Below are 56797 nucleotides of genomic sequence, written 5' to 3' on the forward strand. Positions count from 1 at the left end.
ATCGGCGCCAGCAACCGCGCCCGGGCCGCCGGCACCGTCGCCGCCGGCGAACGCTGCGCCTCCTCCCCCGCGTGCCGCAATCCCTCGGCGCCGCGCGCAATCAGGTCCAGCAGCGTGACTCCCGAACCCATCGCGTAGATGGTGTCGTCGCGCAGCACTCCGACGCGTTCGCCGTCATCGCCTTGGTAGGTAACCCATTTCACTCGCGTACCACCTCGCTTGCCTCCTTGTCCGGCCGCAGCCCGCGCCAACTCGATTGGCGCAGCCGGTCATCCGGTGTCCACTCGCTGTAGCGCACCTCGCCCACCAGCACCGGCTCGACGAACGTGACGCCCTTGGCCTCGCTGCGGGGAAGCGGCGCATCGAAGGGCGATTGGTCGGTGCGCAGCGGGGCCAGCGTCTTCTTCAAGTTGGCCAGGTCGCGTTCGGTGAACCCGGTGCCGACGCGGCCGGCGAAGTGCAGGCCGCCCGGGCCCGGAATGCCCATCAGCAGGGAACCGATGCCGCTGCTGCGTCCGCCTTCCCCGGCCTTCCAGCCGCCGATCACGACTTCCTGGATGTTCCAATGCTTGTCCTTGATCCAGGAGGACGAGCGCCGGCCCGGCTGATAGGTGGAGTCGCGCCGCTTGGCGATCACGCCCTCCCAACCGCGCTCGGCGGACTGCCGCAGCGCTTGGTCGCCGTCGCCGGGCAGCAGCTCGGGAACGGTGAGAGCACCGCCGGAGGCCAGCATTTCCAACAGTTTTCGCCGGTCGCGGTAGCGGGCCCGCAGCAGCGAGCGGCCGTCGAGGTAGAGCAGGTCGAACGTCCAGAATTCGACCCGCGCGCTCTTGCCGCGGTTCTGCATCTCGTGGAAGTTGGGCACGCCGCGCTTGTCCAGCACCACGGCCTCGCCGTCGAGCACCGCGTGGTGCTCCTCGAGAGCCTTTGCCAGCGAGCGTAATTCGCGGTACTCACCGGTGACTTCGCGACCGCGCCGGGACCGCACCCGCAGGGTGCCGTGGTCGACCTCGACCAGTAGCCGGTAGCCGTCCCATTTGCCCTCGAACGCCCACTGGCTCGCCTTGAGCGCCGACACCGAACCGTGGGTGGCGAGCATCGGGGCGATCGTGTCGAAGTCGAAGACGTTCTGGTCCTTCATCCGGTGCGCCAGCCATTGGTCGCCCTGGGTCTGGATCAGCGCGTAGCGCCCGGAGATCTTGCGGCCGTGCAGGTTGACGATCACCTCGTCGTCCTGGAACTTCTCGGCGTCATAGGTTCCGGAGTCCCAGATGACCACCCTGCCCGCCCCGTATTCGCCTTTGGGGATGACGCCCTCGAACCCGCCGTATTCCAGCGGGTGATCCTCGGTGTGTACGGCCAGGTGATTCACCGCGGGGGTGTCGGGCAGGTTCTTCGGCACCGCCCAGGACACCAGCACCCCGTCGCGCTCCAGCCGGAAGTCGTAGTGCAGCCGCCGGGCGTGGTGCTCTTGGATGACGAAGGTATTGCCTTGTCCCGCAGCCGGTTTCGCGGCCGGAACCGGCTCGGGCGTTTTGGAGGCGTCGCGCATGCTGCGGTATTTGGTCAGGCGGTCCGGCACCGGTGTCTGGTTGTCGGAGGCGTCCAGCTCGGCGAGCAGGTCACCGTCGCGGGCGACCCGGGTCAGCACTTCGTCGTAGCGCAGGTGACGCAGCGCCGGGTCGTCGAGTTCGTCCCAGGTGCGCGGCGCGGCGACGGTGGGGTGGTCGCGCCCGCGCAGCGAATAGGGCGCGATGGTCGTCTTGGAGCCGTTGTTCTGGCTCCAGTCCACAAAGATCTTTCCCGCCCGCAGGCTCTTGGTCATGGTCGACGTGACCAGCTTCGGCATAGTCTTTTCCAGTTGCTGCGCAACGCGTTTGGCCAGCACGGTGGCGCCTTTGCTGCTCACCGGCTCCGTCAGCGGCGTGTACAGGTGCAGTCCCTTGCTGCCGCTGGTGAGCGGAAACGTCTGCAGCCCGATCCCATCGATCAGGTCGCGGACGGCGCGCGCCACCTCGGCGAGCTGGGCCATCGTCACGCCTTCGCCCGGGTCAAGGTCGAACACCAGTCGAGTCGCCGGGCCGGGTTTGAGTTCTTCGGCCCGGCTTCGGGTCCACTCGGCGACGAACCGCCACTGCGGCACGTGCACCTCCAGCGCCGCCTGCTGGGCGATCCAGGCCAGGCCGGTGGCGCTGTCGATGATCGGATAGGTCGTCGTGCCGGATCGGTGGGTCACGCTGGCGCGCGGCAGCCAGTCCGGTGCCGAGGAGGCCAGCTGCTTTTCGAAGAACGATTCCTGATCGACGCCGTTGGGCCAGCGCTTCCGGGTGACCGGACGCCCGGCGATGTGCGGGATCATCACGTCGGCGATCCGCGTGTAGTAGTCGAAGACGTCGGCTTTGGTGGTTCCCGTCGCGGGATAGAGCACCTTGTCGGCGTTGGTCAGTTTCACCCGCGGCGTCGCTGTCGGCTCAGCGGGCCAAGCGCGCGGCGCGTTCATGCTGCTAAACCTACGCGCCGGTGCCGCCGACGCCAGGGTGCAATCGGCGGCCGACACGCGAGCCGCAAGGTGCGGGGCGGCGACGCAGGTGCCGGCGACCAACACCCCGGTGTGGCGAATTTCACTGTGCCCGTGAATCGGCTGTTGACGGCGGCGATGCCGCGCGCGGCGGCGCGGGCCCCGATTACTGAACTTGGTCAGACCCCCTTGATCGGCGGTACATTTGGCCCGCAATGAGTTATATCGACTGCTTTTCGCGAGTCGTCGCTCGGCGCCGCATGCGGGCTCTTCCGCTGAGTAACGCCACCCTGCCCCTGCATTCGCAACGAATCGACGTGCCGACCTATGACAGGTCGGCACTGCAACGTGGTGTGGTGCACATCGGAGCGGGCAATTTCCACCGTGCCCACCAAGCCGTCTACTTCGATGACCTTGCCTGCTCGGGCATTTCCGATCAGTGGGGTGTCAGCGCGATCAGCCTTCGCTCGCACGACGTGAAGGATCTGCTGTCCGCCCAGGACGGTCTCTACACCGTTGTGCAGCGCGGCCACGATCACCAAACCGCGCGCGTCGTCGGCTCGATCGGCTCTGTCCACTACGCACCGAATGACGGCGCAGCGGTCCGCGCGGCGCTGACGGATCCGCGCACCCGCATCGTCAGCCTGACCATCACCCCCAACGGGTACTTCCTGGATCCGGTCACCCGCGAGTTCGACGCCGACCACCCCGATGTGCGCGCCGACCTTGTCGCGTCGGGCTGCTACGGCACGGCGTGGGGATACCTGACCGAGGCGCTCGAGCAGCGTCGCCGCGCGGGCATCGCGCCGTTCACGGTGCTGTGCTGCGACAACATTCCCGACAACACCCAGGCGGCGCGCACCGCCCTGGTGTCGTTCGCCGCGCTGAAGAACCCGGGGCTGGCCCGCTGGATCGACCGGCATGTCGCGTTCCCGTCGACCATGGTCGACCGCATCACGCCGCAGACGTCGGACTCGGAGCGCGAATTCGTCGAGCGCACCTTCGGTGTCGCCGACAACTGGCCGGTGCTGACCGAACCGCACAGTCAGTGGATCATCGAAGACAGCTTCAGCGACGGCCGCCCGCCGCTGGACGAGGTCGGCGTCCAGTTCGTGACGGACGTCAGCGACCACAAGCTGATCAAGACCCGGCTGCTCAACGGAACCCATATCGCGCTGGCCTGTCTGGCCACGCTGGCCGGCTACCGGCGCACCGACGAAGCGATGAAGGATCCGGTCATCTTCGACTACGTCGAGCGGCTCATGCGCGACGAGGTGCAGCCGCTGCTGCCCCCGGTGCCCGGGATGAACACGCCCGACTATCGCGACACGTTGCTCACCCGGCTGGGCAATCCCCGCATGAGCGACCAGTTGTCCCGGTTGGCGCGGCGGGGATCGACGAAGATCGCCTCGTTCCTGCTGCCGTCGCTACACGAGGCGATCGCGCAGGACCGACCGCACACGCTGCTGATGTTGGCGCTGGCCGGCTGGGCGCGCTACCTGCGCGGCTACGACCTGAACGGTCGCAAGATCCGCATCGACGACCCGGAGGCGGATCTGCTGACCAAGCTGGCGAACATGGCCGGCAACAACCCGGATCCGTTGCTGCGGCACGAGATCCTGGCCGATCTCCGGTTGGTGCCCGGATTCTCCGAGCGCCTCGGCGAGATGGTCGCCAGCATCGACGAGCACGGCGTGATTGCCACGCTGCGCCAATCGTTGCAGGACGATTCCCGGGAGTTGGTGGCGCGATGAAACCCGAGGGACTGACGCTGGTGCGGGAATTCGACCCGGCACCGATCACCACCCTGCTCTGTGACGCCGACGACAACCTGTTCCCTTCCGAGAGACCGGCTTTCGCCGCCTCCGTCGAGGTGATCAACCGTTTCCTGGCCCGGTTCGGCGTGGCCGCCCCGTTCACCGCGGAGCAGCTGCGCAAGCAGGCGGTCGGCAAGAACTTCCGCAGCACCGCCCTGGACCTGGCGGTGGCGTCCGGTGTGCCGATCGACCAGACCCTGGCGCAGGGCCGGCCCGAGGCCGTCGTCGCGTCGGCCGACGACGCGGCGGCGGATCGGGCGTTGTGCGCCGATGAACTCGAGCAGTGGGTACTGCAGGAGCGCGAGCAGGTCACCGCGCATCTGGCCGCCACCCTGCGATCGGACCCCGAAGTGCTTGCGCCACTGCAGGATCTGGCGTCGCGGTACGCGCTGGCAGCGGTCAGCTCCAGCGCCCTCAAGCGCCTCGCCGGCTGCTTTTCGGCCACCGGCCTGGATCCGCTGATCCCGGCGTCGGTGCGGTTCAGCGCGGAGGATTCCCTTCCGGTGCCGACCAGCAAGCCCGACCCCGCGGTGTATCTGCACGCCGGGCAGGTGCTGGGCGTCGTGCCGGAACAAGGGCTGGCCATCGAAGACTCGGTGGCCGGCGTGAGCTCCGCGGTCGCCGCCGGCTACGCCACCGTCGGCAACCTGATGTTCGTGCTGCCCGACGAACGGGATTGCCGCCGTGCGGAATTGATCGACGCCGGGGCGGTCGCGATCACCGACTCGTGGCGCGCCCTTGCCGATGTCCTGCTCTCGTCGGCCGTGCCGGCGGCAGGATCTTCACTCGCCTAGGACATCGACTGGTCCTCAACTGGTCCCCGCCGGCGGGCATTTAGCTTTTGGCCCGCGGCCGTCGTACCGTCGAGAGGTGCTGCGAGCCCGGTAACCATCCGCGCTGCGGCCCGGGAGGAGTTGGCCAATGGAGGCTGACGGGATAAACCTGAACAACGCGACGCTGCCCACGCTGCCCATCGAGGCGCCCAACTACGACCGCGGCAGCGTCACCGTCGGCATCGCGCACATCGGTGCCGGACATTTCCACCGCGCGCATCAGGCCATGTACATCGACCGGTTGCTGCAGGCCGGCCTGGCCCGGGAGTGGGGCATCTGCGGGGTGGGCGTGATGCCCGCCGACTGGACGATGCGCGACGTGCTCAACGACCAGGACGGGCTCTACACGCTGATCCTGGAGAAGCCCGACGGCAGCCGCGACGCCCACGTGATCGGCTCGATCATCGACTACCGCTACGCGCCCGACGATCCCGAGTCGGCGTTGGAAGTCCTTGCGGCGCCGACCACCCGGATCATCTCGCTGACCATCACCGAGGGCGGCTACCGCGACCCGGAGGGGCCGGCGTTCGCGTTCATCGTCGAGGCCCTGGACCGGCGCCGGCGCCGCGGGATCGCCGCACCGACCATCGCGTCGTGCGACAACATCGAGAACAACGGCGAAATCGCGCGGCGCGCCGTGCTGGCGAACGCGGAAGCCCGCAGCCCCGAACTCGCCGAGTGGGTCGACGAACACGTGTGCTTCCCGAGTTCGATGGTCGACCGGATCACGCCGTCCACCACCTTGCAGATGGCCGCCGAGGTGCGGCGGGACTTCGGCGTCAACGACCGCTGGCCGGTGGTGGCCGAGCCTTTCACCGCCTGGGTGCTCGAAGACAAGTTCGCCGACGGCAGGCCGCCGCTGGAGCGGGCCGGCGTGCTGCTGGTCGACGACGTCGCGCCCTACGAGCTGATGAAGCTGCGGATGCTCAACGCGGGCCATCAGTGCCTGGCCTACTTCGCGCATCTGTGCGGGTTCGAGTTCGTCCACGAAGCCGCGCGCGACCCGTTGTTCGCCGAATACCTGTGGGCCTATTTCGAATCCGAGGCCATCCCGACGCTGCCGCCGGTGCCCGGGATCGACCTGTACGACTACGGTCACCGGCTGATCGAGCGGTTCACCAACCCGGGCGTGCGCGACACCATCGCGCGGCTGTGCGCCTTCTCCTCGGATCGCATCCCGAAATGGCTGCTGCCGGTGATCAACGACAACCTGGCCAACGACGGCTCGGTGCGGATCGCGGCCGCGGCCGTGGCCAGCTGGGCCCGCTACGCCGAGGGCACCGACGAGTGGGGTAAGCCGTTCGAGGTGGTGGACCAGCTGGCGGACTCGCTGATCCCGATCGCCCGCTCGCAGTACGAGAATCCCACGGCGTTCATCGAGATCGCGGGGGTGTTCGGGGACCTGGCGCACCAGCCCCGGTTTGTGCAGGCCTACAGCTGGGCCCTGGAATCGTTGCACCGCAAGGGAGCTCGCGCGACGCTCGAAGAGTTGGTGCGATGACCCGCGGGCTGGTGATCGGCGAGTCGCTGATCGACATCGTCGAGGATGCCGAGTATGTCGGCGGCAGCCCGCTCAACGTCGCGGTCGGACTGGGCCGGCTGGGCCGCGACGTCGACTTCCTCACCTACCTCGCCGACGACGACCATGGCCGGCGCATCGCCGCCTACCTGAAAGACGCTGGGGTGCAGCTGGTTTCGGAAAGCCGGGCCGCCGAGCGCACGGCGACGGCGCGGTCGACCATCGCGGCCGACGGTTCGGCCGACTACGAGTTCGATCTGGACTGGCGGCTTTCCGGGATACCGCCGGTGGCACCCCCGCTGTTCGTCCACACCGGATCCATTGCCGCGGTGCGGGATCCGGGTTGTCTGGCGGTCGCGGCGTTGATCGACACCTACCGCGTGTCGGCCACCGTCACGTTCGACCCGAACGTGCGGCCGTCGCTGATCGCCGACCGGGAACTGGCAGTGTCGCGCATCGAGCACCTCGTCGAGCGCAGCGACATCGTGAAGGTCAGCGCGGAGGATCTGCACTGGATCGATCCCGACCGCTCGCCCGAGCAACTCGCGCAGACCTGGCTGGGGCTGGGTCCGGCCGTCGTGGCGGTGACGATGGCCGACCGGGGCGCGGTGGGCTACTGCGCGGCCGGAACCGCCCGGGTGCCGACGCGCGCGGTGCGGGTGGTCGACACGGTCGGCGCCGGCGACTCCTTCATGGCCGGGCTGCTCGACGCGCTGTGGGAAGCGGGGTTGCTGGGCGGCGACCGGCGCGGCGCGCTGCGGGACATCGGGATCGACACCCTGACCTCGGCGCTCGACGCTGCCAGCCTGTCGTCGGCGCTGACCATCGCGCGCGCGGGGGCCGACCTGCCGGATCGGGCCGCTGTGCAGGCCGCTTTGCGTCGTTAGACGCTTATCCGGGGGTGGTGTGGGCATACTGACTTACATGCGCTCCATCTGGAAGGGTTCCATCGCGTTCGGGCTGGTGAACGTCCCGGTCAAGGTGTACAGCGCGACCGAAGACCACGACATCAAGTTCCACCAGGTACACGCCAAGGACAACGGCCGTATCCGGTACCAGCGGGTGTGCGAGCTGGACGGGGAGGTCGTCGAGTACCGCGACATCGCCCGGGCCTACGAATCCGACGACGGCCAGATGGTGATCATCACCGACGACGACATCGCCACCTTGCCCGAAGAACGCAGCCGCGAGATCGAGGTGCTCGAGTTCGTCCCGGCCAACGAGGTGGACCCGATGCTGTTCGACCGCAGCTATTTTCTGGAGCCGGATTCGAAGTCCTCGAAATCGTATGTGCTGCTTGCCAAGACGCTCGCGGAGACGGACCGGATGGCGATCGTGCATTTCACGTTGCGCAACAAGACGCGGCTGGCGGCCTTGCGGGTCAAGGACTTCGGCAAGCGCGACGTGATGGTGATCCACACCTTGTTGTGGCCCGACGAGATCCGCGACCCGGACTTCCCCATCCTGGACAAGAAGGTCGAGATCAAGCCGGCCGAACTGAAGATGGCCGGCCAGGTGGTGGAGTCGATGGCCGAAGACTTCAACCCCGACCGCTACCACGACGACTACCAGGAACAGCTGCACGAGCTGGTTCAGGCCAAACTCGAAGGCGGAGAAGCGTTTACCACCGAGGAGCAACCCAAGCAGCTGGACGAGACCGAGGACGTCTCCGATCTGCTGGCCAAGCTGGAGGCCAGCGTGAAGGCCCGCTCGGGGGACGGCAAGGCGCCGGCGAGGAAGTCGCCCGCCAAGAAGACCGCCGCCAAGAAGGCACCCGCGAAGAAGGGCGCGGCCAAGAAGGCGCCCGCCAAGAAGGCGGCTTCGAGGTCCTGACGCCGTCAGCGCCGGCGACCGGCCAGGAATCGGGTGGCCGCGGCGACGACGTTGATCACCGCGACAATGATGATCAGGGTCAGCGCCGCACCCCAGATCCGGAGGAAGCCGGCGTGTTCGGGGTTGGTCAGTTCGGTGTAGATCAGCAACGGCAGCGAGGCCATGTTGCCGTGGAAGATGTCCAGGTTGATCGATCGGCTGTAGCCGACCAGCACCAGCACCGGCGCGGTTTCCCCGATCACCCGCGCGATGGACAACAGGATGCCCGACACGATGCCGGGCATCGCGATGGGGAACACGATGTGCACGATGGTCTTCCATTGCGGCACGCCCAGCGCATAGCTGGCTTCGCGCAGGTCGTCGGGCACCAACCGCAGCATCTCCTCGGCCGAGCGCACCACCACCGGCAGCATCAACAACACCAGGGCCAGCGAGACGGCGAACGAGCTCTGCTGGAAGCCCAGCGTGGCGATCCAGAGGCTGAAGATGAACAGCGCCGCCACGATCGAGGGCACCCCGGCGAGCACGTCGACCATGAAGGTCGTCAGCCGCACCAGCCGGCCGGACCCGTATTCGACCAGGAAGACCGCGGTCATCAGGCCCAGCGGCACGGCCATCGCGGCGGCCACCCCGGCTTGCACCACGGTCCCGTACAGCGCGTGGTAGACGCCGCCGGCGAACTGCTCGGGCAGCACGCCGTGCAGCGAGTGGGTCCACCACCCCGAGCGGGTGACGGCGTACCAGCCCCGTTCCAGCACCACCGACAGCACCCAGATCAACGGCACCAGCGCGACGACGAACGAGCCGAGGAAGAAGATCGTCGCGGCGTTGTTGGTGATCCGGCGCCGCACACTCAGCGGCCGGAACACCTCGGTCTTGACCGGCCGGTCGAGCGCGTCGACGGCCCGGGTCATCCGTTGACCTTGCCGCCGGCGATCGCCCGCGCGAGCGCGTTGACGATGAACGTCAAAACGAACAGCGCGAAACCCGCCGAGATGTAGGCGCCGGTGGGCAGCGGCGAGCTGAACTCCGCGGCCGCCGAGGCGATCTTGGAGGCGAAGGTGTAGCCGCCGTCGAACAGTGACCAGTGCCCCGGGCGGGCCGCCGACCGCAAGATGATCAGCACGGCCACCGTCTCGCCCAGGGCCCGGCCCAGCCCGAGCATCGAGGCCGCGATCACGCCGCTGCGGCCGAACGGCAACACCGTCATCCGCACCACCTCCCACTTGGTGGCGCCCAGGGCCTGTGCGGCTTCCATCTGGATGTGCGGGGTCTGCCGAAAGACCTCGCGGGACACCGACGTGACGATCGGCAAGATCATCACCGAGAGCACGACGCCGGCGGTGAAGATGGTGCCGCCGCCGGCCAACGACACGTTGCCGGTTTTGAACAGGAAGAACCATCCCAGGTGGCGGTTGAGGAACGCCGCCACCGGCTCGAGCTGGGGGGCCAGCACGAAAATCCCCCACAGCCCGAAGATGATCGACGGCACCGCGGCGAGCAGGTCGACGATCGCGCCGAACGGGCGGGCCAGTCGTCTGGGCGCGTACTGGGTGAGAAACACCGCGATACCGACCGCGATGGGGACGGCCAGCACCAGCGCGCTGAGCGAACTGAGCACCGTGACCATGAGCAGGTCGCGGATGCCGAACGCGAGCCGATGCGGGTCGCTGGTGCTGAACTGGGCGCTGGTGAAGAAGTTCGCGTGGTTGACGCGCAACGACGGAACGGCACGCAGCAACAGGAACACCGCGATCAACGCGATCGCGACCACGATCGTGAACCCGGCGGCGGCGGCGATCGCCTTGAACAGCCGGTCGCCCCGCCGCGATACCCGCGCGTTCAGCGTCGTCGGTGCGGGCAGCTGCGCGGTTGCTGTTCCTCGTGTCACGACCACCTCAGGTTAGGTGATCGCGTTGATGGCAGCAGACAGTCTCGACTTGAAGGCGTCGGGGATCGGGATATAGCCGTTGTCGGCCAGACCGTTCTGGCCGGCGCCGACGGTGCTCTGCAGGAACGCCTTGACCGCCGTGCCGACCTGGGGGTCGGGGTACTTCGAGCAGACGATCTCGTAGGTGGCCAGCACGATCGGGTACGACCCGGCCTGGGTGGGCTTGTAGAACGACAGGGTGTCGAGCACCAGATCGTTGCCCTGGCCGGAGATCTTGGCTCCCGCGATCGTCTTGCCCACCGAGTCGGCGCTGATCGCCACCGCGTCCGGACCGGCCGACGTGATGATCTTGGCCATGTTCAGCTTCTGCGCCTGAGCGAACGACCACTCGTTGTAGGTGATGGACCCTTCGGTGGCCTTGATCGCCGCCGAGGTGCCGTCGTTGCCCTTGGCTCCCTCGCCGACGCCGCCCTTGAAGGTCTTGCCGGCGCCCTTGCCCCAAGCGCCGTCGGCGGCGGCATCGAGATATTTCTGGAAATTGTCGGTGGTGCCGGATTCGTCGTTGCGGAAGACGACGTGAATCGGCTCGGCGGGCAGGGCAACGCCGGGGTTGAGCGCCTGGATCCCCGGGTCATTCCACGTCGTGATGGCGCCGTTGAAGATTTTGGCGGCGGTCGCGCCGTCCAGGTTCAGCGAGTTCAGCCCGGCGACGTTGTAGGTGATGGCGATCGGGCCGAAAACCACCGGCAGATTCCAGGCCGGCGAGCCGCAACGCTGCTGCGCCGCGGCGTATTCACTGGGCGCCAGCGGCGAGTCGGAACCACCGAAATCGGTTTGCTTGCCGTTGAATTCGCTGATCCCGGCACCGGAACCGTTGGCCGTGTAGTTCAGTGTCTGGCCGGGACAGGCCTGTTCGAAGGCGTTGACGAATCGGGTCATCGCGTTGGCCTGGGCGGTCGAGCCGCTGGCCTTGAGGGCCTTCTTGCCACCGCAGCTCACCTTGCTCGACGACGAGCCGCCGGCGCCGGCGCCAGCCCCGTTGTTATCGCTTCCGCATCCCGACAACACCAGCGCGCCGGCGCTCAAGACGCTCAGCACGGCACCAAATCGGTTGAGTTTCAATTCGCTTCCTCACGGTAGGGATGAAACATGTTCGCCGCCGGTCCACCGGCAACCGCGTGCCGACCAGCCCGTCTCGCAGCCACGAAGCTAACAGTAACAAGGTTAACTATGAGCAAACTGTTCGGCGGCCTTCGCTGAACGGCGCAACACGCCGCGTCGACGTCGGCAGAAGCCAGGCGGCGACGCCGAATCGCCGGGGCATGACAGCAAAGCGAAGCGAGGGTGTTACGGATCGGCCCGCCGCGGGCGGTCGGTCGGCTCGCCGAGCGGAGCCGCACGCGGCGCCCTGGCACCAAACAGGTTGACCCTCAAGCCGTTTCCCGAGGCCGCGGGTGCGGCACCGTCGCCGGTGCGCACCGCGCGCGACCGGCGGTAGCGCCGGGCGGCGCGTGAGCGGCGCCGGAGGAAAAGTAGAACCTGTTCCAGAAATGCCCGGATCTGGGACGGCGTGGCTTGCTACCGTGTCGGCTGACACCGAAAGAAAAGAGACCGCCATGATCCTTGACAGGTTCCGCCTCGACGACAAAGTCGCCGTCATCACGGGTGCGGGCCGCGGCCTCGGGGCGGCCATCGCGGTTGCCTTCGCCGAGGCCGGCGCGGACGTTCTGATCGCCTCGCGCACCGAATCGCAACTAGAAGCCGTCGCCGAGCAGGTCCGCGCCGCCGGTCGTCGGGCGCATGTGGTGGCCGCCGACCTGGCGCATCCCGAGTCCACCGCGGAGCTGGCCGGCCGGGCCGTCGAGGCCTTCGGGAAACTAGACATCGTCGTCAACAACGTCGGCGGCACCATGCCCAACACGCTGCTGACCACCTCGACGAAGGATCTCAAGGACGCCTTCACCTTCAACGTCGCCACCGCCCACGCGCTCACCGTGGCGGCCGTGCCGCTGATGCTGGAGCACTCCGGCGGCGGGAACATCATCAACATCACCTCGACCATGGGCCGGCTGGCCGGGCGGGGTTTCGCGGCCTACGGCACGGCCAAGGCCGCGCTGTCGCATTACACCCGGCTGACCGCCCTGGATCTGTGCCCGCGGATTCGGGTCAACGCGATCGCGCCGGGCTCGATCCTCACCTCCGCGCTCGACGTGGTGGCCTCCAACGACGAGCTGCGGGCGCCGATGGAGAAGGCCACCCCGCTGCGCCGTCTCGGCGACCCCGTCGACATCGCCTCTGCCGCAGTGTATTTGGCGTCCCCGGCCGGGGAGTTTTTGACCGGCAAGACGCTGGAGGTGGACGGCGGGCTGACCTACCCCAACCTCGACATCCCCGTCCCGGACCTGTGACCCCCGACCGCTGAGGAGCATGTCATGCCCATACCCGTCGTCCAGCTCGGCACCGGCAACGTCGGTATCCATGCGCTGCGGGCGCTGATCACGGATCCGCAATTCGAACTGACCGGCGTCTGGGTGTCCTCGGACGCCAAGGCCGGCAAAGACGCGGCAGAACTTGCCGGGCTGGCGCAGCCGACGGGGGTGCTCGCCAGCACCGACCTGGACGCGGTGCTGGCCACCGGACCGCGCTGCGCGGTGTACAACGCGCTGGCCGACAATCGGTTGCCCGAGGCGCTCGACGACTACCGGCGCGTCCTGGCCGCCGGCATCAACATCGTCGGCAGCGGTCCGGTCTTCTTGCAGTATCCGTGGCAGGTCATCCCCGACGAGCTGATCAAACCGCTGGAAGCGGCTGCGCAGCAAGGTAATTCGAGCCTGTATGTCAACGGCATCGATCCCGGCTTCGCCAACGACCTGCTGCCGCTGGCGCTCGCCGGCACCTGCCAGAGCATCCAGCAGATCCGGTGCATGGAGATCGTCGACTACGCGACCTACGACAGCGCCGCGGTCATGTTCGACGTGATGGGATTCGGTAAGCCGCTGGACGACGTCCCGATGCTGCTGCAGCCCGGCGTGCTCAGCCTCGCCTGGGGATCGGTGGTGCGGCAATTGGCGGCGGGACTGGGTGTTTCGCTCGACGAGGTCACCCAGCAGCACGTGCGGGTGCCCGCACCCGAAGACTTCGACATCGCGTCGGGTCACATCGCCAAGGGCACCGCCGCGGCGCTGCGCTTCGAGGTGTTCGGGATGGTCGACGGCCGTCCCGTCGTCGTTCTCGAACACGTCACCCGGCTGCGCGAGGACCTGTGCCCCGACTGGCCGCAGCCCGCGCAGCACGGCGGCTCCTACCGCATCGAGGTCACCGGCGAACCGTCGTATGCCATGGACATCTGCCTGAGCAGCCGCAAGGGCGATCACAACCACGCCGGCTTGGTGGCCACCGCGATGCGGGTGGTCAACGCGATCCCCGCGGTGGTGGCGGCCCCGCCGGGCATCGTCACGACGCTGGACCTGCCGCTGATCACCGGGCGCGGCCTCTACCGCCCGGAGTAAGCCGGGACGACGGAAACGCCGTGGCCGCCGACGGCACGGCGGCAATGTTCGACTACCCTCACTTTCTTATTCGCCTGATGGGAATCGAGGTCGACGTTGGCGCAGCGCACCCAGGGCTCGCTCAAGGGCAACTGGTACCTGCTCGGGCCCGCGTTCGTCGCCGCCATCGCCTACGTCGACCCGGGAAATGTCGCGGCCAACGTCAGCGCCGGCTCGCAATACGGCTACCTGCTGCTGTGGGTGATCGTGGCCGCCAACGTCCTGGCCGGCCTGGTGCAGTACCTGTCGGCCAAGCTCGGGCTGGTGACCGGGCGCTCCCTGCCCGCAACCATCGGCAAGCGAATGAGCCGTCCGGCACGGCTGGTCTATTGGGTTCAGGCCGAGCTGGTGGCCATCGCCACCGACGCGGCCGAGGTGGTCGGCGGGGCCATCGCCTTGCACATCCTGTTCGGGTTGCCGCTGCTGGCCGGTGGGCTGATCACCGGCGTGGTGGCGCTGCTGCTGTTGGGCATCCAGGACCGGCGCGGCCAGATCCTCTTCGAACGGGTCATCACCGGCCTGCTGCTGGTCATCGCGATCGGGTTCGCGGCCAGCTTCTTCGTCAAGACCGCGCCCCCGGAGGCGGTGCTGTCCGGGCTGCTCCCGAGGTTCCGCGGCACCGAGAGCGTGCTGCTGGCCGCCGCCATCCTGGGCGCCACCGTCATGCCGCATGCGGTGTACATGCATTCGGGGCTGGTCCTGGACCGGCACGGGCACCCCGACGAGGGGCCGCACCGCCGCCTGCTGCTGCGCGTCACCCGCTGGGACGTGGTACTGGCGATGGCGGTGGCCGGCACCGTGAACGCCGCGATGCTGCTGATCGCCGCCACCAACCTGCAGCACCGCGACGTGAGCGCCTCGATCGAGGGCGCGTACACCGCGATCCACAACACGCTGGGCGCGACCATCGCGGTGATGTTCGCCGTGGGGTTGCTCGCCTCCGGGCTGGCATCGTCGTCGGTGGGTGCCTACGCCGGCGCCATGATCATGCAGGGGCTGCTGCACCGCTCGATTCCGATGGTGGTGCGCCGGTTGATCACGCTGTGCCCCGCGCTGCTGATCCTGGCGGTCGGATACGACACCACCCGCGCCCTGGTGCTGTCCCAGGTGGTGCTGTCGTTCGGGATACCGTTCGCGGTGCTGCCGTTGATCAAGCTGACCAGCGACCGCGAGCTGATGGGGTCCGACGCCAACCACCGCATCACGACGATCCTTGGCTGGGGCGTGGGCATCTTGATTAGTCTGCTGAACATGGTGCTCATCTGGCTGACGGTGACCGGCTGAATGCCGGCCCGCCGGCACCTCTACTTCGCATACGGGTCGAACCTGTGCGCACGGCAGATGGCGCAGCGCTGTCCCGACGCGGCCGATCCGCGGCCCGCGGTGCTGGCCGATCACGATTGGCTGATCAATCAGCGCGGCGTGGCCACCGTCGAACCGCTGGTCGGTAACCAGGTGCACGGCGTGGTGTGGCGGATCTCCGACGGCGACTTGGCGACCCTGGACAGCGCAGAGGGGGTGCCGGTGCGCTACCGGCGCGACCGGCTCACCGTGCACACCGATGACGGGCCGGCGCCGGCCTGGGTGTACATCGACCACCGGGTGACACCGGGCCCGCCGCGGCCGGGCTACCTGCCCAAGATCGTCGACGGCGCCACCCAGCACGGGTTGCCGCAACGCTGGATCGACTTCTTGCGCCGCTGGGACCCCGCCGGCTGGCCCAGTCCGCGAGCCACGTCGCCTTCGAATGGGATTGGGCCGCAGTCACTTTCGGCACTGCTGCGTGTTACCGGCGTGACTGAGTCCAGCGAATTGCGTTCGGGCTTCGGGTTTTTGGCCATTCACGGCGGCGGGCTGGAAGAGATGACCGACGTGATCGCCGAACGCGCCGCCGCGGCCGCCGGCGCGTCGGTGTACGTGGTGCGCCATCCCGCCGCCTATCCGCATCACCTGCCGTCGGCCCGGTTCGACCCGGCCGAGTCGCCGCGGCTGGCCGAGTTCCTCGACCACGTCGACGTTGCGGTGTCGCTGCACGGGTATGGCCGCGACGGTCGCAGCACCCAACTGTTGGCCGGCGGCCGCAACCGGGCGCTGGCCGATCATTTGGCCCGGCACGTCCGGTTGGCCGGCTACCGGGTGATCACCGACCTCGAGGACATCCCCGCCGAATTGCGCGGCCTGCACCCGGCGAACCCGGTGAATCGGGTGCGTGACGGCGGAGTCCAGCTGGAGCTCTCGGCGCGGGTCCGCGGGCTCAGCCCGCGCAGCCCGCTGCCCGGCGACGACGGCATATCGCCGGTGACCGGCGCCCTGATCCAGGGGTTGGCGGATGCCGCCCGTTGTTGGTCAATGTCGGATCATTGAACGGAGAGTGTTGGTGGCCAAGGACTTTCGCTTTGGAATGAGCATGCGGTTCTACAAGTCGCGGGAGGCGCTGCTCGACAAGGCCAAGCGCGCCGAAGACGCCGGCTTTGACATCCTTTGTGTACCTGACCATTTGGGCGCCGCGGCGCCGTTCCCGACGCTGACCGCGGTCGCCATGGTCACCACGACGCTGCGGCTGAGCATGTACGTGCTCAATTCCGCGTTCTACAAGCCGGCCCTGCTCAGCCGGGACATGCAGGCCCTGGATCTGCTCAGCGACGGCCGCCTCGAGATCGGGCTGGGCACCGGGTATGTCCGCGAAGAGTTCGAAGCCGCCGAAATCCCGTATCCTAGCGCCCGCGAGCGGGTCGACTACCTCGAACACATGACGACGTACCTCAAGGAACACCACCCGTCGACACCGCTGATCATCGCCGGCAACGGGGACCGGGTGCTGACCATCGCCGCCCGCAATGCCGACATCATCGGGCTGACCGGCGCCAAGGTGCGCGACGTCGAGGACCCGTTCGCCGAGCGCGTCGAGTTCGTCCGCAACGCGGCCGGCGATCGGTTCGACTTGCTCGAGCTGAATCTGGCCATCACGGCCATGCCGCGCGTCGGTGAGACCGAGCCCGACCTCAAGCTGACCCGCAGCTACTCCCCCGAGCTGACCGACGAGCAGATCCTGTCGATGCCGTCGGTGCTCAGCGGTTCGCCGCGCGACATCGCCGACACCTTGTCGGCCTACCGCGACAAGTACGGCGTCTCGTCCTTCACCGTGCAGGACAACCACATCGACAACTTCGCCAAGGTCATCGCCGAACTGCGCTGACGGCGGATTTCGGTTCTCGGCGCACCGCCCCGGTAAGCTCGGGCCGTCCGCCCTCGTAGCTCAGGGGATAGAGCACGGCTCTCCTAAAGCCGGTGTCGCAGGTTCGAATCCTGCCGGGGGCACAGGTGGGGCACAGGTGGGATTGTATGACTTCGGCTGATGCTTGACGGATCTATGTCGGGTGATGCCTGACAGTGTTTCGGTTGATGCGTGACAGTTGTTTCGGCTGATCGGTGACACCCCCTGACCTTCACCGACAGCATCAAATGCAGCGATCTTGGATTCCCTAGCTGGAAGTGCGTCGAAGCGCGGGCCTCATCGTGCGGCACTCGCACCAAGGAAGACCCGCCGCACCTATAGTAAAAAATGCTATAGTTTGGCATGAGCGGGCAGAGCGACGTCTTACGGACGGTGATGCACGAAACCGGCACCACCCAGTCCGAATTGTCTCGGCTCAGCGGTGTGCACCAGCCGAGCATCAGCCAGTTCCTCTCGGACAAGGTCGAACTCAGCGATGAGCAGCTCGACCGACTGCTGTCCTGTATGGGGTACCGACTCGAAATCACCCGCCAACCAGTCGCTCCCACGCTCACACGCTCAGAACGCCGCTCGTGGAAACTGCACCGCGAGCTGGCCAGACACCTGACACGGTCGACCCTCACCCAATGGAAACCCGTGATCGAGCGCAACTTGCGACGGTTGAGGTCCGGCGTCACCGGCCAACCACACATGAGAAATCTCGACCGCTGGGAATCGCTCGTGAGAGACGGTGACGTCCCCGGCCTTCATCGCGTCCTTACCGGACTCGGCCGCGATTGCATCGAAATGCGCGAAGTCTCACCGATGGGCGGACTGCTCCCCGATGAGGAGCGCATCCGCGTTCTGCGCACGGTGCGCTGATGCGGCGAGACCAGCTTGAGCACGCCATCCGGGCCGCCTGCCAAATCGCCGGACTGACTGAAGTGATCATCGTCGGCTCCCAAGCGATCCTCGGCACCTACACCGAGGACCAGCTGCCCTTCTACGCCACCAGGTCGGTGGAAGTCGACGTCCTGCCCATCACCGACGACACGGGCGAAATCGCCCGTCTTGCAGATGAACTCGAGGGAGCCGCGGGCGAGTTCTCCCCCTTTGAGCGACTTCACGGTTTCAGTATCGACGGCGTGGACCTGCAGACCTCGGCGCTGCCCGACGGATGGCGCGATCGGCTGGTCAAAGTGCAGAACGAGAACACCGCCGCCCCATCGGGCGAACCTCAATACATCGGATGGTGCCTCGACAAGGAAGACTTGTGTGTTGCGAAGTTGTGCGCACTACGGGAGAAAGACCAGAACTTCGTTCAGGCACTGATCGCTGCTGATCTCGTTGACCCGCAAGTGATTGCAAGCCGCCTCGTGACCGTACCCGAACCCTATCGGAGAGCCTCCCAACGAGCAGCCGCCTGGCTCGCTCATCGCACAGACAACGCTGAGTAGCACGAGAAATCGTTTGCGGGCGGCGGACGTGGTTAATTCGCCCGGCCGCCCGCCACCCAACAGCCGGGGGCCTGAAGCACTTCACGTCCCACCAACCGCGGGAAACAGGACTACCATCGGTGAGGTGCGTGTGCGGGAAGAAACGTAGCGGCCGTCGCCTCGTCGGGGCATAACACCTGCCGGGCCTGCGATGCGGAAGCTAGTCGCGACACTGATCGCCGTTGGGGCCTTGACTCTCAGCGGGGCCACCGCTCACGCCGAGAACCAGCCGGCACCGCCGTCGCCGACCCCGCCACCCCTGGCACCGAAGTGTCTGAGTTTCGATTTCGGCCCGCCCGCGCACTGGAACTACCTGCCGTGCGGATGGACGACGGACGGCAAGCGGTGGATCCCGTTGCCCCCGCCGTGACGGCGACGTCGCACCAAATGCGTTCCGCCGCGGCCTAACTGGCCTTGAGGTGCCCGCCTCCCCGGCAGCTGACGCCGCAGACGCCCGCATCCCCCCGGGCGTCTGCGAGCGAAAGCGCCTGGTCAATCGGAACACCACTGCAATCCAGGCCGTTGACCACCAGGCCCAGGCTGATCGCGCCGTCCGCGCGGGTGCTCTCGATGCACACCTCGATGTCGCGCAGCCCTGGCCTGCCTATAGTCCAGAAATCCGGACGGTGACCGTCGAACACCGTGTGACCCTCCGCACCGTCGTCGTCCCGGCGCCCGGTGACGTCTGCCGCCGACGAGGCGGGCACGTCGTCGGGCAGCGCCGCCGCGGCGAGCGGAGTGAGCGGGTCGGCCAGGCCGCAACTGTCGTCGTGATACTCCAAGGCGATCATCGTCGCCCTCCTCTCACTCGGCCACCGGATGGGACAGCTCTACGGCAGAACGGTGTGCATCAACATCACGTCGTATGCCGACCACAGCGACAGGTTGAAGTACAGGTCTCGCCCCGAGGACCAGGGATGGATCATCGGCGCGTAGATGCCACCGGGCATTTGGAACGAGGACACCAACGGCTGCTCGGGACTCCACGGCCCCTGCGGGGTCGGCGCGGTCCGCGCCACGACGTCGTTGCTGCCGCCGTCGGTGTAGAGCACCAGGTATTGCTTGAGATAGCTGTTGTACTGGGCCGACATCTCGCCCACCGGGCCGGGGAAGATCGGCGTCGCCGCACCGGGGTTGTTTGCCACCCAGTGCCCGCCGTTGTCGCCGTTCCAGTATTGGTACTTGGTCAGGTCGGGCAATTGGTTCGGCGGAACGCGGGACAAGAATGCCGCCCCGCCGCGCCCCGAGGGCGTCCCGAACTGGTAGATGTAGCCGTCGTTGCCCTTGAGGAACGCGCCCATCTGGAAGTTCTCGTTGCCGGGCGTAAACCCGGCTCCCGGAATGGCATCCGGCGACGCCGTGCGAATCGAGGTCGGGAAGATCCCCCAGTTCTGGCCGTTGTCGGTGGACCGCGCGATCGCCGAGTAGTTGGTCGACCATTCGCCGTCACGGCCCCACTGGCGGATGGACATGTAGCTCATGTATTGGGTTCTGCCCATCGACATGCCCGACGTGGGAATGATGCCGGTTTCGTGCGCCGCCTTGTGGATGGTGTTGACGACCTGTTTGGAAAGCCCGGGCGCCCACACCGGTGAGCCGGAGTACCTGTCGTTGGGCACGCCGTCGGCGATGTGGATTCCGTGCGAAAGGTCGTGATCGTTGCTGCGGAACAGCGTGTTGTAGCGCCATTGCTGGCCGTGCACCTTGCAGTAGCCGAAGGTGTCGCCGAAGGCCATCAGCACCTGGCGGTTGGCGGGATCGCCGTTGTCCCAAGCGATCCCGAGGTCGGTGCCGGAGATACTGAAACGTTGCAGGGTCTTGTTCGGGCCGTTGGGTCCGGTCACCCAGTCGACCAGCGACGTCGGGGCGCCCGCGATCGACGGGGGCGGCGGACCCGGCGCGGGTTGCGGCTGGGGCTGCGGCTGCGGCATCGGGGCGGCGTTCGGGCGCAGCTGGTTGGCATTCGGCGGTACCGCCCCGCCGGGTGTGGGCGGGTTGGGTCCCGGCGGCAACACCTCGGCTTGCGGATACATCGGTGCGGACGGGTCGGGCCCGGGCCCCTCGGCCCGCGGGTGCACCGGTGCGGAGTACTGCCGGCCCGGTGCGCTCGGCTTGAGCAAGGACGAGATCAGCGGACCCAGCTTGGGCAGCGGCGCCTGGTCGTTGGTGTGGGTGGGCCTGCGGCCGGTCGGCGGCTGCACAACCGGCTGCGGTGCGGGCATCGCCGGCGGCGCGGCGGGCGGGTCCACGTTGGCTTCGGGAGCCCCACACGGTGTGGCGTTCGCGGTTGGCGCGGGTCCCACCACGAGGACGAATCCGACAGCGGCCGCCGACGCCATCGATAGCGACACACTTCGCAGAAACGCCGACATGTAACACCTTTCGAGGGGGTTGGACACCGCGTTGACGTCCATAGTTGGCTCCTGTGACGATAGTGAGCAGCGGGGCAAATGTGACCAGTGATGAGCTGATAGGTATGCATCCGTGACCGTGTCGCAATGCGTCGGCTCCCCGGCCGCGACGCAGGTTTAGCGATTAACTCAGCGGTAGATCCACGCAGGTGACGAGTCTTTCAGCGTTCGCCAACAGCGGAGTGGCCGGGTGTCCGGGCGATGCGGTGAGCGGTGCCAGGATGGGCCCCATCGGCGGCGCGTCCGCCCGCCCGCCGGCCGCCGGTTTGTCGCTAGAAGGTGGGCACTTCGTCGCTCGGCGGTCGCCCGCCCGGCGCCGGCCCGCGTCGGTCGCACAGTTTGCTGGACGGCTGCCGAACGCGCGGCCGGCGCCCGCGTGTGCCCGCCCGCGTCGCAGACGGATGCGGCGCCGAGACGCGGCGTGACCCCATCGGATCGCCACCGGCTCCGCATCGGTACAAGCGCACCACATCGTCGCAGCTCAGGCTTCCCGTCGCGGGCATGCTCGACGGTTTCCGGCGCCTCGCCGAAACACGAATCGTCGTTAACCCAACGGGGCGCCGGCGTCGTGGCACACTCAAAGAGATTGGGTCATCATGTTTGTCGACCATGATCGGCGGCAATGATCCATCAGAGACGAGCGCGTCGGCCGGCCTTCGCGCCCGTCTAGGTCCCGTCGGTTCAGCCCGAGAGCCGACGGGGCCGCCCTTTTCCCACCCTCTCGAATCCCCACCGAGCACACCGGCTCGCCGCTAGGCCTCAACAACGGCGCCGCCCGGGGGTAGCGTTCGGGCTATGCACGGGTCGAGCGGTCGGCCGATTATCGGCGCTAACCCCGACGATTTTGCTCGCATCGCCACCGGAGCAATCCTTGGGCGAAGGCAGCCGAGCACGACGATCGTCGCCACATTCCTGTCCACCCCGCCCGAGGACGACCACCACCCCTACCGGAGCGGGAAACGCCTGCAGACCACGAGTTCCCGTCGGCCTGACGGCTCAGCGGCGCGACCGGCCGGAGACCAGGACCGCGATCGTGGCCACCATCGAGCACGCGACGGCGCAGGCCGCGCCGCCCGCGCCGACGTAGAGGCCGTATTCGGCCGACACCGGCGGATTGACGTTGAGCTTGTAGTACCACACCGTGAGCGCCACGATCAGCAGCGAAATCAGCAGCGCCGTAACGGAAGCCACCTTCACCGACAAGCCGCGGCCCATCATGGCGCCGGCCACCAGCAACGTCGAGGCCAGCAGCACGATGAGCTGCCCCGCGCCGAAGCCCCGCGGCAGTTCCAGGTTGCCGTGGGCGCCTCCGATGGCGTTCGCCCAGCCCCCGCCGTTGACCGTCGTCCGCAGCCACGGCAGCCACGCGCTGGCCGAAATCAGCACGGCGCAAAGGGCCACCAGCCAACCGGGGCGCAGTCGGCGAGTCATGGTGCGAGACTAGCCGACTGCGGCGTCGGTCCCGGCAGTGAACGTCGTCCCCAGCGTGGCGCCCGCGCTCAGCGATGACCGTTGGTGCTCGGATCCGAGCGGGCGAACACCGTGACGAAGTTCTCCAGCGACTGGTCGATGTCGCCGCGCAGCGCGGCCGCGACGATCATGCCGATGGGCCCGAACAGCGCTGGACCGCCGAGGTGCACGTCGAAGCTGACGACCGAGCCGTCCGCCTTGGGCTGCACCTTGGCCATCAGCTTGACCTTGACCCCGCCGACGCCGTCGCCGTTGAGCGTCATGCCCTCCGGTGGCTTGTAGCGCACCACCGTCCATTTGATCCGGTTGAGCATGCCCTTGACCTCGACGATCGACTCGACGACGGTGCCCTTGTCGATCTGGTCGGGCAAGGTGCTGCGCCACACCCGGTGAATGGTCAGCCACTCCTTGTACCGGGACAGGTCGGAGGCGTGCTGCCAGGCCACCTCGGGGGGCAGCGGAACATCGATGGATCCGGAAAGCTTGGCCACGGCTCAGCCCTGCTGGTCGCCAGTCTCGGTGGCGCCGGTGGCCTTCTTGGCCTGCTCCTGCACCTGGTGGATGGTGTCGGAGTACTTGCCCTGCGTCTTTTCGTCGACGAACTCGCCGGCCTTGTCGATGGCCATCTCGAACTTGTCGGCGTTCTGCGACAACAGGTCCTTGGCCTTGTCCAGGAATCCCATTACGCCCTCCCTTTTCCCCGGCATCGTACTGCCCGCCGCCGACGGAGCTGAGTTCGCTGTGCTCAGCGCCACACCTGCGGCCGCACACCCAGCATTTTGGCCCGGATCCACCAGGCGGCCTCGATCGCGGCGGCGCCCAGCACACCGATGCCCAGCGCGGACGAGGTCACCACGACATTGGACGGATCCAGCAGGAACGCCTTGCGGGCCAGCGGCAGACTGAAGATCACCACATAGGCCAGGCCCGACGCGATCACCAGCGCCACCCGCCACCACTGGTAGGGCCGGGCCACCACCGCGAGCACCCACAGCGCCGTCACCAGCAGGGTGATCAGGGCCGCGGTCGAGGCCTGATCCTGTTGCTGGAAGGTGGCGTGCCGGCCGTGATAGGCCACCAGGTACGAGGCGAAGGTGGCCGCGCCGACGATCAGGCCCGACGGCAGCGCCGAGCTGAGCACCCGTCGCACGAAGCCAGGGTGGGCGCGCTCGTTGTTGGGAGCCAGCGACAGGATGAACGACGGGATGCCGATGGTGAACCACGCCGCCACGGTGACGTGGATCGGCTGGAACGGGTACAGCAGCGGATCGGCCTTGAGCGCCTTGGCGAACAGGCACTCGAGGCCGACCAGCAGCGCCAGCAGCACGGAGTAGACCGTCTTGGTGAGGAACAGGTTGGCGACGCGTTCGATGTTGCCGATGACCCGTCGGCCCTCACCGACGACATACGGCAGGGTGGCAAACCTGTTGTCCAGCAGCACGATCTGGGCAACCGCGCGGGAGGCGGGGCTGCCGGCGCCCATCGCCACGCCGATGTCGGCATCCTTGAGCGCCAGCACGTCGTTGACGCCGTCGCCGGTCATCGCCACGGTGTGCCCGTGCGATTGCAGGGCGTGCACGATGGCGCGCTTCTGGTCGGGGCGCACCCGGCCGAAAGTGGTGTAGGTGTCCAGCATGTCCGCCAATTGCGCCGGGTCCGAAGGTAATTGGCGGGCGTCCAGCGTTTCGCCGTGCAGCCCCAGTTCACCGGCCACGGCGCCGACCGAGACGGCGTTGTCACCCGACAGCACCTTGACCGAAACACCTTGATCCGCAAAGTAATCCAAGGTCTCGCGGGCGTCGGGGCGGACCTTCTGTTCGAGCACCACCAGCGCCACCGGGGTGATCGGGCCCGGGGCGTCGGGATGGTCGACGGCCCGGTCGGCGGCACCCAGCAGCAGCACCCGCAGCCCCTGCGCCCCGAGCCGTTCGGCCTGCCCGGCCGCCGCCGAACCCGGATCGAGCAGTACGTCCGGCGCACCCATCACCCAATCGCCGTGACCGGCGAACGACACCCCGCTCCATTTGGTGGCCGACTTGAAAGGTGCAGTCGCCGTGACAGTCCAGCCGGGCGGCCGGGAATAGGTCTGGGCGATCGCGCGCATGCTCGCGTTGGGCCGCGGGTCGGCGGCGGCCAGCGCGGCCAGCACGTCGGCGATCCGATCGTGCCCGGACCCGTCCAGCTCGTCGACGCGCGCGACCCGCATCCCGCTCTCGGTCAACGTGCCCGTCTTGTCCGCACACACCACGTCGACGCGGGCGAGACCTTCGATGGCCGGCAGCTCCTGCACCAGGCACCGGCGCTGGCCCAGCCGCACCACCCCGACCGCGAAGGCCACCGACGTCAACAGCACGAGCCCTTCGGGCACCATGGGCACCAGCGCGCCCACGGTCCGCAGCACGGACTTCTGCCAGCCGGCGTGCGTGGTGAACAGCTGGGTGTAGATCGTCAACAGGCCGGCCGGCACCAGCAGGTAGGTGATGAACTGCAGGATGCGGTTGATGCCGTTGCGCAGTTCGGATTTCACCAGGGTGAACTTGCTGGCCTCCTCGGCCAGCCTGGCGGCGTAGGCCTGCGAGCCGACCCTGGTGGCCCGGTAGGCGCCGCTGCCGGCGACGACGAAACTGCCCGACATCACCGAATCGCCGACGGCCTTTGCGATCGGGTCGGCCTCGCCGGTCAGCAGCGACTCGTCGACCTCCAGGTTGGCCTCTTCCACGATCTCGCCGTCGACCACGACCTGATCGCCGGGCCCGAGTTCGATGATGTCGTCGAGCACCACCTCGTCGGGAGGCAGAGCGCGAGTGCCGGATTGCCTGCGCACCATGGGTTTTGCCTGCCCGACGATGGCCAGCTTGTCCAGCGTCTGCTTGGCCCGGATTTCCTGGACCATGCCGACGACGCTGTTGGCGATGATCAGCAGGCCGAACATGCCGTTGATCACCGAGCCGGTGGCGAGCACGATGAGCAGCAACACCCCCAGGATCGCGTTGATCCGGGTGAACACGTTGGCCCGGACGATGTCGGTGATGCTGCGCGTCGCGCGCTGCCGCACCGCGTTGCTCTGGCCGTGCGCGACCCGCTGGGCCACCTCGGCGTCGGTCAGGCCTGTGTTCATCGGGTGAACGTCCCCAGCTGGTCGGTGTCGTAGTACTCCAGGTTGAGCCTGGCCGCCGGCGAACCGGTAAACGTGGCCGTGGAAACCGTTCCGGGCGGGGCGTTTTCGCCGGCCAACGGGAAGGTGAAGGTGTCGCCGTCCCAGTGTGTGAGGGTGGCGGTCCGGTGTTGCGGCCCCATCGTCAACTGCAGGGCGCCGTCGTGCTCGGTGATTACGGCCGGACCCCAGTAGTCGTTGGCGTAGACGCCGGTGTAGTCGCGCAGCGGCCTGGCCGGCGCCGGGGCGGACGGCGGCTGCTTGCCCACCAGCGAACCCAGCGGATTGTTCAGCCAGCCAATGGCTTTCCGGTACAGGGCGGCCCAGTCCTCGCGGATCTGGCCGTACTGCACGAGGTCCATGAATTCGGCGGTCAGCGTCTCCGGGATGCCGTAGGGCGCGGCGTTGGTCAACGCGATGATCGCCAGGTCCTCCGACGGCAGCACGACGAAATTGGTGGCTGCGCCCACATCGAAGGCGCCGGAATGGCTGTATTCGGTGCGCCCCGAGGAATCCACCGAGGTGTTGAAGCCGTATCCGTAGAATCCGGTGCGCGCCTTCGGTGTGGTCGCGGGGCCGGACACCACTTGCGGGCTCAGGGCGGGCAGCAGCGCCTCCGGCGATGCGATGTGCTCGCCGTCGTGGGTTCCGTTGTCCAGCAACATCATCAGCCAGCGGGCCATGTCGTGCACCGATGAGCTCACCCCGCCCGCCGGTGACTGGGCGTCCGGGTTTCGCTGGAAACGGGCCTGCCAGCTGTCGCCGATCTTGATGTGGTTGACCGCGCGGTTGGGCCGGGCGAGGAAGTCGGCGAACCGCGAGCTGGTCGACGTCATTCCCAACGGGCGGTAGAGCACCTCGTCGGAGAGCTCTTCCCAGGTTTTGCCGGCCGCGGCCGCCACCGCCTCGGCGGCGGCGGTGATCCCATAGTTGGTGTAGGCGTAGCTGTTTCGGAAAGGCCGCAGCGGCAGCAACCTGAGTCGCTCGCAGATCTGCCGACGGCCATAGCCCAGATCTTCGAGTTTGTCGCCCGCATGATCGGGCAGCCCGGAGCGGTGCGAGTACAGATCGCCGACGGTGACATGGCCGGTGACGTAGGGGTCGCCGAGCGCGAACCACGGCAGCGTGGAAACCACGGGCGTGTCCCACCCCACGACGTGGTCGCTGACTTCGTGTGCGACCACCGTCGCGCCCACCGATTTGGATACCGACGCCAGCTGGAAGACGGTGTCGGTGTCCACCGCGTTGTCCCGGCCCTGCCCCCTGGTCAGATCCTTGACGCCGAATCCCTTGGCGTACAACACCTTCCCGCCATGCACGATGGCCACGGCCATCCCGGGGATGCCGCTGCTTCTCATCAGGTCGGCAACGAGGCCGTCCACCTTCGCCACGGCCTCGTCGATGCGGCCGGCCGGGATCGCCAGGGCGGACACCTGGTTGGGCGGGACGTCGGGCGGTCGCGGCGGCGCGCCGGCCGGTTGCTGCGCAAAGCCGCATCCGGTCAACCCGAGCAGCACCGCCGTCAGGACCGCCGCGCGTTTGCTCATGCGCGAACACTAACGCGGCGACGGCAGATTCAGAGCCGCCACCACGGGTCGGGTTTCTGCGGGGCCGCGGGATCGATGCGCTGACCGGGGACCGGCACCGCCACCTTCACCTTCGCCGGCTCGGCGGCGGCGAGCAGGCGCTCAACGGGTTCGGCCCACGGGTGCGGCGCCAATCGGAAGGTGCCCCAGTGGATCGGCACCAGCAGTCCGTCGTCGGTGACGTCCCGGTGTGCCCGCACCGCTTCCTCGGGGTTCATGTGGACGTCCGGCCAGGCCGTGTTGTAGGCCCCGATGGGCAGCAGGGTCAGGTCGAACGGCCCGTGCTCGGCGCCGGTCTGGGCGAAGGTCTTGGTGTAGCCGGTGTCGCCGCCGAAGTAGGCGCGATGGGTCGGGCCGGCCAACGCCCACGACGCCCACAGCGTGGTATTGCGGTCCAGGAAGCGTCCCGAGAAGTGCCGCGCCGGCACGCAGGTCACGGTCAGCTCGTCGACCTTGCCGCTCTGGTGCCAGTCGAGCTCGACGATGCGCTGCTCAGGTATCCCCCACCGGCGCAGGTGGGCGCCGACACCCAGCGGCACGAAAAACGGGGCGCGCTGGGTGCGGGCCAGCGCCCGGACGGTGTCGATGTCGAGGTGGTCGTAGTGGTCGTGGCTGATCACCACCGCATCGACGGCGGGCAGCCCTTCGAGTTGGATCGGCGGCGGATGCAGCCGTTGCGGCCCCACGATGTCGGACGGCGAACACCGCTCGCTCCACACCGGATCGGTGAGCACCCGGTACCCGTCGATTTCCAGCAGCGCCGTCGAGTGGCCGAACCAGCTGACCGCCAACCGGCTGGGGTCGGCGTCGACGACCCCCGGTGAGGCCAGCGGGATCGCCGCCGGCGGACGGCTGCCGCCCCGGTTCGCGATCAGCTCCCACGCGATCAGCCGCAGCTGCTCGCGGTCCATCTTGATTTCGGAGGCGGGCTCGAGGTTGACGAAGGCGCCGTCGCGGAAGTGCGGCGAGCCGGACGTCACGGCCGCGATCGACGCGGGGTCGGCGCCCAGGGCGTCCGGGGCGCCGTGCAGGGCGCGCACCAGCCAACCGCCGGCCGCCAGCGACGCCGTCCCGGCGACCAGCCGAAGCGTCCCCCGCATGATCGTCAGGCCCCCTGGAACTTCGGCGGCCGCTTCTCTATTCGGGCGACCTGGGCTTCGATGACGTCCTGGCTGCCCCAGGCCTTGTCGAACAGTTCCTTGTGCACCGGCCAGGCCTCTTCGATGGCGCCGTCGTCGTTGAGCACCCGCTTGGCGTGCGCGATGGCCAGCGGCGCGAGGCCCGCGATCTCGGCGGCCCAGGCCTGCGCGTCGGCCAGCGTCCCGATGCGGTTGGCCATCCCGGTCTGCAGCGCCACGTCGGCGGTCAGCTTCTCCGCGGCCAGCAGCATGGCCCGCGCCCGCCCGTGGCCGACCAGCGTCGACAGCCGCCGGATGCTCCAGTTGTCAAGGGCCAGGCCGTATTTCGACGTCGGGAACTGGAAGAACGCGTCCGGCGACACGACCCGCAAGTCGCATTGCATGGCCAGTTGCAGCCCGGCGCCGATGGCCGGGCCGTTGATGGCGCCGATCACCGGAATCGGCGTGGCGTCCAGCACCTTGTGCAGCTCGATCAGCCGGTCGGGGTAGTCCGCGGCGAACGCGTCGCCGCTCAGGTCGGCGCCGGCGCAGAACACCGTGCCCTGGCCGGTCAGCACGATCGCGCGGGTCGAGCCGTCGCCCGCCTTCAGCACGGCCTCCCGCAGCTCCTCGACGAGCTGGGAGTTCAGGGCGTTGCGGCGCTCGGGGCGCTGCAGCTCGATGGTCAAAACGGCTTCGGCCCGGGTAACACCGATCATGGCAGCCACCCTATATAGCCTCGTCTCGTGAGTCGTATCACGGCTGGTCAACTACGCGATGCGGTGCTGGACGAAAATTCCTTCCTCCGCTGGGACAGCGAGCCGCTGGCCGTGCCGGTCAGCGCGGCCTACGCGCAAGAGCTGGCTGACGCCCGCGCCGCGACGGGTCTCGACGAGTCGGTGCTGACCGGCGAGGGCCGCATCTTCGGTCGCCGGGTCGCGGTGGTGGTGTGCGAGTTCGGCTTTCTCGGCGGCTCGATCGGGGTGGCCGCGGCCGAACGGATCACCGCCGCGGTGCAGCGGGCGACGGCCGAGGGGCTGCCGCTGCTGGCCTCGCCGAGCTCGGGCGGCACCCGGATGCAGGAGGGCACGGTCGCGTTCCTGCAGATGGTGAAGATCGCGGCGGCGGTCCGCCTGCACAAGCAGGCGCACCTGCCCTACCTGGTTTATCTGCGCAATCCGACCACCGGCGGGGTGTTCGCGTCGTGGGGTTCGCTGGGTCATGTCACGGTCGCCGAGCCGCGCGCGCTGATCGGCTTCCTGGGCCCGCGGGTCTACCAGCAGCTCTACGGCGAGCCGTTCCCCGAGGGCGTCCAGACCGCGGAGAACCTGCAGCGGCACGGGGTGATCGACGGCGTCGTCCCGCTCGACGAGCTGCGCCGCACGCTGGACCGCGCGATGACCGTCATCGCCGACGCCCCCGAGCCGCTGGCCGCGCCGCCGCCGCCCGAGCCGATACCCGACGTCGCGGCGTGGGACTCGGTGGTCGCCTCGCGACGGCCGGACCGCCCGGGTGTGCGGCTGTTGCTGCGGCACGGCGCCACCGACCCCGTGCTGTTGTCGGGGACCGGCCAGGGCGAGGCGGCGACCACGCTGTTGGCGCTGGCCCGGTTTGCCGGCCAGCCCGTGGTGGTGCTCGGCCAGCAGCGCCTGACCGGCGGGTTGGTGGGCCCCGCGTCGCTGCGCGAGGCCCGCCGCGGCATGGCCCTGGCCGCGGAACTGCGGCTGCCGCTGGTGCTGGTGATCGACACCGCGGGGCCGGCGTTGTCGGCCGAGGCCGAACAGGGCGGGCTGGCCGGCCAGATCGCCCAGTGTCTGGCCGAGCTGGTCACCCTGGACACCCCGACGGTGTCGGTGCTGCTGGGGCAGGGCAGCGGCGGGCCGGCGCTGGCGATGGTGCCCGCCGACCGGGTGCTGGCCGCGCTGCACGGCTGGCTGGCCCCGCTGCCGCCGGAGGGCGCCAGCGCGATCGTCTTCCGCGACACCGACCACGCCGCGGAACTGGCTGCGGCACAAGGCATCCGGTCGCGCGATCTGCTGGCGTCGGGCATCGTCGACGTGATCGTGCCCGAGCATCCCGATGCCGCCGACGAGCCGGTCGAGTTCGCGCGACGGTTGGCGCTCGCCGTCGCCGCCGAGGTGGCTGCGCTGCGCGAGATACCCGCCGACGAGCGGCTGGCCGCCCGGCTGCGCCGCTACCGGCGCGTCGGCTTGCCCTGACCGTCGATAACGCGCCTCACCGCCCGCGACACTTAAACCACGCACACGACACGCCGGGCCGGGTGTGCGTGGTTTAAGTCTCGACGCAACGCGGGCCGGCGACGAAACGCGGGCCGGCGACGCCGCTCACGTGCACAGCCCCGCCGGCGGGCAGGGCATGAATCTTGGTATCACCGATGCCATTTCGCTCCCGCGGCGCTGGCACAGATCGCCCGGGGCGGGCCGGACACCGTACTCGACGCGTACGGAGACGCCCAGCGGCAACGCACCGAGCGGGTGCTGCGGCTCACCCGCGTCGCGACGCTGCCGCGCCCGCTGCGGCCCCTGCGCAACGCCGGAATGCGTTTGGCCGCAGGCATTCCGGGCGTGCAGCGACGGCTGGCCGTCCAGTTGAGCGGCCTGGGCCACCGGTGAGCGGCGCTACGGCGTCACCAGCTGCCAATCGTCGCCCAGGCCCTGCACCTTGACCGTCTCGCCCTCGGCTTCGAGCTGCACGGTGGTGGCGCCGAGGCGCAGGTTGGTCAACGCGATCCGGCCCCACTCCGCCGGCAGGTGCGGCGTCACCGTCAGGGCGCGGTTCGGCACGTGCGGGTCGAGTCCCAGAAACGACCGCAGCAACAGCAGCGGCGCGGCACTGGCCCACGCCTGCGGCGAACACGACGTGGGATAGGGCACCGGCGAGGCGAACTGGGAACGCGGGAAGCCGCAGAACAATTCGGGCAGCCGCCCGCCGAACGCCGCTGCCGCATCGAGGAGACCCGTCGCCAGACGCTCGGCCAGAGCCAGTGCTCCCGGGATGTGCCCGTAGCGCAGCAAGCCGGACACCGTGATGGCGGTGTCGTGCGGCCACACCGAGCCGTTGTGGTAGCTCATCGGGTTGTACGCGCCCATGGTGGTGGCCAGGGTGCGCAGCCCGAATCCCGAGTCCATCTCCTCACCGGCCAACCGTTCCACGATGGCGGCCGCGTGCTCGTCGGTGGCGATGCCCGTCCACAGGCAGTGGCCGACGTTGCTCGTCAACGCGTCGACGCGGTCCTTGCGCCCGTCCAGGGCGACGGCATACCAGCCGCGGTCGGGCAGCCAGAACGCCTCGCCGAATCGGGTCCGCAACGCCTGCGCACGCTCACGAAGCTGCGCCGCCTGCGCCAATTCGCCCATGCCCTCGGCGAGTTCGGCCCGCGCGAGCAGCGCGGCGTAGACGTAGCCCTGCACCTCGCACAGCGCGATCGGCGGTTCGGCGACCCGGCCCTTGGCGTCGTTGATGCCGTTGAAGCTGTCCTTCCAGCCCTGGTTGATCAGGCCGCGGTCGGTGGCACGCCGGTATTCGACGAAACCGTCGCCGTCGCGGTCCCCGTACTGCTCTGCCCAGGCGAGCGCGGCGTCGGCCGCGGGCAGCAACGACCGGATGACCGCCTCGTCGGCGCCCCACCGCCAGCTCTCGGCGAGCAGCATGACGAACAGCGGGGTGGCGTCGGCCGTGCCGTAATAGACGCTGCCGCCCAACACGTCCGTGCTGGCCGGTCCGCGGCGGATCTCGTGCATGATGCGGCCCGGCTCCTCCTCGGTGAGGGCGTCGACGCGCCGCCCCTGCAGGGCCGCCAGCCGCTGCAGCGTGCCGATCGAGAGCCCCACGTCCAGCGGCAGGGCCATCCACGCGGTCAGCAGGCTGTCCCGGCCGAACAACGTCATGAACCACGGCGCACCGGCGGCGACGTACGGCCGGCCCCGGCCGTCGGCGTCGTGAATCAGCAAGGCGCCCAAGTCACTTTCGGTCTGCCGCAACACCTGCGCCAGCCCGGCGTGGTCGGTCTCGACCGTGGTCGCGGTGTCCCGCCATCTCTCGATCTTGCGGGCCGGCGCGCTGGACTCGATGTCCTTGCCACGCGGAATGCGGGTCCGCACCTTGCGATTCGACCACGTCGGCTGGACCATAACCTCGGTCTGCCAGCGGCCCCCCGGCGGAACCACCACCCGCCAATTCAGCGAGCCGGGCAATACGATCGGGTCGCCGCTGGCCGACACGGTCAGGCCGCGCACCTGGTCGGCGCGGCCCCGCAACACCAGTTCCCCGTCGGCGACGTGCATGTCGGCCCCGGCCGTAGCCGCCCGCCCCTCCTTCACCGCGAACAGGTCGGCGAAGTCGGCGTCGGCGTGCAGCTCCAGGGACACCACCGTGCTTTCCTTGTCGAGGTTGTGCAGCGAAATGGTTTCCCGCAGCCCGTCGGCGACCAACCGCTCGCGCACGATCAACAGGGTGCTGTCGGCGAGTCCCGACCGCGGTGCCCGGCGCAGGATGAACTGGGCGGCGAACGCCTCCGTCGCCTCCACCGACAACGCCTCGGCGACTTGGCCGTCCACCCGCAGCTCCCACCGGGACAGCACCCGCGCGTCCCGGAAGAACAGGCCGTAGGAGGTGCCAACCGGCACGTCGCCGTGCCGGTTGGACAGGCAGAACGTTCCGCCCTCGACCAGGGTCACGGCGTCGCCGCCGGACCCGATCTGCGCCGGCGCGCCGCCGTTGAAGGCCGTCGCCACGCTCATGCCGGTGCCTTCTGCCTGAAGTCGCAGGCGCGCCTTCCGGTTTCGATCGATTCCACCAGGCCGGTGCTGCGCATCCGGCGCGGCGCGGCCGTCGCATGCTGCAGCACGTTGCGGTAGATGGCTTCGTACGCCGAACCGAACTGTGCCACAGCGAAATTCGCGGCGACATGGCGCCGGCATGCGTGCGGGTCCAGGGCCTGGGCCCGGGCGATGGCCCCGGGCAGTTCGTCCGGGTGATCGCAGACCACGCCCGTGACCCCGTCGGCGACCACCTCCGAGACCGCGCCGCCGCGCAGGGCGACGACGGGCGTGCCACAAACCATCGCCTCGATCATCACGATGCCGAACGGCTCCTCCCACTGGATCGGGAACAGCAGGCAACGGGCGCGCGACAACAGCTTTCGCTTGCTGACCGCGTCGGCCTCGCCGAACACGTGGTCGTTGTCGGTGAGCAGCGGCCGCACGCAGTCCTCGAAGTACTCCTTTTCCGAGGGCTCACTGCATTTGCCGGCCAGTACCAGCGGGATGCCGGCCTCGTGCGCGGCCCGCAGCGCCAGGTGCGCACCCTTGTACGGCGCATACCGGCCCAAAAACAGTGCGTAGTCATGCTTTTCGGTCTCGAACGGCCACTCGTCGATGCGCAGCGCATTGTGTACGCGGCCAACCCAATTCAGCTCCGGAGCCAGCTGCCGCTGACGGTCGCTGATGGCCACCAGGCCGACGTCACCACTGAGCTCGCGGTAGTAGGGATGCAGGTCGTCGTCGATCGGGCCGTGCACGGTGACCACCGTGGGCACGCCCAGCCCCTGGTAGATCGGGGCGTTCATGGGCCCGGCAAAGGTGTGGTCGTGCACGATGTCGACGCCGTCCTCTTTGGCGATCCGGGTGATGGCGCTGCGCACCTTCAGCGCGTGCATGATCTCGGGGTAGGGCTCGCCCAGCCGCTCGGGCACGGTCCGGTCCCACAGCGGGATGAATCTGGCCGCCGTGCCCGGTTCGCCGGCGCCGAGCAGGGTGACCTGGTGTCCGCGGGCCACCAGCATGTCGGCGAGATCGGCCACGACGGCCTCCACGCCGCCGTACCCGTCCGGCGGGACGTCGAAATACGGCGGGGCGACGAGCACGATCCGCAGCGGTCGGCCGGCTTCCGGGACATCGGTCGGCAACACGAAATCAGCGCCGCGCATTGACGTTTTCCTCCTTACGACTCCATCACACGCGTTAGCACTCCAAGCCGTCGAGTGCTAATTATGACCGTTAAAGTGTGTTCCGCCAAGGGGGTTGGGGTGTGGCGCAGTTATCAGGCGCCGGACCGTTCGCCACAATCAAGGCATGCGTGATCGCATGACGGCGACGCCGCGGGCCTGCAACCGGGACCGGGTCGCGCTGCAGGCCGTGCACTTCTTCATGGCCGACATGGAGGCGGGCATGGGCCCGTTCCTGGGCGTGCTGCTGCAAAGCCGCGGCTGGACCACGGGCGCCATCGGCGCGGCGATGACGCTGGGCGCGATCGTCGGCATGGTCACGGTGGCCCCCGCGGGTGCACTCGTCGACGCCACCCGGCACAAACGCGGCTGCGTCATCGTCGTCGGGCTGGCCGCCGTCGCCGCCTCGGCGGTGATCCTGACCTCCCGGCAGTTCTGGACGGTCGCCACCGCGCAGGCCGTCATGTGCATCTCCGGGGCGACGATCGCCCCCGCGATGATCGGCATCACCCTCGGGGTGGTCGGCCAGGCCGCGTTCACCCGGCAGAACGGACGCAACCAGGCCTACAACCATGCCGGCAACATGGCGGGCGCCGCCCTCGGCGGGGTGGCCGGCTGGGTGTTCGGCTACGCCGGAATCTTCTGGCTCGCTGCGGGTTTCGCGGTCGCGACCATCGCGGCGGTGCTGGCCATCCCGGCCGGCGACATCGACCACCACGTCGCCCGCGGCGAGGCGCGGGCCGCCGGCGAGGCCCCGGTCAAGGCGATGCGGGTGCTGGCGCGGTCCCGCCCGCTGCTGGTGCTCGCGGCGGCCATGGTGCTCTTCCACCTGGGCAACGCGGCGATGCTGCCGCTGTACGGCCTGGCCGTCGTCGCCACCCACGCCAACCCGTTCACCACCGTGGCCAGCACCGTCGTCGTCGCCCAGGCCGTGATGGTCCCCGCCTCGCTGCTCGCCATGAGAATCGCGGCGACGCGCGGCTATTGGCCCGCGATCCTGATCGCGCTGACCGCGCTGCCGGTCCGCGGTGTGCTCGCCGCCAGCGTCATCACCAGCTGGGGGGTGATCCCGGTGCAGGTGCTCGACGGCATCGGCGCCGGCATGCTGTCGGTGGCGGTGCCGGGCCTGGTGGCCCGCATCCTGGACGGCACCGGCCACATCAACGTCGGTCAGGGCGCCGTCATGGCCGCCCAGGGGTTGGGCGGCGCCCTCAGCCCGGTGCTGGGCGGGGCCGTCGCCCAACATCTGGGTTTCCGCGCCGCCTTCTTGTTGCTGGCCGGGCTGTCGCTGGGCGCGCTGATCATCTGGGTCACCTTCGCCCCGATGCTGCGCCGCGCGGCCCGGTTGCCCGCCGCGCCATCCGACCGGGCCGGTGCTCCTCCCACAGCCACGGCCGACAATCAGGCAAAATAGGCGGCATGGACACAGCAGCTAGCTCACCGCGGGTCTTGGTCGTCGACGACGACTCCGATGTGCTCGCGTCGCTGGAACGTGGCCTGCGACTGTCCGGATTCGAGGTGTCCACCGCGGTCGACGGCGCCGAGGCGCTGCGCAGCGCCACCGAGACACGCCCGGACGCGATCGTGCTCGACATCAACATGCCGGTGCTGGACGGCGTCAGCGTCGTCACCGCGCTGCGCGCCATGGACAACGACGTCCCCGTCTGCGTGCTGTCGGCCCGCAGCTCGGTCGACGACCGGGTGGCGGGCCTGGAGGCCGGGGCCGACGACTACCTGGTCAAGCCGTTCGTGCTGGCCGAGCTGGTCGCGCGGGTCAAGGCGCTGCTGCGCCGCCGCGGCGCCACCGCCACCTCCTCGTCGGAAACGATCACGGTGGGTCCGCTGGAGGTCGACATCCCCGGCCGCCGCGCCCGGGTCAACGGCGTGGACGTCGATTTGACCAAGCGGGAGTTCGACCTGCTGGCGGTCCTGGCCGAGCACAAGACCGCCGTGCTGTCCCGCGCACAGCTACTGGAGCTGGTGTGGGGCTATGACTTCGCCGCCGACACCAACGTCGTCGACGTGTTCATCGGATACCTGCGCCGCAAGCTCGAGGCCAACGGCGGGCCCGGCTGCTGCACACAGTCCGCGGAGTGGGATTCGTGCTGCGCATGCAGTAATCGGGTCGAGCGGCCATGAAGTTGTTGTCCCGGATCGTGACCCGCACGCCGTCGCTGCGGGCCCGGGTCGCGGTCGCGACGGCCATCGGCACCGCCATCGTGGTGGTCATCGCCGGCGCGGTGGTGTGGTTCGGCATCACCAGCGCGTGGCGGGAGCGCCTCGATCGCCGGCTGGACGAGACGGCCGGCTTCGCGATTCCCTTCCTGCCCCGCGGGCTCAACGAGATCCCGCGATCGCCCAAGGACCAGGACACCGTCATCACGGTGCGCCGCGACGGGCAGGTCAAGTCCAACTCGGATGTCACGCTGCCGCCGATGGAAGAGGGCTACGCCGACACCTACATCAACGGGGTGCGCTACCGGGTGCGCACGGTGGAGGTCCGCACGCCCCAGCCGGCGACGGTGGAGGTGGGCGCGACGTACGACGACACCATCGCCCAGACCAACAACCTGCATCGGCGGGTGATCCTGATCTGCGCGCTGTCGATCGGCGCGGCGGCGGTATTCGCTTGGCTGCTGGCGGCTTTCGCGGTGCGGCCGTTCAAGCGGTTGGCCCAGCAGGCCCGCTCGATCGACGCCGACGAGCGGCCGCAGGTGGCGGTGCGCGGCGCCAGCGAGGCCGTCGAGATCGCCGAGGCGATGCGCGGCATGCTGCAACGCATCTGGAAGGAGCAGGACCGCACCAAGGAGGCGCTGGCGTCGGCCCGCGACTTCTCGGCGGTGACCGCCCACGAGCTGCGCAGTCCGCTGACCGCGATGCGCACCAACCTCGAAGTGCTGTCCACCCTGGACATGCCCGACGAGCAACGCAAAGAGGTGCTGGGCGACGTCATCCGCACGCAGTCGCGCATCGAGGCCACCCTGACCGCCCTCGAGCGGCTGGCCCAGGGCGAGCTGTCGACGTCCGAGGATCATGTGCCGGTTGACATCACCGAGCTGCTCGACCGCGCCGCCCACGACGCCATGCGCATCTACCCCGGCCTCGACGTTTCGCTGGTGCCCTCCCCCACCTGCATCATCGTCGGGCTGCCGGCCGGATTGCGGCTGGCCGTGGACAACGCGATCGCCAACGCCGTCAAGCACGGCGGCGCCACCCGGGTGCAGCTGTCGGCGGTCAGCTCCCGGGCCGGGGTCGAGATCGCCGTCGACGACAACGGCAGCGGGGTACCCGAGGACGAGCGGCAGGTGGTGTTCGATCGGTTCTCCCGCGGATCGACGGCCTCGCAGTCCGGGTCGGGCCTGGGATTGGCGCTGGTGGCCCAGCAGGCCCAGCTGCACGGCGGGACGGCCGCGCTGGAAAACAGCCCGCTGGGCGGTGCCCGGCTGGTCCTGCGCCTGCCCGGGCCCAGCTAGCCACGCCGGCCGTCCGGTGAAATCCTCACCCGCGCTTGCGGTTCGGCGCACGGCGGTCGGCGGGCGGTTAGCCCCTGCCGAGTCGGGCACACTGGAACGATGACCGACGGCAGTAAACCGAGCGAAAACGACACCCTGGCGCGCATCCGCGACCTGGTGGCCCAGGAGAAAACGTTGCGGGCCCAGCTGCAGCGCGGTGACATCGACACCTCCGAAGAACATGACCGCCTGCGGCGGGTCGAGGTCGAACTCGACCAGTGCTGGGATCTGCTTCGGCAACGCCGGGCCCTGCGGGAAAGCGGCGGCGACCCGCGCGAGGCCCAGGTCCGCCCGCCCGACGAGGTCGAGGGCTACCTGAGCTGAGCGGCCGGCCGGTAACAGTCGACGCGGTGGTCATCGGTGGCGGCCACAACGGCCTGGTCGCGGCCGCGTACCTGGCCCGGGCGGGCCTTCGGGTGCGGCTGCTGGAACGGCTGGGGCAAGTCGGCGGCGCGGCCGTGTCGGCGCACGCCTTCGACGGTGTCGGGGTGCGGGTGTCGCGCTACTCCTATCTGGTCAGTCTGCTGCCGCCACGCATCATCGACGACCTGGGCGCGCGGGTGCGGCTGGCCCGGCGGCGGTTTTCCTCGTACACGCCCGACCCCGCGACCGGCGGCGCCCGCGGGTTGCTGATCGGCGCGCCCGGCAACCCGTTCGCCGCGGTCGGCGCCGCCGGGGACGCACCCGGGTTCGCCGGGTTCTACCAACGCTGCCGGCTAGTGACCGAACGGCTGTGGCCGACGCTGCTCGAACCGCTGCGCAGCCGCCGGCACGCGCGCCGGCATGTGGTCGACGGCGGCGGTGCCGATGCGGCGGCCGCGTGGCGCGCCCTGGTCGAGGAGCCGATCGGCGCCGCCATCGCCGATGCGGTGGGCAACGACCTGGTTCGCGGGGTGATCGCCACCGACGCGCTGATCGGCACGTTCGCCCGTCTCGACGACCCGTCGCTGACGCAGAACGTCTGCTTCCTCTATCACGTGCTGGGCGGCGGCACCGGCGATTGGGACGTCCCGGTCGGCGGGATGGGCGCGCTGACCACCGCCCTGGCCACCGCGGCCGTCCGACACGGCGCCGAAATACTCACCGGCGCAGAGGTTTTCGCCGTCGACCCGAACGGCGAGGTACGTTATCGCAGCGGCGACGACGAGCACGTGGCTCGGGCCCGGTTCGTGCTTGCCGGGGTGACCCCAACGGTGCTGGCCGGCCTGCTCGGCGAACACCCCGCACCGGCGGCCGCCGGCGCGCAGGTCAAGGTGAACATGGCGCTGCGGCGGCTGCCCCGCTTGGCCGACGCCGGCGTCACCCCCGAGCAGGCCTTCGCCGGGACGTTCCACGTCAACGAAACCTGGACCCAGCTGGACACCGCCTACGCCCGGGCCGCCGCGGGGCAGGTCCCGAATCCGTTGCCGTGCGAGGCGTATTGCCATTCGCTGGCCGACCCCAGCATCCTGTCGGACGACCTGCGCGCCGCGGGCGCCCACACGATGACCGTGTTCGGCCTGCACACCCCGCACACGCTGGCGCGCGGCGCCGACCCCGACGCGCTGCGCGGCCGGCTCACCGGCCGGGTGCTGGCCTCACTGAATTCCGTTCTGGCCGAACCGATTCAAGAGCTGTTGCTGACCGATGCGCGGGGCCGTCCGTGCATCGAGACCACCACCACCGCGGACCTGGAACGCACCCTGAACATGAGTGGCGGCAACATCTTCCACGGCGGCCTGGACTGGCCGTTCGCCGACGACGACGACCCGCTGGACACCCCGGCGCGGCAATGGGGCGTGGCCACCGCTCACGAACGAATCATGTTGTGCGGCTCGGGCGCCCGGCGCGGCGGGGCGGTGTCGGGCATCGGCGGGCACAACGCCGCGATGGCGGTGCTGTCCTCCCTGTCCTCCCGGTGAGCGGGAAAACTAGCGGGCGTCGATGGTGACGTAGTCGCGCTCGGTGTAGCCGGTGTAGATCTGGCGTGGGCGGCCGATCTTGCTGTCGCCCTCGTCGTGCATCTCGCGCCAATGCGCGATCCAGCCGGGCAGGCGCCCCAGCGCGAACAGCACGGTGAACATCCGGGTTGGGAAGCCCAGCGCCCGGTAGATCAGGCCGGTGTAGAAGTCGACGTTGGGGTACAGCTTGCGCTCGATGAAGTACTCGTCGGTCAGCGCGGCCTCTTCGAGTTGCTTGGCGATGTCGAGCAGGTCGTCGTCGCCGCCGAGCTTGGCCAGGATCTTGTCGGCCTGTTCCTTGACGATGCGCGCCCGCGGGTCGTAGTTCTTGTACACCCGGTGACCGAAGCCCATCAGCTTCACCCCGGCCTCACGGTTCTTCACCTTGCGCACGAATTCGCTGACGTCGTCGTCGCTTTGGCGGATCTTCTCCAGCATCTCGAGCACCGCCTGGTTGGCCCCGCCGTGCAGCGGCCCCCACAGCGCGTTGATGCCGCCGGAGATGGAGGTGAACAGGTTGGCCTGGGAGGACCCCACCAGCCGGACCGTCGACGTCGAGCAGTTCTGTTCGTGGTCGGCGTGCAGGATCAGCAGCATGTCCAGCGCGCGGACCACCTCGGGGTCGGCCTGGTACGGCTCGGCGGGCAGGCCGAACGTCATGCGCAGGAAGTTCTCCACCAGGCTCAGCTTGTTGTCCGGGTAGAGGAAGGGCTGGCCGACCGACTTCTTGTAGGCGTACGCGGCGATAGTCGGCAGCTTGGCCAGCAACCGGATCGTGGACAGCTCGACGTCCTCGGTGTCCATCGGGTCCAGCGAATCGGGGTAGTAGGCGGACAGCGCGTTGACGGCACTGGACAGTACCGGCATCGGGTGGGCGTTGCGGGGGAAGCCGTCGAAGAACCGCTTCAGGTCCTCGTGCAGCATGGTGTGCAGCTGGATCCGCTTGGTGAACTCGGCCAGCTGGTCCTTGTCCGGCAGCTCGCCGTAGATCAACAGGTAGCTCACCTCGAGGAAGGTCGACTTCTCGGCCAGTTGCTCGATCGGGTAGCCGCGGTAGCGCAGGATGCCGGCGTCGCCGTCGATGTAGGTGATCGCGCTCTTGCACGAGGCGGTGTTGACGAAGCCGTTGTCGAAGGTGGTGTAGCCGGTCTTGGACAACAGCGAACCCAGCGCGATGCCGTCGGCGCCCTCGGTGGCGCTGACGATCTCCAGGTCGGTTTCCCCGCCCGGGTACTTCAAAGTGGCGATGTCGTCGGTGTCGGCCACGAGAACCCCTTTGCGCTCTGGCTGATATGGCTGCCCTGACTAGGTGCTTACAGCTGAAGGTAGTCGTTATGGCGAGGAGGCGCCTGCCCGGGGTCGAGTCCGCTGGTCACGCAATCGATCAAGTGGCCCGGCGCGCTACGGCTGCAGACGCTCCACCCGGTTGCCGGTGACCCGGATGCGGTTGTGCAACCGGTTTTCCCGCCCCTGCCAGAACTCCACCACGTCGGCGGCGATGAGGTAGCCGCCCCAGCCCGGCGGCACCGGCACCCGCTCGTGGTCGGCGAAGCGGGCCGTCACCCGCGCCAGCTGCTCCAGCAGGGCCGCGCGGGAGGCGATCGGCCGGGACTGCTGCGACGCCCAGGCGCCCAGCTGCGACCCGCGCGGTCGCTTGGACCAGTAGTCCTCGGTGACCTGGGCCGTGACTTTGCTCACCGGCCCGCGCAGGTGGACCTGCCGGCCCAGCTGGTACCAGGGGAACGTCACCGCGGCGTACGGCGTCGCCGCCAGATCGTCGGCCTTGGCCGAGTCATAGTTGGTGAAAAAAGTGATTCCCGTCTCGTCCAGGCTCTTGCACAGCACCGTTCGGCTGGCCGGCCTGCCGTCGGGGGTGACGGTGGCCAGCACCATCGCGTTGGGCTCGGCCACCCCGGCGCGCTCGGCGTCGTCGATCCACTTGCGCAACAACGCAACCCAGCCGTCGTCGAGCCAGTCGACGTCCAGATCCGGGCTGCCGTCCTTTTCCACCGATCCGTATTCCACACGCATTCTCTGCAGGTGCTCGTCTGCTGGTCCCGGCACCGCGCCAACGCTACCGGCGCTTGCTACCGGCCGGTAGCGTCCGCCCCAGGGCGGGGTGCGAGAATTTTCCCATGACTGTTGTCCCCGAGAACTTTGTCCCCGGCCTGGAAGGCGTGGTCGCCTTCACCACCGAAATCGCCGAACCGGATAAAGACGGCGGCGCGCTGCGCTACCGCGGTGTCGACATCGAAGACCTGGTGAGCCAGCAGGTCACGTTCGGCGACGTGTGGGCGCTGCTGGTCGACGGCAAGTTCGGCCACGGGCTGCCGCCCGCCGAGCCGTTCCCGCTGCCGATCCACACCGGCGACGTGCGCGTCGACGTGCAGGCCGGGCTGGCCATGCTGGCCCCGATCTGGGGCTACAAGCCGCTGCTGGACACCGACGACGCCACCGCCCGCGACCAGCTGGCCCGGGCCTCGGTGATGGCGCTGTCCTACGTCGCGCAGTCCGCGCGCGGCATCTATCAGCCCGCGGTGCCGCAGCGGGTCATCGACGAATGCGAAACCGTCACTGCACGTTTCATGACGCGGTGGCAGGGCGAGCCGGACCCGCGGCACATCGAGGCGATCGACGCCTACTGGGTGTCGGCCGCCGAGCACGGCATGAACGCCTCGACGTTCACCGCGCGGGTGATCGCCTCCACCGGCGCCGACGTGGCGGCCGCGTTGTCCGGGGCGATCGGGGCGATGAGCGGACCGCTGCACGGCGGGGCGCCGGCGCGGGTGCTGCCGATGATCGAGGAGGTCGAGCGCACCGGCGACGCCCGAGGGCTGGTCAAGAAGATCCTGGACAGCGGCGACAAGCTGATGGGCTTCGGGCACCGGGTCTACCGCGCCGAGGATCCCCGCGCGCGGGTGCTGCGCGCCACCGCCGAGCGGCTCGGCGCGCCGCGGCACGAGGTCGCCGTCGCGCTGGAGCAGGCCGCCCTGGCCGAACTGCGCGAGCGCCGTCCGGACCGGGCCATCGAGACCAACGTCGAGTTCTGGGCGGCGGTCATCCTGGACTTCGCCCGGGTGCCGGCCAACATGATGCCGGCGATGTTCACCTGTGGCCGCACCGCGGGGTGGTGCGCCCACATTCTCGAGCAGAAGCGGCTCGGCAAGCTGGTCCGCCCGTCGGCGATCTACGTGGGCCCCGGCCCGCGCAGCCCGGAATCCGTCGAGGGTTGGGACCGCAGCCTCACCAACGCCTGAGGCCCGGTTGTCGGTACCCGGCGATCTAATGATTGCCGTCGCGATGAGTTTGCGTCACCGACGCAGTCATAAGTCGTGAGCCTGCCCGCACCGGGCAGGTCTGGAACCGACAGCAAGGAGTGCCAGCATGGCGATCAACATCGAGCCCGCACTGTCCCCGCACCTGGTGGTCGACAACGCGGCCGCGGCAATCGACTTCTACGTCAAGGCTTTTGGTGCCGAGGAGCTGGGGCGCCTGCCGCGTCCCGACGGCAAACTGGCGCACGCCGCAGTGCGCATCAACGGCTTCATGGTGATGCTCAACGACGACTTCCCGGAAGTGTGCGGCGGCAAGTCGATGACGCCGACGTCGTTGGGCGGCACCCCGGTGACCATCCACCTGACCGTGCCCGACGTCGACGCGAGCTTTCAGCGGGCGGTCGATGCCGGCGCCACCGTGGTGGTGCCGTTGGAGGACCAGTTCTGGGGCGACCGCTACGGCATGGTCGCCGACCCGTTCGGCCACCACTGGTCCCTGGGGCAGCCGGTGCGCGAGGTCAGCCCGGAGGAGATGGCGGCGGCGATGGCGGCGATGGCCGCTGAGCAGGGCGCCGGGCAGGCCTAGCCGCGCCCGGACGGCACCAACCGGGCCAGGAGCCGGCGTCGCGGCGGCGGCGCCGGCTCTGCGGCGGCCGCGGCGGCCAGCATGTCGCCGATGTCGGTGAACTTGTTGCGCGGTCGGCCGTCCGCGCTGCCGCGCGCGATTTCGGCGGCGTCGATGGCCCGCCACCCCGCCGCGTCGATCGCGTCGGGCCGGCGGGCGCGCACCAGGGCGGTCAGCGCCTCGGGTTTGGCCGCCGGGTCGGCCAGCTCGCCGGCGTTGAAATCGGCCACCAGGGCCTGCACGGTCTGCAGCGAGCAGGACTTGTTGGTGCCGATGAACCCGCTGGGTCCCCGCTTGATCCAGCCGGCGACGTAGGCGCCGGGCACCGGTCGTCCCGAGGCGGGGTCGACGACGCGGCCGCCGTCGTTGGGCACCACCGCCGCCGCCTCGTCGTAGGGCAGGTCGCGAATCGGCTTGCCGCGGTAGCCGATCGACGTCAGCACCAAACCCGTTGGCAGGCACCGTGTCTCGTCGGTGCCGGTGAGAGTGAACTGCACACCGGTGACGCGTTGCTCGCCGAGGATCCGGTCGGGGGTGAGCCGATACGCCAGCCTGATTCTCGGACGCTCGCTGGGCGCCGCAGCGTCGCCGAGCGTGCTCAAAACCTCCAGCTTGGCCTTGGTCAGGGCATCCGAGGCGTTCGCCAGGTCGGCGGCGACCAGCTCGCGGTCGGCCGCGCTGAGCACCACCTCGCGGCTGCCGGTGAGCCCGATCAGTTCCGGCAGCGTGAACGCCGACTGGGCCGGCCCGCGCCGGGCGGCGATCACCACCTCGCGCACCGCCGAGCCGCGCAGCGCCGCCAACGCGTGGTCGGCGATATCGGTACGGGCCAGGTCATCGGGGTCCGCGGTGAGCACCCGGGCGACGTCGAGCGCGACGTTCCCGTTGCCGATGATCACCACCCGCTCGTGGCGCAGATCGACTGGCAGCGCGGTGAACTCGGGATGCCCGTTGATCCACGCCACCAGCTCGGTCGCGGTTCCGCTGCCCGCCAGCCCCATGCCCTCGATGTCGAGCCGGCGGTCGTCGGGCGCCCCCACCGCGTACAGCACGGCGTGATGATGGGCCAGCAGATCGGCGTGGCTGAGATGCTTGCCGACCTCGACGTTGAGGTAGAACCGGAAGCGGTCATGACCGGCGACCCGATCGAAGAGCCGGGTCACCTTCTTGGTGTTCTGGTGATCGGGCGCCACCCCGGCGCGCACCAGCCCATAGGGCGTCGGCAGCTTCTCGAAGACGTTGACGCGCACGCCGTCCTGGGTGAGCAGTTCGTCGGCGGCGTACATCGCCGCCGGGCCGGATCCGACGATGGCCACCGTCAGCGGCCGGCCGCGCGGCCGCACCGGGACGGCCGGGATCACCGGCGCCAGCTTGGACGTCGGCGGCAGTTTCTGGCCGGCCGGCCGTTTCGGGTAGAACGACGCGTTGATCTCGACGAAGGGCAGCTGTTTGTCGTCCAGCCGGTTGTCGGGGGCGATCGCACCGACGGGGCAGGCGCTGACGCAGGCGCCGCAGTCCACGCACGCCGCCGGGTCGATGTAGAGCATCTCCGAGGTGGCGAAGCCGGGCTCGTCGGGCGTGGGGTGAATGCAGTTCACCGGGCACGCGAAAACACAGGACCCGTCGTTACAGCACGACTGGGTAATAACGTGCGGCATAAAGGAACTCGCCGTGGTTAGGCGGCCGGCACGGCAGCCAGGTGCTGCCGCTGCGGTTCACTGCGGTAGCGCGACGGCTTGCCGTTGATCTTGCACAGCCGCCACATCAGCCGGGCCGAGCGGTTCTCCATCAGGCCGGTGTCGTGAGCCAGCATCCGGACGTCGGCGAACATGTCGCTCAACCACTTCCGCGACTCCGGAGACCGGAAAAAGAGCTCCTTTTTGACCTCACGGGGGATGTCGAACTCGCGCCAGAACTGCTTGGGCGGCACGGTGATCGCATTGCACAACAGCCGCATGGTCAGCGGGTAGTACAGCGAAACCCAGAACCGCTGCCGCTTGGTCAAGTGCGGCAACCGCTTACGCAGGAACTCGTGCGCGAACGAGATGTGCCGGGCTTCCTCGGCCACGTGAATGGCCATCACCCGCTCCATGATGGGGTGCAACGACTTGCCTTCTCGCAGAACGTTTTTCTGGGTGTGGTCGATCGGCTCCTCACCGGCGAGCACCCCGATGAAGAAGGCCACCGGCAACGGGCCGGCCACCAGCGGGATCAGCGGCGAGATCCACTTGAGCAGCCGCGGCATGCCCGGGACGTCGGCGCCGACGCGGTTGACCATCTCCTGGAACATCATCGTGTGGTTGCACTCTTCGACCGACTCGTGCAGGCAGTACCGGTATTCCGGCGACCCGTTGGGCACCCAGAAGGTGTAGTTCATCAGGCCGCGGATCAGGATGGACTCGAAGTGCAGCCCCACCTTGGCCACGTTGGCCTGCCGCCACATGCCGATCTTGATCTTGCGGTCTTCCGGCTGCGCCAGGTACCAGGGGTGGCGGCCCAGCGGGTCGGTCGCCGGCAGAATCCACCGCGGATCGTCCTCGGTGACCGCGAATTCCGGTGAATCCCAGTCGATGTCGGTGTACGGGTTGAAGTTTCGCCGCACCGACCCCTCGGACAGTGTGGCAAGCATGTTCACGTAGTCGGTGTCGTCGCGCACCTCCATGTTGCGGCGCCAACGCCGGACCATCCGCGTCCTAGCCATATCCAGGCCTCCTCAACGAGGTTTACATTTGGACGTGCTATGTCCAGACAGTACCGGAGGTACCGGATATTTCCTAGACCCCTCCCGGGCACTGTGACCTGACCAGTGGTCATTCTGAAGGTATGCCCTGGATCACAGCCGGCGAAACCCTCGCACCAGCCCGAACAGGCGTTTTGCCCCGCCCGGCCGCGCCGCCGGGCGGCCCGCCCCGCCGGCCCGCCGCGTCGGCTCACTACCCTGATGAGCATGGCTGACCAGCTCCAGATCCCCGCTGACATCAAACCCCGCGACGGCCGCTTCGGGTGCGGCCCGTCCAAGGTCCGGCCCGAGCAGCTGCAGGCGCTGAGCACGACCGCGGCGCCGCTGTTCGGAACCTCGCACCGGCAGGCGCCGGTGAAGAATCTGGTCGGCCGGCTCCGCTCGGGGCTTGCCGAGCTGTTTTCGCTGCCCGACGGCTACCAGGTCATCCTGGGCAACGGCGGCGCGACCGCGTTCTGGGACGCCGCGGCCTTCGGCTTGATCGACAAGCGCTCGCTGCACCTGTCCTACGGCGAATTCAGCTCCAAGTTCGCCGCCGCGGTCGCCAAGAACCCCTTCGTCGGCGATCCCGTCGTCATCAAGTCGGACGCGGGCAGCGCACCCGAACCGCAGAGCGATCCGTCGGTGGACCTGATCGCCTGGGCGCACAACGAGACGTCGACGGGCGTCGCGGTCCCGGTCCGCCGCCCCGCCGATTCCGGTGACGCGTTGGTCGCCATCGACGCCACGTCCGGCGCCGGCGGCCTGCCGGTCGACATCGGCGAGACCGACGCCTATTACTTCTCGCCGCAGAAGAACTTCGCCGGCGACGGCGGGCTGTGGCTGGCGCTCATGAGCCCGGCCGCGCTGGCCCGCGTCGAGTCCATCGCCGCGTCCGGCCGCTGGGTTCCCGACTTCTTGTCGCTGCCCATCGCGGTGGAGAACAGCCTGAAGGACCAGACCTACAACACCCCGGCGATCGGCACCCTGGCGTTGATGGCCGAGCAGGTCGACTGGATGCTGGGCAACGGCGGGCTGGACTGGGCCGTCAAGCGCACCGCCGACTCGGCCGGGCGGCTGTACTCCTGGGCCGAGGAGCGGGACTACACCACGCCGTTCGTCGCCGACCCGAAGCTGCGCTCGCAGGTGGTGGGCACCATCGACTTCGTCGACGACGTCGACGCCGCGGCCGTGGCGAAGATCCTGCGCGCCAACGGCGTCGTCGACACCGAGCCGTACCGCAAACTGGGCCGCAACCAGTTGCGGGTGGGGATGTTCCCGGCGGTCGACCCCGACGATGTCAGCGCCCTGACCCAGTGTGTGGACTGGGTCGTCGAGCGGCTGTAACCGGACAGCAATCAGCCCGCAACCACCCAGCGTGTCAGCACAGGTGACGGGCGGTTGCTGGACTAAAGTGCGCACCTGACGGGTCCGTCGCTGAGCTGCACGGAGCCTGCGAGGAGATAGCCATGCGGGAACTCAAAGTGGTTGGGCTCGATGCCGACAGCAAATATTTGATCTGCGAAAGTGATGACCCCGCAGAGCAGTTCAAGCTGCCCGCCGACGACCACCTGCGGGCCGTGTTGCGCCACGAAGCCGAGCCTCCCGAGCAGCCGCAGCTCGAGATCGAAGTGACGAACATGTTGAGCCCCAAAGAAATTCAGGCCAAGATCCGCGCCGGCGCCTCGGTGGAGCAGGTCGCGGCGGCATCGGGCTCGGACGTGTCACGGGTGCGCCGGTTCGCCCACCCGGTGCTGCTGGAGCGCTACCGGGCCGCCGAGCTGGCAACCGCCGCACATCCGATGCTGGCGGACGGTCCGGCGGTGCTGACCCTGCTGGAGACGGTCACCGCGGCCTTCGTGACCCGGGGGCTGCGCCACGACAAACTCAGCTGGGACGCGTGGCGCAACGAAGACAACCGCTGGACGGTGCAGCTGGCCTGGAAGGTCGGCCGCTCGGACAACGTCGCGCACTTCTGCTTCACCCCCGGCGCCCACGGCGGCACCGTCACCGCCATCGACGACGCGGCCACCGCCCTGATCGATCCCAACTTCGAGCTGCCGCTGCGGCCGCTGGCCCGGGTCGCCCACGTCGACTTCGACGAACCGGCCAAGCCGCCTACCGCCGAAGCGCCGGCCGCCGAACCCGCCGAACCGGAGGAAAAGCCGGTGCACACCCGCCGCGGCAAGCCGGTCATCCCGGCCTGGGAAGACGTGCTGCTCGGTGTGCGCTCCGGCGGTCAGCGCTAACCCGCGACCGCCAGCACCAGCAGCACCAGCCACGCGCCGGTCACGCCGACCCCGGCGCCCAGCACGAACCAGCGCAGCACCGGGGTGCGCCGCCACCCCCACAACGTCGGCGCCAGTCCCCCGGCGGCCACGATATTCAGGCCGACGGCCAGTAGCGGATGCACCCGGACCAGACCCAGGCTGAGCACCACGATCGCGACGCCGGTGACCGCCGCGACAAACGCGGTCACCGTCAAACCCGTTGCCCAGGGCACGGTCTCGTCCTTCATCAGCCGCAGCCTAGCCCGACTGTCCATCTCCGCCTCCGGCCGCCGCGCGGTGCACCTCCGCCGGGCGAGACCGCTCGTAGAACGCCAGCGCGGCCGCCGTCGCGACGTTGAGCGAGTCGGTGCCCCGCGACATCGGGATGCGCACCCGCACATCGCTCAACCGCAGCGCGGCCGGCGTCAGCCCCGGGCCCTCGGCACCCACCAACACCGCCACGCGGTCGTCGCGAGCCGCCGTCATCGCCTCGGCCAAGCCGCACGCGGAACCCTGCGGCGTCATCGCCAGCAGCCGAAACCCCTTCTCCTTCAACGTCTTCAGCTCGGCGGGCCAGTCGGTTGCGCGGGCGTACGGCACCAGCAGCGCATGACCCATCGACACCCGGACGGCGCGGCGGTACAACGGGTCGGCGCAGCCGCTGCCGAAGATCACCGCGTCGACGCCCAGCCCCGCCGCGTTGCGGAAGATCGCGCCCAGGTTCTCGTGATCGTTGACCCCCTCGAGCACCGCGACGGTGCGGCTGCCGGCCAGCAGCTCGGCGACGCCGGGCTCCGGCACCCGCCGGGCGGCCGCCAGCACCCCGCGGTTGAGGTGAAAGCCGACCACCCGCGCCATCACGTCGGCCGACGTTCGGTAGTACGGCACCGGGACGCCGGCCAGGTCGTCGCGCAGCTCGGCGAGCCGGCGCTCGGTCCCCAGCAGGGCGTGCGGGCGGAACCGGGACGCCAGCATGCGCTGCACCACCAGCACGCCTTCGGCGATCACCAGCCCCTTGCCCGACGGCAGATCGGGACGCCGATCGACACTGTTCAGGTCGCGGAAGTCGTCGAGCCTCGGGTCGTCGGGGTCGTCAACGTCGCGAACGTCCAGCGCATCGGTGTTCACGGGCCTTCGTCGACCAGGGCCAGCATCAGATCGGCCGCGTGGCGCAGGGTTTCGCGCTCGTCGTCGTCCAGCGTGGACAGCCGCTTGGCCAACCACTCCTGACGGGCGCGCCGGTTGGCCTTGACCAATTCGGCCCCGGCCTCGGAGACCGAGACCAGCACCTGCCGGCCGTCGACGGGATGCGGGGTGCGGTCCACCAGGCCCATCTCGGCCAGCGAGGCGATCACCCGGGTCATCGACGGGGGCCGGACGCGTTCGCGGACCGCCAGCGCCCCGGGCGTCATCGGGCCCTCGTTGGCCAGCATCGCCAGCGCCGACAGTTGGGACAGCGACACCGGCGACGAGGGGTTGCGGAATCGCAGTTGGCGGGCCAGCCGCATGACAGCCAGTGACAGGTCGCTGGCCAGCCGGGCATCGCTGTCAGGCATGGCGCGAGGTTACACGCAAGCCTGAGAAACCGGGACACGAACCGGTGAACGACGGGTGTTGACGCCCCCGGCCGAACCGCCCGCCGTTTCATCGAAACGCTTACCCGCCCGCGTATCCCGCTGCGCTCAGCGGTTTTCGATCGCCCGTCGGGCGCAACCGGGCCGCCACCGACGAGCGGCGGCGGCGGGTTATGTTAATCGCGATGTCCACCGAATCCGGCCCGAACCGCACCGCGCCGCCGCTGCCGGCGGCGCTGCTGCGGGTGTGGCCGTTCATCGCGGTCGGTGCGCTGGGTTGGCTGGCCGCGGTGGGCGCCGCCTTCCTGGTGCCGGGCCTGCACTGCTGGCGCCCGGTGACACTGGCCGGCCTGGGCGTGGGCCTGCTGGGCACCAGCATCTTTCTGCTGCAGTTGGGCGCCGCCCGGCGCGGTGCCCGCGGCGCCCAAACCGGCCTGGAGAATTTTCTCGAGCACGACTAGTTCGCCGACCCGTTGGAGGAGCGATGGTAGCCCCGCTGTTGCGAGCGCAGATCGACATCGACGCCCCGGTTGCCACGGTGTGGGAATTGGTTTCCGATCTGCGCCGCATGCCGCAGTGGAGCCCGCAGTGCCGGTGGATGAAACCGCTGGGCCCGGTGCGTCAGGGCACCCGCACCATCAACCTCAATCGGCGCAACCGGTTGTTCTGGCCGACCACCTGCACGGTGGTGGAGATCATCCCCGACCGCAAACTCGCGTTCCGGGTGGACACCAACAACACGATCTGGAGCTACGAGCTCGAACCCACCGACACCGGCACCCGGCTGATCGAGAGCCGGCACGCCGAGAACGGCGTCACCGCGTTCTCCAACCTGTCGGTCAAGGCGTTCCTCGGCGGCACCGACAACTTCGAACGCGAATTGCTCGACGGCATGAACGCCTCGTTGGCGCGCATCAAGGCCGCCGCCGAGAACACGGACCGGCGCTAGTCCGGCGTCTCGGTCTCGGGCTCCGGCTCGGCTTGCGTCTCCGGCTCGACTTGCATCTCGGGCTCGGCTTGCGACGTCTCGGGCGGCGGCGTCGGCTCGACCGGTGTCTGCGTCACGTCGAGCAGGCCGTCGTCGTAGGGCTCGTAGGCGGGCGAGCCGGTGCCCGCCGGGGCGGGGGTGTCCGAGTGCGCGCCGCAGCCGTAGTGCATGTCGACGACGTGCCCGTCGGCCGACAGCTCGTTGCCGCACACCCCGAACATCCTGCCCAGGGATCCCGACAGCGGCAGGAAGAACCCGCAGTCGCGGCACACCCGCTTGGTCGATCGGGCCATCGGCGAGTCGGGGCCGTATGCGCCGGTGTGCCAGCGTTCGGCGGCCTCGGCGCGGCCCTCGGCGCTCATCACCCAGCGCCGGCCCAGCCCGATCTCGGCGGCGGTCTCGTCGACCTGCGGGTCGCCGCTGGCGGTGTAGCCGGGCACCAGCCGCGGGTCGTTGGCGGCGGGAGCCAGCAGGTCGCCCGGGCTGAGATCGCCGGGCCGCACCCGCTGTTCCCACGGCACCCACTCCGGCGCCAGCAATGCCGTCGGGCCCGGCACCAACACCACTTCGCTGATGGTGGCGTGGTCGGCGCCGGGATAGGCGGCCACCACGACCGCCCACTGCCAGCCCTGGTAGCCGGGCAGGTGCGCCAGGAACCGGTGCGTGGCGGCGTACGGGTCTTCGTAGCCGACGCCCAGATAGTCGCCGACCGTCTCCGCCCCGCTGAACTCCACGACGGCGGCCCTGGCCTGGTCGGCAGCGCCGGTGAGCACCGCCGCCAACCCTTCGGGCCACTCGCCCGCGGTCGCCATCGAGGACTCCTCGAGAGGTGTGGTCACGCTGTCTTGTGTCTGCATCGCGGTTCCAATACTAGGTTGACGAGCCACGCCCCGTTACCTGCAGACGCTCGGAGTCGGCATAGGGGAGAATCGGGGCGTGTCTGGACGGCGGCAAGGCGATCCGGGCCGGGTGGCCGCCAAGCCGGGCCGCCGGCCCGGCAACAACGCTGCCGCACCCCATCCCGGCGCGGCCAATTACCCGGCCGGCGACACCGGCGACCGCCGGACGCGCCGCCCGCCGCCGATGCCCAGCGCCAACCGCTATCTACCGCCGCTGGGCCACCAGCCGCAGCCGGACCGCGGCGCCGGCGCCCCGCCGCGGGGACCGGTCGCCGGCGAGCGGATCACCGTCACCCGCGCCGCGGCGCTGCGCAGCCGCGAGATGGGTTCGCGGATGTACTGGATGGTGCAGCGCGCCGCGACCGCCGACGGCGCCGACAAGTCCGGCCTGACGGCGCTGACCTGGCCGGTGGTGGCCAACTTCGCGGTGGACGCCGCGATGGCCGTGGCGTTGGCGAACACGTTGTTCTTCGCCGCGGCGACCGGGGAGAGCAAGGGCCGGGTGGCGCTGTATCTGTTGATCACCATCGCGCCGTTCGCGGTGATCGCCCCGCTCATCGGTCCGGCGCTGGATCGGCTGCAGCACGGCCGCCGCGTCGCGTTGGCCGCCTCGTTCGTCCTGCGGACCGCCTTGGCGGCGGTGCTGATCATTAACTACGACGGCGCCAGCGGCAGTTACCCGTCGATGGTGCTGTATCCGTGCGCGCTGGCCATGATGGTGTTGTCGAAATCGTTCTCCGTGCTGCGCAGCGCGGTGACGCCCCGGGTGATGCCGCCGAGCATCGACCTGGTGCGGGTCAACTCGCGGCTGACCATGTTCGGTCTGCTGGGCGGCACCATCGTCGGCGGCGCCATCGCCGGAGGTGTGGAATTCGTCTGCACCCATCTGTTCAAGCTGCCCGGCGCCCTGTTCGTCGTCGTGGCCGTCACCGTGGCGGGGGCGTCGCTGTCCATGCGGATCCCGCGCTGGGTCGAGGTGACCGCGGGCGAGGTGCCCGCCACCCTGAGCTACCGCCGCGACAGCGAGCCGCTGCGCCGACGCTGGCCCGAGGAAGTCAAGAACGTCCCCAAAAAGGCCACCGCCACGCTGCGACAACCGTTGGGCCGCAACATCATCACCTCGCTGTGGGGAAATTGCACCATCAAGGTGATGGTCGGCTTTCTGTTCCTGTATCCCGCGTTCGTGGCCAAGGCGCATCAGGCCAACGGCTGGGCCCAGCTCGCCATGCTCGGGATGATCGGCGCCGCGGCCGGCGTCGGCAACTTCGTCGGCAACTTCACCAGCGCGCGACTCAAACTGGGCCGGCCCGCCGTGCTGGTGGTGCGCTGCACGGTGGCGGTCACCGCCGTCGCGCTGGCCGCCTCGGTGGCCGGCAACCTGATGCTGGCCGTGATCGCCACCCTGGTCACGTCGGGGGCCAGCGCCATCGCGAAGGCCTCCCTGGACGCGGCGCTGCAGGACGACCTGCCCGAGGAATCCCGCGCCTCGGGGTTCGGCCGCTCGGAGTCCACGCTGCAGTTGGCCTGGGTCCTCGGCGGCGCGCTGGGCGTGCTGGTGTACACCGAATTGTGGGTCGGGTTCACCGCGGTCACCGCCCTGCTCATCCTGGGCTTGGCGCAGACGCTGGTCAGCTTCCGCGGCAACTCGCTGATTCCCGGCCTGGGAGGTAACAGACCCATCATGGTCGAGCAGGAGGGCGCCCGCCGCGGCGTCGGCAGCCCGGCGGTGGTCGCCGAGTGAAGCCCAAGACCCGGCGGGGCGTGGCCGTGCTGCTCGCCTGCCTGATGATCGTGCTCTGCGCCGGGGCCGGCGTCGGCACCTGGCTGCTGGTCGGCCGCGGCGGCCCGCAACGCCCCGAGATCAGCGCGTACTCGCACGGCCACCTGACCCGGGTCGGGCCCTACCTGTACTGCAACGTTCTCAACCTCGAAGACTGCGAGACACCGCAGAGCCAGGGCGAATTGCCGGTCAGCGAGCGCTACCCGATTCAGCTCTCGGTGCCCGACGCCATCGCGCGCGCCCCCTGGCGGCTGCTGCAGGTGTACGAGGATCCCAGCAACACGACCAGCACCATCTACCGCCCGGGCACCCGGTTCGCGGTGACCATCCCGTCGGTCGACCCGCATCGCGGGCGGCTGGCCGGGATCGTGGTGCAGCTGCTGACGTTGGCGATGGACCCCGCAGGCGAGGTGCGCGACGTCCCGCACGCGGAATGGTCTGTGCGCCTGACCTTTTAGCCCTTCTGGCGTCCAACGTCGAGTTGTTGCGCCGACACGCCGCGGTTTCCCGCCACAACTCGACGTTCGGCGGGACGTGTCGGTGCCCACCGGCACCGTGTCCCCCACAAACCCAGATCGAAGTACGCAAGGAATGGGGCGCGGTGCTGGCGCGCATCGACATGGGATGGGAGGAATGGAAGGTCGGCGTGGAATTCGACGGCGCCCAGCATTGGACGGACCCCGCGCAGCGGACCCGCGACATCGACCGGTTGGCCGAACTCGAGGCGCGTGGTTGGACGATCGTCCGGGTGAGCGCCGACATGCTGCGATACCGCCCGTACGACATCCTGTCGCGCACCCGCAACGCCCTGCGCGCATCGGGGTGCCCGCTTCGATCGCCCAACGTGGACTTGTTGGGCACAACCCAGCCGATTTCGCCCAACAAGTCGACGTTCGGCGGCAAGAGTCGCCCCTAGGCGCCGTGGCCGGCGGGCACCCGCTCCGCTTCGACCGGCGGGCCCGGCGGCGTGCCGTCGCCGAACGGCCTGCCGCCCAACGCTTCTCGCCCATGCGGTGTCAGCCAGCCGGCGAGGTCGGGCCCCTTCGGCACGATCCCGGTGGGGTTGATGTCGGAGTGGACGATGTAGTAGTGCTGCTTGATCTGGACGAAGTCGACGGTGTCGCCGAAGCCCGGCGTCTGGAACAGGTCCCGGGCATAGGCCCACAACACCGGCATCTCGCTCAGCTTGCTGCGGTTGCATTTGAAGTGGCCGTGGTAGACGGCGTCGAACCGGGCCAGGGTGGTGAACAGCCGCACGTCGGCCTCGGTGATGGTGTCGCCCACCAGGTATCGCCGATCGGCCAGCCGATCGCTCACCCAGTCCAGCGCGGTGAACAGCCGGTCGTAGGCCGCCTCGTAGGCCTGCTGCGAACCGGCGAAGCCGCACCGGTACACACCGTTGTTGATTTCGGTGTACACCCGCTTGTTCACCTCATCGATCTCGGCGCGCAGCCGCTCGGGGTACAGCTCGGGCGCACCGTCGCGGTGGTATGCGGTCCACTCCGTCGACAGATCCAGCGTCATCTGCGCGAAGTCGTTGGTCACCACCGCCCCGGTCCCGACGTCCACGATGGCGGGCACCGTGATGCCCTTGGGGTAGCCGGGGAACCGCTTGAAGTAGGCGTCCTGCAGCCGGGGAATCTTGAGGACCGGGTCGACGCCGCCGGGATCGAGATCGAACGTCCAGCTGCGCTCGTCGTGGGTGGGGCCGCAAAAGCCAATGGACAGAACGCTTTCCAGGCCCAGCAGCCGGCGCACGATGATCGCCCGGTTGGCCCACGGGCAGGCGCGCGCCACGACCAGCCGATAGCGGCCGGGCTCGACCGGGTAGCCGTCGCGGCCGTCGGCGGTGATGCGGGTGGTGATGTAGTCGGTGTCGCGGGTGAACTCCCCCGACCCGGCGACGTAGCTGGCCATACCTCCAATACTGCCCGAACGCCCGATGTCCACCCGAGCGACGCGAATCAGATCGTCAGAAACCGCCGCGCCAGATTGACCTCGGTCGACGGGCCCTCTTCCCAATGGGCGATCCACGGCCCGGAGCCTTCCGACTGGTCGATGATGCCGTCCTCGAGCCAGGTGTAGCGGCCTCGCTGCAGGTTGCGGGTCAGCGCGACATCACCGGTGTCGGTGTTGTCCCACAACGCCTGGAACAGCGCTTCCACCCGCAGGGTCGCCTGCGCGCAGAACGCCTCGGCCAGCTCGTAGGCCTGCTGACCGAGCACCGGATCGGCGTTGCGTTGCGCCTCGGCGCGCACGCAGGCCGCCGACATCGCGAACAGCTCGGCGCCGATGTCGACCACCCGCCCGAGAAAGCCCTGCCGCTGCTCGAGCTTGGCTTGCCAGCGGGCCATGCCGTAGAAGGTGTTGCGCGCCAGCTTGCGGCTGGATCGTTCGATGAACCGCAGGTGGCGGGCCAACGCCCCGAACTCGTGGTAGGCCCGCGGACGCTGACCTTCACCGAAAACCAGCTGCGGCAACCACTTTGCGTAGAACCCGCTCGCCCCGACCGCGGCGGCGGCCTTCTCCCGCAGACCGGCGTCCGGCTTGGCCAGGTCACCCGCCGCGGCGAGGTGCGCGTCGACCGCCTCGCGGGCGATGAGCAGCCGCATGATCTCACTGGCGCCCTCGAAGATGCGGTTGATCCGCAGATCGCGCAGCACCTGCTCGACGGCTACCGCCCGTTCGCCGCGCGCGGCCAACGACTCGGCGGTCTCATAGCCCCGCCCGCCGCGGATCTGCATCACCTCGTCGGCGATGACACAGGCCATCTCGCTGGACCACAACTTGGCCAGGGCCGCCTCGATCCGGATGTCGTTGCGTCCTTCGTCGGCCATCTGGG

The 56797-nt window shown here is 69.2% G+C and carries 52 protein-coding genes, 1 tRNA gene and 3 pseudogenes (2 of these 56 only partly in view); 30 read left to right on the forward strand and 26 right to left on the reverse strand.

Going from position 1 to position 56797, the window contains the following annotated elements:
- Both NF20_RS17195 and NF20_RS17200 read right to left on the reverse strand, forming a co-directional pair.
- Positions 1 to 203 carry the beginning of a fumarylacetoacetate hydrolase family protein gene (locus NF20_RS17195; RefSeq protein WP_033713178.1) on the reverse strand. 1735 nt of this gene lie to the left of the window's left edge, so the window shows 203 of its 1938 coding nt (coding positions 1–203); the start codon lies at positions 201 to 203; the stop codon falls past the left edge of the window.
- On the reverse strand, positions 200 to 2500 hold the full coding sequence (locus NF20_RS17200) for an ATP-dependent DNA ligase (RefSeq protein ID WP_033713176.1): 2301 nt from the start codon (positions 2498 to 2500) through the stop codon (positions 200 to 202). Before NF20_RS17200 ends, NF20_RS17195 begins: the two co-directional genes overlap by 4 nt.
- A gap of 278 nt (positions 2501 to 2778) precedes the next feature.
- Here NF20_RS17200 and NF20_RS17205 point away from each other — a divergent pair, with 278 nt between their 5' ends.
- The 5 genes from NF20_RS17205 to NF20_RS17225 all read left to right on the forward strand — a co-directional run bounded on the left by NF20_RS17205 (position 2779) and on the right by NF20_RS17225 (position 8520).
- Positions 2779 to 4272 carry a mannitol dehydrogenase family protein gene (locus NF20_RS17205; RefSeq protein ID WP_009975186.1) on the forward strand — a complete coding sequence of 498 codons (1494 nt, stop codon included), beginning with the start codon at positions 2779 to 2781 and terminating at the stop codon, positions 4270 to 4272.
- Positions 4269 to 5129 (forward strand): HAD family hydrolase, encoded by an 861-nt coding sequence (locus NF20_RS17210; RefSeq protein ID WP_033713175.1) that lies wholly within the window; start codon positions 4269 to 4271, stop codon positions 5127 to 5129. Before NF20_RS17205 ends, NF20_RS17210 begins: the two co-directional genes overlap by 4 nt.
- Positions 5130 to 5256: 127 nt before the next feature.
- The gene (locus tag NF20_RS17215; protein ID WP_003877478.1) at positions 5257 to 6669 is read left to right on the forward strand and encodes a mannitol dehydrogenase family protein; all 1413 of its coding nucleotides are present in this window, start codon (positions 5257 to 5259) and stop codon (positions 6667 to 6669) included.
- The gene (locus NF20_RS17220) at positions 6666 to 7574 is read left to right on the forward strand and encodes a carbohydrate kinase family protein (protein ID WP_009975181.1); all 909 of its coding nucleotides are present in this window, start codon (positions 6666 to 6668) and stop codon (positions 7572 to 7574) included. Before NF20_RS17215 ends, NF20_RS17220 begins: the two co-directional genes overlap by 4 nt.
- 37 nt (positions 7575 to 7611) lie before the next feature.
- On the forward strand, positions 7612 to 8520 hold the full coding sequence (locus tag NF20_RS17225; RefSeq protein ID WP_009975180.1) for a Ku protein: 909 nt from the start codon (positions 7612 to 7614) through the stop codon (positions 8518 to 8520).
- A 5-nt stretch (positions 8521 to 8525) separates the two neighbouring features.
- On the opposite strand, the gene pstA is transcribed toward NF20_RS17225, so the two are convergent.
- The 3 genes from pstA to pstS are packed head-to-tail and all read right to left on the reverse strand — an operon-like array spanning position 8526 to position 11533.
- Positions 8526 to 9434: a phosphate ABC transporter permease PstA gene (gene pstA, locus NF20_RS17230; protein ID WP_011723908.1), complete on the reverse strand. Its 909-nt coding sequence runs from the start codon at positions 9432 to 9434 to the stop codon at positions 8526 to 8528.
- A complete protein-coding gene (pstC, locus tag NF20_RS17235) occupies positions 9431 to 10384 on the reverse strand; it encodes a phosphate ABC transporter permease subunit PstC (protein WP_029248391.1) in 954 nt (317 codons plus the stop codon). Before pstC ends, pstA begins: the two co-directional genes overlap by 4 nt.
- A 39-nt stretch (positions 10385 to 10423) precedes the next feature.
- A complete protein-coding gene (gene pstS / locus NF20_RS17240) occupies positions 10424 to 11533 on the reverse strand; it encodes a phosphate ABC transporter substrate-binding protein PstS (RefSeq protein WP_010949005.1) in 1110 nt (369 codons plus the stop codon).
- Between the two features lie 494 nt (positions 11534 to 12027).
- Here pstS and NF20_RS17245 point away from each other — a divergent pair, with 494 nt between their 5' ends.
- The 9 genes from NF20_RS17245 to NF20_RS28305 all read left to right on the forward strand — a co-directional run bounded on the left by NF20_RS17245 (position 12028) and on the right by NF20_RS28305 (position 19039).
- Positions 12028 to 12819 (forward strand): SDR family oxidoreductase, encoded by a 792-nt coding sequence (locus NF20_RS17245; protein WP_009975177.1) that lies wholly within the window; start codon positions 12028 to 12030, stop codon positions 12817 to 12819.
- A gap of 24 nt (positions 12820 to 12843) precedes the next feature.
- Positions 12844 to 13920, forward strand: a complete 1077-nt coding sequence (locus NF20_RS17250; protein WP_019733871.1) for a diacylglycerol kinase — start codon at positions 12844 to 12846, stop codon at positions 13918 to 13920.
- A 96-nt stretch (positions 13921 to 14016) separates the two neighbouring features.
- Positions 14017 to 15243, forward strand: a complete 1227-nt coding sequence (locus tag NF20_RS17255; RefSeq protein ID WP_023871369.1) for an Nramp family divalent metal transporter — start codon at positions 14017 to 14019, stop codon at positions 15241 to 15243.
- Complete coding sequence (locus tag NF20_RS17260; RefSeq protein ID WP_033713173.1) at positions 15244 to 16323, forward strand: poly-gamma-glutamate hydrolase family protein; 1080 nt, start codon at positions 15244 to 15246, stop codon at positions 16321 to 16323. It begins immediately after the preceding gene.
- 7 nt (positions 16324 to 16330) lie between these two features.
- Positions 16331 to 17155, forward strand: a complete 825-nt coding sequence (locus NF20_RS17265) for an LLM class F420-dependent oxidoreductase (RefSeq protein WP_009975169.1) — start codon at positions 16331 to 16333, stop codon at positions 17153 to 17155.
- A 49-nt stretch (positions 17156 to 17204) separates the two neighbouring features.
- Positions 17205 to 17277, forward strand: a tRNA-Arg gene (locus NF20_RS17270).
- A 259-nt stretch (positions 17278 to 17536) separates the two neighbouring features.
- Positions 17537 to 18055, forward strand: a complete 519-nt coding sequence (locus tag NF20_RS17275) for a helix-turn-helix domain-containing protein (RefSeq protein WP_224111441.1) — start codon at positions 17537 to 17539, stop codon at positions 18053 to 18055.
- Positions 18055 to 18630 carry a DUF6036 family nucleotidyltransferase gene (locus NF20_RS17280; protein WP_033713172.1) on the forward strand — a complete coding sequence of 192 codons (576 nt, stop codon included), beginning with the start codon at positions 18055 to 18057 and terminating at the stop codon, positions 18628 to 18630. Before NF20_RS17275 ends, NF20_RS17280 begins: the two co-directional genes overlap by 1 nt.
- A gap of 190 nt (positions 18631 to 18820) precedes the next feature.
- Positions 18821 to 19039, forward strand: coding sequence for a hypothetical protein (locus NF20_RS28305; RefSeq protein ID WP_016705560.1), 219 nt, complete (start codon positions 18821 to 18823; stop codon positions 19037 to 19039).
- Positions 19040 to 19073: 34 nt separating this feature from the next.
- On the opposite strand, the gene NF20_RS17285 is transcribed toward NF20_RS28305, so the two are convergent.
- The 9 genes from NF20_RS17285 to NF20_RS17325 all read right to left on the reverse strand — a co-directional run bounded on the left by NF20_RS17285 (position 19074) and on the right by NF20_RS17325 (position 29127).
- Entirely contained in the window at positions 19074 to 19460 is a 387-nt protein-coding gene (locus NF20_RS17285; RefSeq protein WP_003872877.1) for a hypothetical protein, read from the reverse strand.
- A 39-nt stretch (positions 19461 to 19499) separates the two neighbouring features.
- Complete coding sequence (locus NF20_RS17290) at positions 19500 to 21083, reverse strand: DUF4185 domain-containing protein (RefSeq protein WP_003872878.1); 1584 nt, start codon at positions 21081 to 21083, stop codon at positions 19500 to 19502.
- Between the two features lie 993 nt (positions 21084 to 22076).
- Entirely contained in the window at positions 22077 to 22511 is a 435-nt protein-coding gene (locus NF20_RS17295) for a hypothetical protein (RefSeq protein WP_023900194.1), read from the reverse strand.
- Positions 22512 to 22579: 68 nt separating this feature from the next.
- On the reverse strand, positions 22580 to 23041 hold the full coding sequence (locus tag NF20_RS17300; RefSeq protein ID WP_003872880.1) for an SRPBCC family protein: 462 nt from the start codon (positions 23039 to 23041) through the stop codon (positions 22580 to 22582).
- 3 nt (positions 23042 to 23044) lie between these two features.
- A complete protein-coding gene (locus tag NF20_RS17305; RefSeq protein ID WP_019733774.1) occupies positions 23045 to 23233 on the reverse strand; it encodes an antitoxin in 189 nt (62 codons plus the stop codon).
- Between the two features lie 62 nt (positions 23234 to 23295).
- A complete protein-coding gene (locus NF20_RS17310; RefSeq protein ID WP_033713171.1) occupies positions 23296 to 25668 on the reverse strand; it encodes a cation-translocating P-type ATPase in 2373 nt (790 codons plus the stop codon).
- A complete protein-coding gene (locus NF20_RS17315; protein ID WP_033713169.1) occupies positions 25665 to 27251 on the reverse strand; it encodes a serine hydrolase in 1587 nt (528 codons plus the stop codon). Before NF20_RS17315 ends, NF20_RS17310 begins: the two co-directional genes overlap by 4 nt.
- Before the next feature lie 29 nt (positions 27252 to 27280).
- A complete protein-coding gene (locus NF20_RS17320) occupies positions 27281 to 28393 on the reverse strand; it encodes an MBL fold metallo-hydrolase (RefSeq protein WP_031354224.1) in 1113 nt (370 codons plus the stop codon).
- A gap of 2 nt (positions 28394 to 28395) precedes the next feature.
- Positions 28396 to 29127 (reverse strand): enoyl-CoA hydratase, encoded by a 732-nt coding sequence (locus NF20_RS17325; RefSeq protein ID WP_009975158.1) that lies wholly within the window; start codon positions 29125 to 29127, stop codon positions 28396 to 28398.
- Positions 29128 to 29154: 27 nt separating this feature from the next.
- Here NF20_RS17325 and NF20_RS17330 point away from each other — a divergent pair, with 27 nt between their 5' ends.
- Together NF20_RS17330 and NF20_RS17335 are read left to right on the forward strand one after the other, a co-directional pair.
- Positions 29155 to 30627 carry a carboxyl transferase domain-containing protein gene (locus NF20_RS17330; protein ID WP_033713167.1) on the forward strand — a complete coding sequence of 491 codons (1473 nt, stop codon included), beginning with the start codon at positions 29155 to 29157 and terminating at the stop codon, positions 30625 to 30627.
- A 130-nt stretch (positions 30628 to 30757) separates the two neighbouring features.
- Positions 30758 to 31041 (forward strand): annotated as a pseudogene (locus NF20_RS17335) (FAD-dependent monooxygenase).
- Between the two features lie 6 nt (positions 31042 to 31047).
- Here the strand turns inward: NF20_RS17335 and NF20_RS17340 are convergent.
- Together NF20_RS17340 and NF20_RS17345 are read right to left on the reverse strand one after the other, a co-directional pair.
- On the reverse strand, positions 31048 to 33168 hold the full coding sequence (locus NF20_RS17340) for a glycogen debranching N-terminal domain-containing protein (RefSeq protein WP_023869665.1): 2121 nt from the start codon (positions 33166 to 33168) through the stop codon (positions 31048 to 31050).
- Positions 33165 to 34355: a glycosyltransferase family 4 protein gene (locus NF20_RS17345; RefSeq protein WP_033713164.1), complete on the reverse strand. Its 1191-nt coding sequence runs from the start codon at positions 34353 to 34355 to the stop codon at positions 33165 to 33167. Before NF20_RS17345 ends, NF20_RS17340 begins: the two co-directional genes overlap by 4 nt.
- Positions 34356 to 34512: 157 nt before the next feature.
- On the opposite strand from NF20_RS17345, the gene NF20_RS17350 reads away from it, so the two are divergent.
- From NF20_RS17350 to NF20_RS17370, 5 genes and pseudogenes are all read left to right on the forward strand, one after another.
- On the forward strand, positions 34513 to 35787 hold the full coding sequence (locus NF20_RS17350) for an MFS transporter (protein WP_003877354.1): 1275 nt from the start codon (positions 34513 to 34515) through the stop codon (positions 35785 to 35787).
- Positions 35784 to 36493 (forward strand): annotated as a pseudogene (gene prrA / locus NF20_RS17355) (two-component system response regulator PrrA). Before NF20_RS17350 ends, prrA begins: the two are co-directional and overlap by 4 nt.
- A gap of 15 nt (positions 36494 to 36508) precedes the next feature.
- Entirely contained in the window at positions 36509 to 37846 is a 1338-nt protein-coding gene (locus NF20_RS17360) for a sensor histidine kinase (protein ID WP_011723897.1), read from the forward strand.
- A 99-nt stretch (positions 37847 to 37945) separates the two neighbouring features.
- Positions 37946 to 38209, forward strand: coding sequence for a DUF2630 family protein (locus tag NF20_RS17365; protein WP_003872893.1), 264 nt, complete (start codon positions 37946 to 37948; stop codon positions 38207 to 38209).
- Entirely contained in the window at positions 38206 to 39786 is a 1581-nt protein-coding gene (locus NF20_RS17370; RefSeq protein WP_179944070.1) for a phytoene desaturase family protein, read from the forward strand. Before NF20_RS17365 ends, NF20_RS17370 begins: the two co-directional genes overlap by 4 nt.
- Before the next feature lie 9 nt (positions 39787 to 39795).
- On the opposite strand, the gene NF20_RS17375 is transcribed toward NF20_RS17370, so the two are convergent.
- On the reverse strand, positions 39796 to 41091 hold the full coding sequence (locus tag NF20_RS17375) for a citrate synthase (protein WP_003872895.1): 1296 nt from the start codon (positions 41089 to 41091) through the stop codon (positions 39796 to 39798).
- Between the two features lie 135 nt (positions 41092 to 41226).
- Positions 41227 to 41856: a pyridoxamine 5'-phosphate oxidase gene (pdxH, locus tag NF20_RS17380; RefSeq protein WP_033713160.1), complete on the reverse strand. Its 630-nt coding sequence runs from the start codon at positions 41854 to 41856 to the stop codon at positions 41227 to 41229.
- 104 nt (positions 41857 to 41960) lie between these two features.
- On the opposite strand from pdxH, the gene NF20_RS17385 reads away from it, so the two are divergent.
- Positions 41961 to 43082 carry a citrate synthase 2 gene (locus NF20_RS17385; protein WP_003872897.1) on the forward strand — a complete coding sequence of 374 codons (1122 nt, stop codon included), beginning with the start codon at positions 41961 to 41963 and terminating at the stop codon, positions 43080 to 43082.
- Positions 43083 to 43209: 127 nt separating this feature from the next.
- Positions 43210 to 43686 (forward strand): VOC family protein, encoded by a 477-nt coding sequence (locus tag NF20_RS17390; protein WP_003872898.1) that lies wholly within the window; start codon positions 43210 to 43212, stop codon positions 43684 to 43686.
- On the opposite strand, the gene NF20_RS17395 is transcribed toward NF20_RS17390, so the two are convergent.
- Entirely contained in the window at positions 43683 to 45383 is a 1701-nt protein-coding gene (locus tag NF20_RS17395; protein WP_033713158.1) for an FAD-dependent oxidoreductase, read from the reverse strand. The genes NF20_RS17390 and NF20_RS17395 overlap by 4 nt on opposite strands.
- Positions 45384 to 45400: 17 nt before the next feature.
- Positions 45401 to 46426 carry an AurF N-oxygenase family protein gene (locus NF20_RS17400; RefSeq protein ID WP_023861848.1) on the reverse strand — a complete coding sequence of 342 codons (1026 nt, stop codon included), beginning with the start codon at positions 46424 to 46426 and terminating at the stop codon, positions 45401 to 45403.
- Between the two features lie 240 nt (positions 46427 to 46666).
- Here NF20_RS17400 and serC point away from each other — a divergent pair, with 240 nt between their 5' ends.
- Together serC and sepH are read left to right on the forward strand one after the other, a co-directional pair.
- Positions 46667 to 47791 carry a phosphoserine transaminase gene (gene serC, locus NF20_RS17405; protein WP_033713155.1) on the forward strand — a complete coding sequence of 375 codons (1125 nt, stop codon included), beginning with the start codon at positions 46667 to 46669 and terminating at the stop codon, positions 47789 to 47791.
- A gap of 122 nt (positions 47792 to 47913) precedes the next feature.
- Positions 47914 to 48693 (forward strand): septation protein SepH, encoded by a 780-nt coding sequence (sepH, locus tag NF20_RS17410; RefSeq protein ID WP_009975139.1) that lies wholly within the window; start codon positions 47914 to 47916, stop codon positions 48691 to 48693.
- Here the strand turns inward: sepH and NF20_RS17415 are convergent.
- Genes NF20_RS17415 through NF20_RS17425 form a run of 3 tightly spaced genes read right to left on the reverse strand, consistent with a single transcriptional unit; the run spans position 48690 to position 50270 of the window.
- Entirely contained in the window at positions 48690 to 48962 is a 273-nt protein-coding gene (locus NF20_RS17415; protein ID WP_003877345.1) for a DUF2537 domain-containing protein, read from the reverse strand. The genes sepH and NF20_RS17415 overlap by 4 nt on opposite strands.
- Positions 48963 to 48972: 10 nt before the next feature.
- On the reverse strand, positions 48973 to 49842 hold the full coding sequence (locus tag NF20_RS17420; RefSeq protein ID WP_033713154.1) for a TrmH family RNA methyltransferase: 870 nt from the start codon (positions 49840 to 49842) through the stop codon (positions 48973 to 48975).
- Positions 49839 to 50270, reverse strand: a complete 432-nt coding sequence (locus tag NF20_RS17425; RefSeq protein ID WP_009975136.1) for a MarR family transcriptional regulator — start codon at positions 50268 to 50270, stop codon at positions 49839 to 49841. Before NF20_RS17425 ends, NF20_RS17420 begins: the two co-directional genes overlap by 4 nt.
- 203 nt (positions 50271 to 50473) lie before the next feature.
- Here NF20_RS17425 and NF20_RS17430 point away from each other — a divergent pair, with 203 nt between their 5' ends.
- A complete protein-coding gene (locus tag NF20_RS17430; protein WP_033713153.1) occupies positions 50474 to 50749 on the forward strand; it encodes a DUF2530 domain-containing protein in 276 nt (91 codons plus the stop codon).
- A gap of 23 nt (positions 50750 to 50772) precedes the next feature.
- The gene (locus NF20_RS17435) at positions 50773 to 51237 is read left to right on the forward strand and encodes an SRPBCC family protein (protein WP_009975134.1); all 465 of its coding nucleotides are present in this window, start codon (positions 50773 to 50775) and stop codon (positions 51235 to 51237) included.
- On the opposite strand, the gene NF20_RS17440 is transcribed toward NF20_RS17435, so the two are convergent.
- Positions 51234 to 52115 carry a DUF3027 domain-containing protein gene (locus NF20_RS17440; protein WP_224188621.1) on the reverse strand — a complete coding sequence of 294 codons (882 nt, stop codon included), beginning with the start codon at positions 52113 to 52115 and terminating at the stop codon, positions 51234 to 51236. The genes NF20_RS17435 and NF20_RS17440 overlap by 4 nt on opposite strands.
- Before the next feature lie 130 nt (positions 52116 to 52245).
- On the opposite strand from NF20_RS17440, the gene NF20_RS17445 reads away from it, so the two are divergent.
- From NF20_RS17445 to NF20_RS17455, 3 genes and pseudogenes are all read left to right on the forward strand, one after another.
- Entirely contained in the window at positions 52246 to 53916 is a 1671-nt protein-coding gene (locus NF20_RS17445) for an MFS transporter (RefSeq protein WP_033713150.1), read from the forward strand.
- Positions 53917 to 53960: 44 nt separating this feature from the next.
- The gene (locus tag NF20_RS17450) at positions 53961 to 54413 is read left to right on the forward strand and encodes a DUF2771 domain-containing protein (protein ID WP_224189102.1); all 453 of its coding nucleotides are present in this window, start codon (positions 53961 to 53963) and stop codon (positions 54411 to 54413) included.
- Between the two features lie 104 nt (positions 54414 to 54517).
- A pseudogene (locus NF20_RS17455) lies at positions 54518 to 54871 on the forward strand (endonuclease domain-containing protein); the annotation flags it as partial.
- Here NF20_RS17455 and NF20_RS17460 read toward each other — a convergent pair.
- Positions 54868 to 55872, reverse strand: coding sequence for a glutathione S-transferase family protein (locus tag NF20_RS17460; protein ID WP_011723887.1), 1005 nt, complete (start codon positions 55870 to 55872; stop codon positions 54868 to 54870). The pseudogene NF20_RS17455 and the gene NF20_RS17460 sit on opposite strands and share 4 nt — an antisense overlap.
- A 47-nt stretch (positions 55873 to 55919) precedes the next feature.
- On the reverse strand, positions 55920 to 56797 hold the 3' end of the coding sequence (locus NF20_RS17465) for an acyl-CoA dehydrogenase family protein (protein WP_033713149.1). 1051 nt of this gene lie beyond the right edge of the window; 878 of the gene's 1929 nt are visible here — the last part of the coding sequence; its start codon lies beyond the right edge, outside the window; it ends in the stop codon at positions 55920 to 55922.

The sequence above is a fragment of the Mycobacterium sp. MAC_080597_8934 genome, from assembly GCF_000523975.1.
Classification (GTDB): domain Bacteria; phylum Actinomycetota; class Actinomycetes; order Mycobacteriales; family Mycobacteriaceae; genus Mycobacterium; species Mycobacterium avium.

Coding starts and splice junctions, on each gene's coding strand:
- NF20_RS28305 (WP_016705560.1), top strand. CDS start 18,821: ATGCGGAAGCTAGTCGCGACACTGATCGCCGTTGGGGCCTTGACTCTC.
- NF20_RS17245 (WP_009975177.1), top strand. CDS start 12,028: ATGATCCTTGACAGGTTCCGCCTCGACGACAAAGTCGCCGTCATCACG.
- pdxH (WP_033713160.1), bottom strand. CDS start 41,856: ATGCGTGTGGAATACGGATCGGTGGAAAAGGACGGCAGCCCGGATCTG.
- NF20_RS17395 (WP_033713158.1), bottom strand. CDS start 45,383: ATGCCGCACGTTATTACCCAGTCGTGCTGTAACGACGGGTCCTGTGTT.
- serC (WP_033713155.1), top strand. CDS start 46,667: ATGAGCATGGCTGACCAGCTCCAGATCCCCGCTGACATCAAACCCCGC.
- NF20_RS17295 (WP_023900194.1), bottom strand. CDS start 22,511: ATGACTCGCCGACTGCGCCCCGGTTGGCTGGTGGCCCTTTGCGCCGTG.
- NF20_RS17290 (WP_003872878.1), bottom strand. CDS start 21,083: ATGGACGTCAACGCGGTGTCCAACCCCCTCGAAAGGTGTTACATGTCG.
- sepH (WP_009975139.1), top strand. CDS start 47,914: ATGCGGGAACTCAAAGTGGTTGGGCTCGATGCCGACAGCAAATATTTG.
- NF20_RS17460 (WP_011723887.1), bottom strand. CDS start 55,872: ATGGCCAGCTACGTCGCCGGGTCGGGGGAGTTCACCCGCGACACCGAC.
- NF20_RS17365 (WP_003872893.1), top strand. CDS start 37,946: ATGACCGACGGCAGTAAACCGAGCGAAAACGACACCCTGGCGCGCATC.
- NF20_RS17360 (WP_011723897.1), top strand. CDS start 36,509: ATGAAGTTGTTGTCCCGGATCGTGACCCGCACGCCGTCGCTGCGGGCC.
- NF20_RS17260 (WP_033713173.1), top strand. CDS start 15,244: ATGCCGGCCCGCCGGCACCTCTACTTCGCATACGGGTCGAACCTGTGC.
- NF20_RS17350 (WP_003877354.1), top strand. CDS start 34,513: ATGACGGCGACGCCGCGGGCCTGCAACCGGGACCGGGTCGCGCTGCAG.
- NF20_RS17345 (WP_033713164.1), bottom strand. CDS start 34,355: ATGCGCGGCGCTGATTTCGTGTTGCCGACCGATGTCCCGGAAGCCGGC.
- NF20_RS17200 (WP_033713176.1), bottom strand. CDS start 2,500: ATGAACGCGCCGCGCGCTTGGCCCGCTGAGCCGACAGCGACGCCGCGG.
- NF20_RS17310 (WP_033713171.1), bottom strand. CDS start 25,668: ATGAACACAGGCCTGACCGACGCCGAGGTGGCCCAGCGGGTCGCGCAC.
- NF20_RS17205 (WP_009975186.1), top strand. CDS start 2,779: ATGCGGGCTCTTCCGCTGAGTAACGCCACCCTGCCCCTGCATTCGCAA.
- NF20_RS17305 (WP_019733774.1), bottom strand. CDS start 23,233: ATGGGATTCCTGGACAAGGCCAAGGACCTGTTGTCGCAGAACGCCGAC.
- NF20_RS17210 (WP_033713175.1), top strand. CDS start 4,269: ATGAAACCCGAGGGACTGACGCTGGTGCGGGAATTCGACCCGGCACCG.
- NF20_RS17315 (WP_033713169.1), bottom strand. CDS start 27,251: ATGAGCAAACGCGCGGCGGTCCTGACGGCGGTGCTGCTCGGGTTGACC.
- NF20_RS17390 (WP_003872898.1), top strand. CDS start 43,210: ATGGCGATCAACATCGAGCCCGCACTGTCCCCGCACCTGGTGGTCGAC.
- NF20_RS17435 (WP_009975134.1), top strand. CDS start 50,773: ATGGTAGCCCCGCTGTTGCGAGCGCAGATCGACATCGACGCCCCGGTT.
- NF20_RS17425 (WP_009975136.1), bottom strand. CDS start 50,270: ATGCCTGACAGCGATGCCCGGCTGGCCAGCGACCTGTCACTGGCTGTC.
- NF20_RS17275 (WP_224111441.1), top strand. CDS start 17,537: ATGAGCGGGCAGAGCGACGTCTTACGGACGGTGATGCACGAAACCGGC.
- NF20_RS17340 (WP_023869665.1), bottom strand. CDS start 33,168: ATGAGCGTGGCGACGGCCTTCAACGGCGGCGCGCCGGCGCAGATCGGG.
- NF20_RS17400 (WP_023861848.1), bottom strand. CDS start 46,426: ATGGCTAGGACGCGGATGGTCCGGCGTTGGCGCCGCAACATGGAGGTG.
- NF20_RS17285 (WP_003872877.1), bottom strand. CDS start 19,460: ATGATCGCCTTGGAGTATCACGACGACAGTTGCGGCCTGGCCGACCCG.
- NF20_RS17385 (WP_003872897.1), top strand. CDS start 41,961: ATGACTGTTGTCCCCGAGAACTTTGTCCCCGGCCTGGAAGGCGTGGTC.
- NF20_RS17280 (WP_033713172.1), top strand. CDS start 18,055: ATGCGGCGAGACCAGCTTGAGCACGCCATCCGGGCCGCCTGCCAAATC.
- NF20_RS17220 (WP_009975181.1), top strand. CDS start 6,666: ATGACCCGCGGGCTGGTGATCGGCGAGTCGCTGATCGACATCGTCGAG.
- NF20_RS17450 (WP_224189102.1), top strand. CDS start 53,961: ATGATCGTGCTCTGCGCCGGGGCCGGCGTCGGCACCTGGCTGCTGGTC.
- NF20_RS17250 (WP_019733871.1), top strand. CDS start 12,844: ATGCCCATACCCGTCGTCCAGCTCGGCACCGGCAACGTCGGTATCCAT.
- NF20_RS17225 (WP_009975180.1), top strand. CDS start 7,612: ATGCGCTCCATCTGGAAGGGTTCCATCGCGTTCGGGCTGGTGAACGTC.
- pstA (WP_011723908.1), bottom strand. CDS start 9,434: ATGACCCGGGCCGTCGACGCGCTCGACCGGCCGGTCAAGACCGAGGTG.
- NF20_RS17415 (WP_003877345.1), bottom strand. CDS start 48,962: ATGAAGGACGAGACCGTGCCCTGGGCAACGGGTTTGACGGTGACCGCG.
- NF20_RS17215 (WP_003877478.1), top strand. CDS start 5,257: ATGGAGGCTGACGGGATAAACCTGAACAACGCGACGCTGCCCACGCTG.
- NF20_RS17430 (WP_033713153.1), top strand. CDS start 50,474: ATGTCCACCGAATCCGGCCCGAACCGCACCGCGCCGCCGCTGCCGGCG.
- NF20_RS17325 (WP_009975158.1), bottom strand. CDS start 29,127: ATGATCGGTGTTACCCGGGCCGAAGCCGTTTTGACCATCGAGCTGCAG.